The organism is Pseudomonas sp. UBA6753, assembly GCF_002453565.1.
In the GTDB taxonomy this organism is placed as follows: domain Bacteria; phylum Pseudomonadota; class Gammaproteobacteria; order Pseudomonadales; family Pseudomonadaceae; genus Aquipseudomonas; species Aquipseudomonas putida_Z.
In genome coordinates this window covers 56649-114319 of the sequence record NZ_DKHD01000006.1, presented here as the reverse complement: position 1 = coordinate 114319, position 57671 = coordinate 56649, and the positions used below count along the sequence as shown (strand labels likewise).

45 protein-coding genes (2 of these 45 cut by a window edge) are annotated in these 57671 nt (G+C 62.4%); 19 read left to right on the top strand and 26 right to left on the bottom strand.

Annotated elements, in window-relative coordinates; all coding sequences use genetic code 11:
• A protein-coding gene (locus B2790_RS03985; protein WP_286918309.1) for a dermonecrotic toxin domain-containing protein crosses the window boundary here: on the top strand, nt 1-535 show its end. 4991 nt of this gene lie to the left of the window's left edge; 535 of the gene's 5526 nt are visible here — the last part of the coding sequence; its start codon lies off the left edge, out of view; it ends in the stop codon at nt 533-535.
• A gap of 59 nt (nt 536-594) precedes the next feature.
• Here the strand turns inward: B2790_RS03985 and hutG are convergent, their stop codons facing one another.
• The 7 genes from hutG to hutC all read right to left on the bottom strand — a co-directional run bounded on the left by hutG (nt 595) and on the right by hutC (nt 9040).
• Nucleotides 595-1398: an N-formylglutamate deformylase gene (gene hutG / locus B2790_RS03980; protein ID WP_013974557.1), complete on the bottom strand. Its 804-nt coding sequence runs from the start codon at nt 1396-1398 to the stop codon at nt 595-597.
• Between the two features lie 10 nt (nt 1399-1408).
• Entirely contained in the window at nt 1409-2614 is a 1206-nt protein-coding gene (hutI, locus tag B2790_RS03975; RefSeq protein ID WP_286918308.1) for an imidazolonepropionase, read from the bottom strand.
• A gap of 16 nt (nt 2615-2630) precedes the next feature.
• Entirely contained in the window at nt 2631-4034 is a 1404-nt protein-coding gene (locus B2790_RS03970; RefSeq protein ID WP_023663049.1) for an amino acid permease, read from the bottom strand.
• Between the two features lie 157 nt (nt 4035-4191).
• Nucleotides 4192-5724 (bottom strand): histidine ammonia-lyase, encoded by a 1533-nt coding sequence (hutH, locus tag B2790_RS03965; RefSeq protein WP_003259868.1) that lies wholly within the window; start codon nt 5722-5724, stop codon nt 4192-4194.
• Between the two features lie 107 nt (nt 5725-5831).
• Nucleotides 5832-7505: a urocanate hydratase gene (gene hutU / locus B2790_RS03960; RefSeq protein WP_013974561.1), complete on the bottom strand. Its 1674-nt coding sequence runs from the start codon at nt 7503-7505 to the stop codon at nt 5832-5834.
• Between the two features lie 255 nt (nt 7506-7760).
• Complete coding sequence (locus B2790_RS03955; protein WP_013974562.1) at nt 7761-8333, bottom strand: HutD family protein; 573 nt, start codon at nt 8331-8333, stop codon at nt 7761-7763.
• Nucleotides 8330-9040 carry a histidine utilization repressor gene (gene hutC / locus B2790_RS03950; RefSeq protein ID WP_013974563.1) on the bottom strand — a complete coding sequence of 237 codons (711 nt, stop codon included), beginning with the start codon at nt 9038-9040 and terminating at the stop codon, nt 8330-8332. The genes B2790_RS03955 and hutC overlap by 4 nt, the downstream gene beginning before the upstream one ends.
• A gap of 145 nt (nt 9041-9185) precedes the next feature.
• Here hutC and B2790_RS03945 point away from each other — a divergent pair, with 145 nt between their 5' ends.
• Nucleotides 9186-10550 (top strand): formimidoylglutamate deiminase, encoded by a 1365-nt coding sequence (locus B2790_RS03945; protein ID WP_286918307.1) that lies wholly within the window; start codon nt 9186-9188, stop codon nt 10548-10550.
• 130 nt (nt 10551-10680) lie between these two features.
• Here the strand turns inward: B2790_RS03945 and B2790_RS03940 are convergent, their stop codons facing one another.
• The 5 genes from B2790_RS03940 to B2790_RS03920 form a co-directional block, all read right to left on the bottom strand.
• A complete protein-coding gene (locus B2790_RS03940) occupies nt 10681-11253 on the bottom strand; it encodes a lipocalin family protein (protein ID WP_286918306.1) in 573 nt (190 codons plus the stop codon).
• A complete protein-coding gene (gene bamE, locus B2790_RS03935) occupies nt 11250-11504 on the bottom strand; it encodes an outer membrane protein assembly factor BamE domain-containing protein (protein WP_003249234.1) in 255 nt (84 codons plus the stop codon). The genes B2790_RS03940 and bamE overlap by 4 nt, the downstream gene beginning before the upstream one ends.
• 224 nt (nt 11505-11728) lie before the next feature.
• Nucleotides 11729-12325, bottom strand: a complete 597-nt coding sequence (locus tag B2790_RS03930) for a DUF924 family protein (RefSeq protein WP_085587764.1) — start codon at nt 12323-12325, stop codon at nt 11729-11731.
• Between the two features lie 3 nt (nt 12326-12328).
• Complete coding sequence (locus B2790_RS03925) at nt 12329-13339, bottom strand: class 1 fructose-bisphosphatase (RefSeq protein WP_025340932.1); 1011 nt, start codon at nt 13337-13339, stop codon at nt 12329-12331.
• 255 nt (nt 13340-13594) lie between these two features.
• Entirely contained in the window at nt 13595-16045 is a 2451-nt protein-coding gene (locus B2790_RS03920) for a glycogen/starch/alpha-glucan phosphorylase (RefSeq protein ID WP_025340933.1), read from the bottom strand.
• Between the two features lie 185 nt (nt 16046-16230).
• On the opposite strand from B2790_RS03920, the gene B2790_RS03915 reads away from it, so the two are divergent.
• The gene (locus B2790_RS03915) at nt 16231-16635 is read left to right on the top strand and encodes a YkgJ family cysteine cluster protein (protein ID WP_003259873.1); all 405 of its coding nucleotides are present in this window, start codon (nt 16231-16233) and stop codon (nt 16633-16635) included.
• Nucleotides 16636-16786: 151 nt separating this feature from the next.
• Here the strand turns inward: B2790_RS03915 and B2790_RS03910 are convergent, their stop codons facing one another.
• The 6 genes from B2790_RS03910 to thiI form a co-directional block, all read right to left on the bottom strand.
• Nucleotides 16787-18211 carry a PhoPQ-activated pathogenicity-related family protein gene (locus B2790_RS03910; protein ID WP_286918305.1) on the bottom strand — a complete coding sequence of 475 codons (1425 nt, stop codon included), beginning with the start codon at nt 18209-18211 and terminating at the stop codon, nt 16787-16789.
• A 210-nt stretch (nt 18212-18421) separates the two neighbouring features.
• Complete coding sequence (locus B2790_RS03905; protein ID WP_286918304.1) at nt 18422-18970, bottom strand: hypothetical protein; 549 nt, start codon at nt 18968-18970, stop codon at nt 18422-18424.
• Between the two features lie 44 nt (nt 18971-19014).
• Nucleotides 19015-19815 (bottom strand): hypothetical protein, encoded by an 801-nt coding sequence (locus B2790_RS03900; protein WP_286918303.1) that lies wholly within the window; start codon nt 19813-19815, stop codon nt 19015-19017.
• 6 nt (nt 19816-19821) lie between these two features.
• Entirely contained in the window at nt 19822-20406 is a 585-nt protein-coding gene (locus B2790_RS03895) for a 2OG-Fe(II) oxygenase (protein WP_080604908.1), read from the bottom strand.
• Between the two features lie 353 nt (nt 20407-20759).
• Nucleotides 20760-22580 (bottom strand): translational GTPase TypA, encoded by a 1821-nt coding sequence (typA, locus tag B2790_RS03890; protein WP_003259874.1) that lies wholly within the window; start codon nt 22578-22580, stop codon nt 20760-20762.
• Nucleotides 22581-22707: 127 nt separating this feature from the next.
• Nucleotides 22708-24162, bottom strand: coding sequence for a tRNA uracil 4-sulfurtransferase ThiI (gene thiI / locus B2790_RS03885; RefSeq protein ID WP_238067022.1), 1455 nt, complete (start codon nt 24160-24162; stop codon nt 22708-22710).
• A gap of 470 nt (nt 24163-24632) precedes the next feature.
• Between thiI and glnA the strand changes: the two genes are divergently transcribed.
• From glnA to ntrC, 4 genes are all read left to right on the top strand, one after another.
• Nucleotides 24633-26039 (top strand): type I glutamate--ammonia ligase, encoded by a 1407-nt coding sequence (gene glnA, locus B2790_RS03880; RefSeq protein WP_025340936.1) that lies wholly within the window; start codon nt 24633-24635, stop codon nt 26037-26039.
• A gap of 173 nt (nt 26040-26212) precedes the next feature.
• Entirely contained in the window at nt 26213-26656 is a 444-nt protein-coding gene (locus tag B2790_RS03875) for a cupin domain-containing protein (RefSeq protein ID WP_274078219.1), read from the top strand.
• Nucleotides 26657-26928: 272 nt separating this feature from the next.
• Entirely contained in the window at nt 26929-28014 is a 1086-nt protein-coding gene (glnL, locus tag B2790_RS03870) for a nitrogen regulation protein NR(II) (protein WP_286918302.1), read from the top strand.
• Nucleotides 28011-29447 carry a nitrogen regulation protein NR(I) gene (gene ntrC, locus B2790_RS03865; RefSeq protein ID WP_013974578.1) on the top strand — a complete coding sequence of 479 codons (1437 nt, stop codon included), beginning with the start codon at nt 28011-28013 and terminating at the stop codon, nt 29445-29447. The genes glnL and ntrC overlap by 4 nt, the downstream gene beginning before the upstream one ends.
• A 458-nt stretch (nt 29448-29905) precedes the next feature.
• Here the strand turns inward: ntrC and B2790_RS03860 are convergent, their stop codons facing one another.
• Entirely contained in the window at nt 29906-30343 is a 438-nt protein-coding gene (locus B2790_RS03860) for a hypothetical protein (RefSeq protein WP_274078220.1), read from the bottom strand.
• Between B2790_RS03860 and trmL the strand changes: the two genes are divergently transcribed.
• Nucleotides 30342-30803, top strand: coding sequence for a tRNA (uridine(34)/cytosine(34)/5-carboxymethylaminomethyluridine(34)-2'-O)-methyltransferase TrmL (gene trmL / locus B2790_RS03855; RefSeq protein WP_025340939.1), 462 nt, complete (start codon nt 30342-30344; stop codon nt 30801-30803). The genes B2790_RS03860 and trmL overlap by 2 nt on opposite strands.
• Nucleotides 30804-30966: 163 nt before the next feature.
• Here trmL and secB read toward each other — a convergent pair whose 3' ends face one another.
• From secB to B2790_RS03840, 3 genes are read right to left on the bottom strand one after another with little or no spacing between them, the layout of a single operon-like run.
• Nucleotides 30967-31452, bottom strand: coding sequence for a protein-export chaperone SecB (secB, locus tag B2790_RS03850; protein WP_013974581.1), 486 nt, complete (start codon nt 31450-31452; stop codon nt 30967-30969).
• Nucleotides 31453-31491: 39 nt separating this feature from the next.
• On the bottom strand, nt 31492-31746 hold the full coding sequence (gene grxC, locus B2790_RS03845) for a glutaredoxin 3 (protein WP_003249204.1): 255 nt from the start codon (nt 31744-31746) through the stop codon (nt 31492-31494).
• 1 nt (nt 31747) lies between these two features.
• Complete coding sequence (locus B2790_RS03840; protein ID WP_003259887.1) at nt 31748-32161, bottom strand: rhodanese-like domain-containing protein; 414 nt, start codon at nt 32159-32161, stop codon at nt 31748-31750.
• Between the two features lie 206 nt (nt 32162-32367).
• Here B2790_RS03840 and gpmI point away from each other — a divergent pair, with 206 nt between their 5' ends.
• From gpmI to B2790_RS03820, 4 genes are all read left to right on the top strand, one after another.
• The gene (gpmI, locus tag B2790_RS03835) at nt 32368-33903 is read left to right on the top strand and encodes a 2,3-bisphosphoglycerate-independent phosphoglycerate mutase (protein WP_075046619.1); all 1536 of its coding nucleotides are present in this window, start codon (nt 32368-32370) and stop codon (nt 33901-33903) included.
• A 230-nt stretch (nt 33904-34133) separates the two neighbouring features.
• Nucleotides 34134-35438, top strand: coding sequence for a murein hydrolase activator EnvC family protein (locus B2790_RS03830; RefSeq protein WP_015272119.1), 1305 nt, complete (start codon nt 34134-34136; stop codon nt 35436-35438).
• 78 nt (nt 35439-35516) lie between these two features.
• Nucleotides 35517-36833, top strand: a complete 1317-nt coding sequence (locus tag B2790_RS03825) for a S41 family peptidase (protein WP_015272120.1) — start codon at nt 35517-35519, stop codon at nt 36831-36833.
• A gap of 8 nt (nt 36834-36841) precedes the next feature.
• Complete coding sequence (locus tag B2790_RS03820; protein ID WP_137162570.1) at nt 36842-37630, top strand: divergent polysaccharide deacetylase family protein; 789 nt, start codon at nt 36842-36844, stop codon at nt 37628-37630.
• Here the strand turns inward: B2790_RS03820 and B2790_RS03815 are convergent.
• Both B2790_RS03815 and B2790_RS03810 read right to left on the bottom strand, forming a co-directional pair.
• Nucleotides 37614-42260 carry a dermonecrotic toxin domain-containing protein gene (locus tag B2790_RS03815; protein WP_274078221.1) on the bottom strand — a complete coding sequence of 1549 codons (4647 nt, stop codon included), beginning with the start codon at nt 42258-42260 and terminating at the stop codon, nt 37614-37616. The two genes, B2790_RS03820 and B2790_RS03815, sit on opposite strands and share 17 nt — an antisense overlap.
• A gap of 120 nt (nt 42261-42380) precedes the next feature.
• A complete protein-coding gene (locus B2790_RS03810) occupies nt 42381-44327 on the bottom strand; it encodes a BCCT family transporter (protein WP_249352862.1) in 1947 nt (648 codons plus the stop codon).
• Nucleotides 44328-44860: 533 nt separating this feature from the next.
• Here B2790_RS03810 and betI point away from each other — a divergent pair.
• The 7 genes from betI to trxC all read left to right on the top strand — a co-directional run bounded on the left by betI (nt 44861) and on the right by trxC (nt 56450).
• Nucleotides 44861-45517 carry a transcriptional regulator BetI gene (gene betI / locus B2790_RS03805; protein ID WP_025340942.1) on the top strand — a complete coding sequence of 219 codons (657 nt, stop codon included), beginning with the start codon at nt 44861-44863 and terminating at the stop codon, nt 45515-45517.
• A 39-nt stretch (nt 45518-45556) separates the two neighbouring features.
• Nucleotides 45557-47029, top strand: coding sequence for a betaine-aldehyde dehydrogenase (betB, locus tag B2790_RS03800; RefSeq protein ID WP_286918301.1), 1473 nt, complete (start codon nt 45557-45559; stop codon nt 47027-47029).
• 78 nt (nt 47030-47107) lie between these two features.
• A complete protein-coding gene (betA, locus tag B2790_RS03795) occupies nt 47108-48805 on the top strand; it encodes a choline dehydrogenase (RefSeq protein WP_286918300.1) in 1698 nt (565 codons plus the stop codon).
• A 267-nt stretch (nt 48806-49072) separates the two neighbouring features.
• Complete coding sequence (locus B2790_RS03790; RefSeq protein WP_025340945.1) at nt 49073-50815, top strand: potassium/proton antiporter; 1743 nt, start codon at nt 49073-49075, stop codon at nt 50813-50815.
• Between the two features lie 35 nt (nt 50816-50850).
• Complete coding sequence (gene mscK / locus B2790_RS03785; RefSeq protein ID WP_286918299.1) at nt 50851-54186, top strand: mechanosensitive channel MscK; 3336 nt, start codon at nt 50851-50853, stop codon at nt 54184-54186.
• Between the two features lie 180 nt (nt 54187-54366).
• Complete coding sequence (selO, locus tag B2790_RS03780) at nt 54367-55827, top strand: protein adenylyltransferase SelO (RefSeq protein ID WP_286918298.1); 1461 nt, start codon at nt 54367-54369, stop codon at nt 55825-55827.
• Between the two features lie 188 nt (nt 55828-56015).
• Nucleotides 56016-56450 (top strand): thioredoxin TrxC, encoded by a 435-nt coding sequence (gene trxC, locus B2790_RS03775; protein WP_025340948.1) that lies wholly within the window; start codon nt 56016-56018, stop codon nt 56448-56450.
• On the opposite strand, the gene B2790_RS03770 is transcribed toward trxC, so the two are convergent.
• Nucleotides 56447-57220: a ParA family protein gene (locus B2790_RS03770; protein ID WP_025340949.1), complete on the bottom strand. Its 774-nt coding sequence runs from the start codon at nt 57218-57220 to the stop codon at nt 56447-56449. The genes trxC and B2790_RS03770 overlap by 4 nt on opposite strands.
• 165 nt (nt 57221-57385) lie before the next feature.
• Nucleotides 57386-57671: the end of a LysR family transcriptional regulator gene (locus B2790_RS03765; protein ID WP_085663473.1), read on the bottom strand. It continues 626 nt past the right edge of the window; 286 of the gene's 912 nt are visible here — the last part of the coding sequence; its start codon lies off the right edge, out of view — the gene reads right to left on this strand; the stop codon is at nt 57386-57388.

Sequence of the window (57671 nt, the reverse complement as noted above, 5' to 3'; positions counted from 1 at the left end):
CAACAATATTGAACTGTACCTGATGAGCCAACGCCTGTTGGTCGACGCCGGCGATTCCCTGCAAGCACTGCGTCGTCGGCTATTGCAGCTTTTCCGGATCGAACAGCTGGAGCTGCTGGCCAACCAACGGACTGGCCCGGGTGACCTGGTCTCGGTACGTCTGGCCTACCGCCGGGAACTGGCCAGGGAACTGGACCTGCCGATCGCCGATAGCATGCGTTTTCGAGGTGCTGCGAACCTGGCGCGGGACGAGCTATCCAGTGTGCTGGAAAAGGTTCGGAAAAGTGAACTGAGCGATGCACTGGTCGGATACATGCTGGCGAATACGGATTGGACCACGCGTCTGCGAGCCGAATTTGCCGACCGCTTCGCCGAAATAGAAGCACGTTTCCGCCTGCGGGTGCTTGAGCTGGCAAGCAAGGACCACTCGCTTCAGGACGAGTTGAACTTGCAGCAAGGCCTGCAAGATGACAAGGAGCAGGAAGAGAAGGAGCTACTGCGCGAACTTACCATCAAGCAGATCAACAACAACTGAGCAGTAGTGACTGGCGACGCGAACAACCTGCATCGCGTCGCCATTCTTACTGGCGAACTTCACCGCCCGTAATGCGCCTTGCCCCAGTCCAGCACTGCCTGCAGAAGCTGCTTCAACACCTCCTGTGTCGGCCGTGCCAGGTCTTCGCGGTAAGCGAACGGCTCGGCTTCTTCCATGTAAGTGCTCTGCGCCAGCTCCAGCTGCACCGCATGGATGTGGTTGGCCGGATCGCCGTAATGCCGGGTGATATGCCCGCCCTTGAAGCGGCCATTGAGCACGTGGCTGTAACCTTGGGCCTGGGCGCACACCTCTTTCAGCCGTTCGGCCAGGGCCGGGTCGCAGCTGGCGCCGTTGAAGGTACCCAGGTTGAAGTCCGGCAGCTTGCCGTCGAACAGGTGCGGGATCAGCGAACGGATCGAATGGGCGTCCCACAGCAGGGCGTAGCCGAACTGCTCGCGCAGCCGCGCCAGCTCGCGACGAATCGTGTCGTGGTAGGGGCGCCAGATCTGCTCCAGATACTGCTTGCGCTCCTCGCCTGTCGGCACCAGCCCGTCCTTGAACAATGGCTCGCCATCGAACAGCGTGGCCGGGTACAGGCCAGTGGTGGCACCGGCGTACAACGGCTTGTCGTCATCCGGCCGATTCAGGTCGATGACGAAGCGCGAATACTCCGCCGCCACCACGCTGGCGCCCATTTCACGGGCAAAGTCATACAGCCGTGGAATATGCCAGTCGGTGTCCGGCAGGCTGCGCGCCTGGTCGACCAGGCCGTCTCTTACCGCCGGCGACAGTTGCAGGCCGGCATGGGGCATGCTGATCAGCAGCGGCAGGCGCCCCTGGTGAAAACTCAGTACCTTGTCCATCGTGCCTCACTCAGTTGGAAATCTCGTGGCCCTTGCGCACCACGCGCTTGGGCAGGTCGCCGCCCAGCCAGTAGGCCAGGTCGGCGGGGCGTTCGATCTGCCAGGCGACGAAGTCGGCGACCTTGCCCACTTCCAGCGAGCCGTGGCTGTCGCCCAGGCCCAGCGCCGTGGCGGCGTGCACGGTGACACCGGCCAGGGCTTCTTCCGGGGTCATGCGGAAGCAGGTGCAGCCCATGTTCTGCATCAGCCGCAGCGACAACCCTGGCGAGGTGCCGGGGTTGAGGTCGCTGGCCAGGGCAATCTTCACGCCGTGGCGGCGCAAGGCGTCCATCGGCGGCAGCTGGGTTTCGCGCAGGAAGTAGAACGCGCCCGGCAGCAGCACGGCGACCGTGCCGGCTTTTGCCATGGCAATGGCGTCTTCCTCGGTCATGAATTCCAGATGGTCAGCCGAAAGCGCCTGGTAGCGCGCAGCCAGGCTGGAGCCGTGCAGCGACGACAACTGTTCGGCGTGCAGCTTGACCGGCAGGCCCAGCTCGCGCGCCTTGATAAACAGCCGCTCGACCTGGGCCGGGGAAAACGCCAGGTGTTCGCAGAAGGCATCCACTGCGTCCACCAGGCCTTCGGCGGCCAGGGCCGGCAGCATTTCATCGCAGATGTGCGCGATGTAGTCGTCAGCCCGGCCGACGTATTCCGGCGGCAAGGCATGGGCTGCCAGGCAGGTGGCGCGCACCGCCAGCGGCAACTCGTCGGCCAGGCGCCGGGCCACGCGCAGCATCTTGCGCTCGTTGGCCAGGTCCAGGCCGTAGCCGGACTTGACCTCGATGGTGGTCACGCCATCGCGCATCAGCGCCTGGACCCGCTGGCGAGCACTGGCGAACAGCTCGTCTTCGCTGGCCGCGCGGGTGGCCCGCACGGTGCTGGCGATGCCACCGCCCTGTGCGGCGATTTCGGCATAGCTCACGCCCTGCAGGCGCTGCTCGAACTCACCGCTGCGGTTGCCACCGAACACCGCGTGGGTGTGGCAGTCGATCAGCCCCGGGGTGACCCAAGCGCCGCCCAGGTCCACCGTACGCTCGGCATCGACCGACGCCAGCTCGACGCGTGGGCCGATCCACTCGATCAGCCCGGCGTTGGTGACGATGGCCGCGTCCTCGATGGCCGAGTAACGGCCCTCGGCCATGGTTGCCACATGGCAGTGCTGCCAGACGGTTCTCATACATTGACTCCTGTACTTAGCGGTGCAGCTCGGCCGGTTCCGCTACCGGTTTGCCCTGCCCTGCGCGCGGCTTGCACCACAGCAGGTAGGACGCCACCAGGAACACCACCCAGACCACGCCGACGAGCAGTGCCGCCTGGGTATCCGGGAAGTAACCGAGCACGCCAAAGATGAACACCATGAACGCAATGGCCATGGCCGGGCCGTAAGGCCAGAACGGTACCGGGAACTGTAGCTGGGCCACTTGTTCACGGCTCATGCTGCGGCGCATGGCCACTTGGGTGAGCAGGATCATCAGCCACACCCACACGGTGGCAAAGGTGGCGATCGAGGCGATCAGCAGGAACACGTTCTCCGGGATCAGGTAGTTGAGCAGCACGCCGATCAGCAGCGCAGCACCCATCACCACCACGGTCATCCACGGCACGCCGTGCTTCGACAGCTTGCTGAAGCCGCGCGGCGCGTGGCCTTGCTGGGCCAGGCCGTACATCATGCGGCCGGCGCCGAAGATGTCGCTGTTGATGGCCGAGATCGCGGCGGAAATCACCACGATGTTCAGCACCGCAGCGGCAGAGCCGATGCCCAGGTTACTGAAGATCTGCACGAACGGGCTGCCCTGGCTGCCGATTTGCGGCCATGGGAACAGGCACATCAGCACGAACAGGGTGAGTACGTAGAACAGCAGGATGCGCAGCGGCACGGCGTTGATCGCCTTGGGGATGACCCGCTGCGGGTCCTTGGCCTCACCGGCGGTGACGCCGATGATCTCGATGCCGCCGAACGCGAACATCACCACGGCAAAGGAAGCGATCAGGCCACCCACGCCATTGGGCATGAAGCCGCCGTGGTCGAACAGGTTGCTGACACCCACGGCCTGCCCGGTGCCTACCTGGCTGAAGCCGAAGGCCATGATGCCGAGGCCGGCCAGGATCATCGCCACGATGGCGCCGACCTTGAGCAGCGACAGCCAGAATTCCATTTCGCCAAAGACCTTGACGTTGCACAGGTTGAGGCCGCCGATCAGGAAGACGATGCCCAGCACCCAGATCCAGCGGGCCACTTCCGGGAACCAGAAGCCCATGTAGATACCGAAGGCAGTGACGTCGGCGATGGCGACGATGACCATCTCGAAGGCGTAGGTCCAGCCGAGGATGAAGCCGGCCATGGGGCCGAGGTAGGTGCTGGCGTAGTGGCCGAACGAGCCGGCGACCGGGTTGTGCACAGCCATTTCGCCGAGGGCGCGCATGACCATGAACACGGCGGCGCCGCCGATCAGGTAGGCCAGCAGCACAGCCGGGCCGGCCATCTGGATGGCCGAGGCGGAACCGTAGAACAGGCCAGTGCCGATGGCGGAACCGAGGGCCATGAAACGGATGTGGCGGGCACTTAGCCCGCGCTTTAGACCTTGAGCTTGTTGCATGTCACGTCCTTAAATTGTTTTTGTGGTCGTGAGATCGAGGGGGGCTGCCTTGCAGCCCAATCGCCGGCAAGCCAGCCCCCACAGAGATGGTGTGTCGCATCTCCATCTGTGGGAGCCGGCTTGCCGGCGATGGGCCGCACAGCGGCCCCTGGGGGCATTACAGGCTTGGCAGCACACCAGCCGGCAGCAGGCCGGTCAGGCGACCCTTGGCCAACAGTTCCACGGCCTTTTCGATGTCGGGCGCGAAGAAACGGTCACGGTCGTAGTGCGGCACTTCGCTGCGCAGCGCCTGGCGCGCCTGCTCCAGCTTGGCCGAGGTCTTCAGGCCCTTGCGCAGGTCCAGGCCCTGGCAGGCGCCCAGCCATTCTATGGCCAGCACGCCACGGGTGTTTTCGGCCATTTCCCACAGGCGCTTGCCGGCAGCCGGGGCCATCGACACGTGGTCTTCCTGGTTGGCCGAGGTCGGCAGGCTGTCGACGCTGTGCGGGTGCGACAGGGCCTTGTTCTCGCTGGCCAGGGCAGCAGCGGTGACCTGGGCGATCATGAAGCCCGAGTTGACCCCGCCGTTTTCCACCAGGAACGGCGGCAGCTGGGACATGTGCTTGTCCATCATCAGCGAGATACGGCGCTCGCTGAGCGAGCCGATTTCAGCGATGGCCAGGGCGATGTTGTCGGCGGCCATGGCCACCGGCTCGGCGTGGAAGTTACCGCCGGAAATCACGTCACCTTCGGCAGCGAACACCAGCGGGTTGTCCGACACGGCGTTGGCTTCGATGCCCAGTACCTCGGCGGCCTGGCGCAGCTGGGTCAGGCAGGCGCCCATGACCTGCGGCTGGCAGCGCAGCGAGTACGGGTCCTGGACCTTGTCGCAGTTCTTGTGCGACAGCGACACTTCGCTGGAGTCGCCCAGCAGGTCACGGAAGCAGGCAGCGGTGTCGATCTGGCCGCGCTGGCCACGCACTTCGTGGATGCGCGCATCGAACGGCGAGCGCGAGCCCAGTGCGGCTTCGACGCTCAGGCCGCCGCAGGCGATGGCAGCGGCGTACAGGTCTTCACCCTGGAACAGGCCACGCAGGGCATAGGCGGTGGACGCCTGGGTGCCGTTGAGCAGGGCCAGGCCCTCTTTGGCGGCCAGGGTCAGCGGCTCGAGGCCGGCCACGGCCAGGGCTTCGGTGGCTGGCAGCCACTGGCCCTTGTAGCGGGCCTTGCCTTCACCCAGCAGCACCAGCGACATGTGCGCCAGCGGGGCGAGGTCGCCGGAGGCGCCCACCGAACCCTTCAGCGGGATGTGCGGGTAGACTTCGGCGTTGACCAGGGCGATCAGCGCGTCGATGACCTTGCGACGGATGCCGGAGAAGCCACGGCTGAGGCTGTTGATCTTCAGCACCATGATCAGCCGCACCAGGTCGTCATCCAGCGGCGCGCCGACACCGGCGGCATGGGACAGCACCAGCGAGCGCTGCAGGTTTTCCAGGTCGTGGCTGGCGATGCGGGTCGAGGCCAGCAGGCCGAAACCGGTGTTGATGCCGTAGGCGGTACGGTCTTCGGCAATGATCTGCTCGACGCAGGCAACGCTGGCGTCGATGGCCGGCGCGGCGCTGGCGTCCAGTTGCAGGCGCACAGGCGCGGCATGGATGGCGCGCAGCTGGGCCAGGGTCAGGGTGCCGGGCTTGAGGGTCAATTCGGTCACTTCACTACTCCAATCGCGTGGAGCCGCAGGCCCGTTTGTGAGTGCCTGCGTGCTCCTTCTTGTTGTTCAGTATCACCCCTTGTGGGGTGCGATCCAAAGCGTGGCGATCAGCCAGTGATCATCGGCAGGTCCAGACCCTGCTCCTTGGCGCACTCGATGGCGATGTCGTAACCGGCATCGGCATGACGCATCACACCGGTCCCTGGGTCGTTGGTCAGCACGCGAGCGATACGCTCGGCGGCTTCATCGGTACCGTCGCAGACGATGACCATGCCAGAGTGCTGGGAGAAGCCCATGCCCACGCCACCACCGTGGTGCAGCGAAACCCAGGTAGCACCGCCGGCGGTGTTCAGCAGGGCGTTGAGCAGCGGCCAGTCGGAGACGGCGTCGGAACCGTCACGCATGGCTTCGGTTTCACGGTTGGGGCTGGACACCGAACCGGAGTCCAGGTGGTCACGGCCGATCACGATCGGTGCCGACAGCTCGCCGCTGCGTACCATTTCGTTGAACGCCAGGCCCAGCTTGGCGCGCAGGCCCAGGCCAACCCAGCAGATACGTGCCGGCAGGCCCTGGAAGCTGATGCGCTCGCGAGCCATGTCCAGCCAGCGGTGCAGGTGGGCGTCGTCGGGGATCAGTTCCTTGACCTTGGCGTCGGTCTTGTAGATGTCTTCGGCATCACCGGACAGCGCCGCCCAGCGGAACGGGCCGATGCCACGGCAGAACAGCGGGCGGATGTAGGCCGGCACGAAGCCCGGGAAGTCGAAGGCATTGGCCACGCCTTCTTCCTTGGCCATCTGGCGGATGTTGTTGCCATAGTCGAAGGTCGGAACACCCTGCTTCTGGAAATCGAGCATGGCTTGCACGTGCACGGCCATCGACTGCTTGGCGGCCTTGACCACTGCAGCCGGCTCGGTCTGCGCACGGTCGCGGTACTGTTCCCAGGTCCAGCCGGCTGGCAGGTAACCGTTCAGCGGGTCGTGGGCGCTGGTCTGGTCGGTGACCATGTCCGGGCGCACGCCACGCTTGACCAGCTCTGGCAGGATTTCAGCAGCGTTGCCGTGCAGGGCGATGGAGATGGCCTTGCCTTCGGCGGTGTACTTGGCAATGCGTGCCAAGGCGTCGTCGAGGTCAGTGGCCTGCTCGTCGACGTAGCGGGTTTCCAGACGGAAGTCGATGCGGCTCTGCTGGCATTCGATGTTCAGCGAGCAGGCACCGGCCAGGGTGGCGGCCAGTGGCTGGGCACCGCCCATGCCGCCCAGGCCGGCGGTCAGTACCCACTTGCCTTTCAGGCTGCCGCCGTAATGCTGGCGGCCGGCTTCGACGAAGGTTTCGTAGGTGCCCTGGACGATGCCCTGGCTGCCGATGTAGATCCAGCTGCCGGCGGTCATCTGGCCGTACATGGCCAGGCCCTTGGCGTCCAGTTCGTTGAAGTGCTCCCAGTTGGCCCAGTGCGGCACCAGGTTGGAGTTGGCGATCAGTACGCGCGGGGCGTTGCTGTGGGTCTTGAACACGCCGACCGGCTTGCCCGACTGCACCAGCAGGGTTTCGTCGTCTTCCAGGCGGGTCAGGGTCTCGACGATCTTGTCGTAGCACGCCCAGTTACGGGCAGCGCGGCCGATACCGCCGTACACCACCAGTTCTTTCGGGTTTTCCGCGACCTGTGGATCGAGGTTGTTCATCAGCATGCGCAGTGGCGCTTCGGTCAGCCAGCTTTTGGCAGTCAGCTTGTTGCCACGTGGGGCACGGATTTCAACGTCACGGTATTTGTTGTTGTCGGTCACGGGAAAGGTCCTCTGCGGTCGTCCGCGGGCGGGTATGTCGTGGTAGATATACAAACACACCTTTACTTGTATGTACAAGCATGGACAACCAAAATAATTGGACTTTTCCGCTGAGCGGCAAAAGAAATGGGGCCGCTGCGCGGCCCTTCGCGGGCTTGCCCGCTCCCACAGAGAGCTCCACTGCCTTCAAGGCGTGCGCTGTACCTGTGGGAGCGGGCAAGCCCGCGAAGGGCTGCGCAGCAGCCCCCGGCTATCTCAACGTGAAACGAGTTCGATCAGGCAGAACCGCCCCTGCACATCCAACCCGAGCAACTGGTCATTGCCCTCCAGCCGCAGGCAGTCATACAACCCCAACCGCTGCGTCTCGCGCCCGGCAATGCCCACCTCGACCTGGCTGCTGGCAGCGAACAGCAACACCGTCGACGCCGAACTGTACAAGCGGCTGGTGCCATCGAACCACTGCAACCGTGCCCGGTAGCGCTGCGGTGCATAGATCAGGTTGAAATCGCGGATCGCCCCGCCCAGCAGCTTGCAGCTGACCTGGCTCTCGCCACTGAAGGCGAAGGCATCGAACGGCAGCAAAGGCCTGCTGGCCTGGCCGTCGACCAGCAGGCGCATGCCGTCACCCTGCAGCACGGTGATGATCCGCTGGTAGCCGGCGAAGGTGGAAAACCCGCCGGACTCCTCAATATCGGCAATCGACAAGCGCCAGCCAAAGCCGTCCAGGCCTTCGCCACTGTCGCGGGTAATCTCTTCGGTGAAACCGCCACCGTTCTTCCACGGCATGCGCGGGTAGCCCTGCGCACGCAACAACTGCAGCTGACTCATTTACTGAAACGTCCTTCCAGGCGATGACGGGAACCGGGGTGGATCAGCCGCGCGGCGGTCACCGGCTGGCGGCCGGACCAGGTGCGACGGCGGATCAGCAGGCAGGGCTCGCCCCGCTCGATCTGCAACAGGCGGCATTCTTCCGGCTCGGCCAGGATTGCCTCGACCACGTGCTCACCCTCGGTCAGCGGCGCCACCTGCGACAGGTAGGCGTAAGGCGTCTGCCGGGTGAAGTCCTGCTTGAGGTAATCGGGGGCGATCGCCGCATTGACGTAGCGGTCCTCGATCTGCACCGGCACGCCGTTCTCGAAATGCACGATCAGCGAGTGGAACACCCGTTGGCCTTCGCGCATGTCCAGGGCCAGGGCCCGCTCGGAACCAGCCGTTTCCTCGGTGAGGGTGATCACCTGGCAGCTATGCTGGTGGCCACGCGCGGCAATTTCGTCGGCGATGTTGTTGACCTCGAACAACGCCGAACGCCCCTTGGGCTCGGCCACGAAGGTACCGACCCCTTGCATGCGCACCAGCAGGCCTTCGGCGGTAAGTTCGCGCAGGGCGCGGTTGATGGTCATGCGGCTGAAGCCCAGCTCGCTGACCAGTTCGCTCTCCGAGGGCACTCGGTGATGCGGTGGCCAGCTGCCGTTGTCGATCTGCTGGATGATCATCTGTTTGACCCGGGCGTACAGCGGAGCCGGGCCCTCGCCCATCTGGGCAACCAGCGCGGAGACAGGTGGTGTCGGCACGGCGTTGGATCCTTGTGCAAATGGAATGAGCGGTAGCTTGCCGCAGTTTACCCGGCAGGCAAACGCCTGTATATGTATATACAAGTTAACAATAACAGGATTTTCACCGATGTCCGCCTACTTCGCCGAACGCGCCCTGCTGCCCACGGGCTGGGCCAGCCATGTCCGCATCGAGGTCACCAGTGATGGCCATGTGGCCCGCATCGAACCGGGTGCCTCGGCCGAAGGCGCCGAGCGGCTGGCCGGCCCGCTGCTGCCCGGCATGCCCAACCTGCACTCGCATGCCTTCCAGCGCGCCATGGCGGGGCTGGCGGAAGTCGCCGGCAACCCCAACGACAGTTTCTGGACCTGGCGCGACCTGATGTATCGCCTGGTCGGCCAGATCAGCCCGGAGCAGCTGCAGGTCATCGCCCGTCAGCTGTACATCGAGATGCTCAAGGCGGGCTACACCTCGGTCGCCGAGTTCCACTACGTGCACCATGACCAGGCCGGCAAGGCCTACGCCGACCCGGCCGAACTGTCTCGCCGCATCAGCGCGGCTGCAGCCGACAGCGGCATTGGTTTGACCTTGCTGCCGGTGCTGTACAGCCACGCAGGCTTCGGCGGCCAAGCCCCGAATGATGGGCAACGGCGCTTCATCAACTCCACCGAACAGTACCTGCAACTGCAAGCGCAGCTGGCCCCGCTGCTGGCTGCGCAACCCGCGCAGCAACTGGGTCTGTGCTTCCATTCGCTGCGCGCCGTGACGCCCGGGCAGATCGCCGAAGTGCTGGCAGCCAGCGACAAGCAGTGCCCGGTGCATATCCATATCGCCGAGCAGCAGAAGGAAGTCGACGACTGCCTGGCCTGGAGCGGCCTGCGCCCGCTGCAGTGGCTGTACGAGCACGTGGACGTGGACCCACGCTGGTGCCTGGTGCATGCCACCCATGCCGAGCCGGATGAAGTCACCGCCATGGCCCGCAGTGGCGCGGTAGCCGGGCTGTGCCTGACCACCGAGGCCAACCTGGGCGACGGGATTTTCCCGGCAGTGGACTACCTGGCGCAGGGTGGGCGCATGGGCATTGGTTCGGACAGCCATGTGTCGCTGAGCGTGGTGGAGGAACTGCGCTGGTTGGAATACGGCCAGCGGCTGCGCGACCAGCGGCGTAACCGCCTGTATCGCGGCGACCAGCCGATGGTCGGGCGCACGCTGTATGACGCTGCCCTGGCGGGCGGCGCGCAGGCGCTGGGGCAGGCGGTCGGGGAACTGGCCGTGGGCAAGCGCGCCGACTGGCTGGTGCTCGATGGGCAGGACCCTTACATCGCCATGGCCGATGGGGATGCGATTCTCAACCGCTGGCTGTTTGCCGGCGGCGATCGCCAGGTGCGGGATGTGATGGTGAATGGGCAGTGGGTGGTGCGCCAGGGGCGGCATGCGCAGGAAGAGCAAAGCGCGCAGGCGTTTGCCGAGGTGTTGCGACAGCTTTTGGGTTGAGTGTATTGGGGCTGCTTTGCAGCCCTTCGCGGCGGTTCGGCGCCCCGACACGCCCGCTCCCACAGCGTTTAGCTCAGAACCTGTGGGAGCGGGCGTGCCCGCGATGGGTTGCAAGGCAACCCCCAGAAATTCAGTGCCTCTTGACGATCTGCTGGTCCGATGCCCGCCAGATCAGCCGGCTGGTGTCATACCCCTGCTGCCGGGCCTTGGACATCAGGTTCTCGCGCTCCCAGGCTGGTAGCGTCGGCGTACGCGATAGTAGCCACAAGTGCTTGCGGTCCGGGCTGCCGACCACCGCCGTGCGGTAGCGATCATCCACATACAGAATCCAGTACTCGCCCCTCGCCACCCCTGGCACCAGCTTGGTGAACCAGTTGTCGAACTCGACCCACAATTTGTCGGTGTGCCCTGGCTCCTGGATGTTCGCATGCCCTTCGGCGCGCAGCCATTCATCACCCATGGTGCGGCAGCGGTTGAGCACGCCGAGGCTACCATCGAGCCGGAGGTTGTAGTGCGCTTCGGACTGCTCGCAGCCAGTCTGGTAGCGCATCGGCAGGCGCGCCAACTCGTACCACTTGCCCTGGTAGCGCTTGAGGTCGATGTTGCCCGCGGTTTTCGGCGCCAGCGGGTCATGCACGGAGCCGGCACAACCGCCCAGCAGCAGCGCCAGGCATACCCCCATCAGCAGATACAGGTGCCTCATTTGAGACCCTGCCCTGAATACATGAGCACCTTGTCAGCCGCGTATTGCACACTGATGAAGCTCTTCTCGTCCCCCCAGGTGCAGCTGCTCATCCCCAGCGCGCCAGAGCACTCGGTCGGCGTGCCGAGCAACTGCTCGACCTCGGCCTTGTTCATACCGGCCTTGATCTTGGAATAGTTTTCCTGGTTGATCTTGCTGCAGGCAGTCAGGACGACGCACAGCGACAACAGGGCGAGGGAACGCAACGACATGAAGGACACTCCTGGACAGGGGATACAGGCGAGTGGCCTGCAGTGACCTTCGACGGTAAAAACCCTCCCAGGTTCCCTGACCTCCCTCCTCTACCCCTACGCCATTGGTCGGATGGCCACTACTGTGCGATTAATCACAAAGAATTACCCCGCCCAAACAAAAAGGCCGCTCCGTGAAGGAGCGGCCTTGCGTTGCGACGGCCTGCGCAGCAGGCCACGAAACCTCAGAACCTGGACCCAGGCTCCAGCAAAAAGTCCATCTCTTCGCTGGTACTCGGCCGCTCCAGCACCAGGTTGCGGTGCGGGAAGCGCCCGAAACGGGCAATTACCCGCTGGTGCTGCTCGGCGTAGTCGAGGAAGCCTTCGAACAACCGGCGGTTGGCTTCGGGCTGCTCGTCCAGCAGCACCTGGTAGCGCTCGACGCACAGGTTCTGCCAGTCCAGCACCTCGGCATGCTCCAGCACCAGCAGCACGAACACCCGCTGGATCGGCAACAGCTGGTAATCCCAGTTCTTCTGCAAACCCTGCATCGCCACCACCTGGGCACGCCGGTCGCCCTCGAAGGCACGCGGCGTGTCGCGATGGATCATGCGCGGCAGCTGGTCCAGCAGGATCAGCAGGCCCAGCCAGCCCTGCGGGCTTTGCTGCCACTCGTCGAGCCCACCCGCCAGGGCATGCTCGACCAGCTCGCCAAACAGCGCATGGGCCTCGGCATCATGATGCTTGCCGAACCACAGCGTGCTCTTCTCGTCAGCCACGGCCTGGGGACTGGTGCCCCAACCGAACCACCACTCCAGCAACGGCTGCCAAGGTGCGAGCATGACTTACTCCTTGTGGTAGGCGGTGACGCGCTCGACCTCTTCCTTCGAGCCCAGGATTACCGACACACGCTGGTGCAGGCTTTCTGGCTGGATGTCGAGGATGCGATCGTAACCGTTGGTGGAGGCGCCGCCGGCCTGTTCGATGATGAAGGACATCGGGTTGGCTTCGTACATCAGGCGCAGTTTGCCCGGCTTGCTCGGCTCGCGGGCGTCACGTGGGTACATGAACAGGCCGCCACGGGTCAGGATGCGGTGTACGTCGGCCACCATCGAGGCGATCCAGCGCATGTTGTAGTTCTTCTTCAGCGGGCCGGTCTCGCCTGCCAGCAGTTCGCCCACGTAGCGCTGAACCGGGGCTTCCCAGTGGCGCTGGTTGGACATGTTGATGGCGAACTCTGCGGTGCTTTCCGGCACGCGGATGTTTTCGTGGGTGAGGACGAAGCTGCCCAGTTCGCGGTCCAGGGTGAAGCCCTTGACGCCGTTGCCCAGGGTCAGGATCAGCATGGTCTGCGGGCCGTAGATGGCGTAACCGGCGGCGACCTGCTGGGTGCCTGGCTGCAGGAAGGCATTTTCGTTCAGGGTTTCGTTCTGGCTCAGGTATTCGTTAGGGCAACGCAGTACCGAGAAGATGGTGCCGACCGAAACGTTGACGTCGATGTTGGACGAGCCGTCCAGCGGGTCGAAGACCAGCAGGTAGGCGCCTTTCGGGTACTTGCCCGGGATCTGGTAGGCGTTGTCCATTTCTTCGGAAGCCATGCCGGCCAGGTGGCCGCCCCACTCGTTGGCTTCCAGCAGGATATCGTTGGAAATCACGTCCAGTTTCTTCTGGACTTCGCCCTGCACGTTTTCAGTGCCCATGCTGCCCAGCACACCACCAAGGGCGCCTTTGGACACGTGATGGCTGATTTCCTTGCACGCACGCGCCACCACTTCGATCAGGAAGCGCAGATCGGCAGGGGTATTGTTGCTGCGGGTCTGCTCAATCAGATAGCGACTCAGGGTAACGCGGGACATGTATGGCTCCGAAAGGATTGGGGGATAAAAACCCCCGCAGTTTACAGGGAGAGTTGCGGGCTAGCGAGTGATGAGACTCGCCACGGCTCTCAGACGGCACAATAGGTCGGTAGTTCAGCGCGCGCCAGGCCGGTGGTCTGGTTGTGGGCCCATTCGCGGGCACGCCCGCTCCCACAGGAGTTGCACAACCCTGGAAACCTTGTGCAGTCCATGTGGGAGCGGGCGTGCCCGCGAAGAGGCCGGCACAGGCTTACCTCAATCCAAAGCCTTCCAGATCTCGCTGGCATATTCCCGAATGGTCCGGTCCGAGGAGAACCAGCCCATCCGCGCGGTATTCAGCACCGCCATGCGCCACCATTCCTGCGGCGTGTGCCAAAGCTCCTCGACCCGTCGCTGGGCATCCCAGTAGGCATCGAAATCGGCACACACCAGGAAGCGGTCATGAGCCACCAGCCCGTCGATCAGCGCGCTATAGCGCGACGGGTCGTCCGGCGAGAACACCCCGCTGCGAACAGCCTGCAACACATCGTTCAGGCGGCTGGACGCGGCAATCGCCGCACTGGCGCCAAAGTCCCCATCGCGCCGTCTGGCCTCCACCTGCTGCGCGGTAAGGCCGAAGATGAACATGTTTTCGGTACCCACCTGCTCGCTCATCTCGACATTGGCACCATCCAAAGTGCCGATGGTCAGCGCGCCGTTCAGGCCGAACTTCATGTTGCTGGTGCCGGAGGCTTCGTAACCGGCGGTGGAAATCTGCTCGGAAAGGTCCGCCGCCGGGATGATGCTTTCAGCCAGGCTGACGTTGTAGTTGGGCAGGAATACCACCTTCAGCAGGCCGCGCACGGTGGGGTCGTTGTTCACCACCCGGGCAATGTCGTTGGCCAGCTTGATGATCAGCTTGGCCTGGTGATAGCTGGCCGCGGCCTTGCCGGCGAAAATCTTCACCCGCGGCACCCAGTCGGTACCGGGGTCGTTGCGCATGGCCTGGTACAGCGCCACGGTGTGCAGCAGGTTCAGCAACTGGCGCTTGTATTCGTGAATGCGCTTGACCTGCACATCGAACAGCGCTTCGGGGTTCACTGTAACGCCCAGGCGGTCCTGGATGATGCTGGCCAGGGCACGCTTGCTGTGCAGGCGCTGCGCGGCGAACTGCTTGCGGAAGCCGCTCTTGTCGGCGAACGGCACCAGATTGACCAGGCGCCCTTCCGGATCGTCCAGCAACTCAGGGCCCAGCGCCTCGACCAGCATGGCGGTCAGCTGCGGGTTGGACTGGTACAGCCAGCGGCGGAAGGTAATGCCATTGGTCTTGTTGTTGATCCGTTGCGGGTAGAGCTTGTGAAGCTCGGAGAACACCGTGCTTTTCATCAGCTTGCTGTGCAGCGCCGACACACCGTTGACGCTGTGCGAACCGAGGAACGCCAGGTTGCCCATGCGCACCCGGCGGCCGTTGTCTTCTTCGATCAGCGACACGGCCCGCAGCACGTCGAAGTCGTGCAGGCCTTTCGCCCGCAGCGCGTCGATGTGGTAGGCGTTGATCAGGTAGATGATCTGCATGTGCCGCGGCAGCATGCGTTCCATCAGCGCCACCGGCCAGGTTTCCAGGGCTTCGGGCAGCAAGGTGTGGTTGGTGTAGGCCAGGGTGCCGACGGTCAGCTCCCAGGCGGTATCCCAGGGGATTTCATGCTGGTCGACCAGCAGGCGCATCAGCTCGGCCACGGCGATCGACGGGTGGGTGTCGTTGAGCTGGATGGCCGCCGCATCCGGCAGGTTGAGTAGGTTGTCGTGCATGTTCAGGTGGCGGCGCAGCAAGTCCTGCAACGAAGCCGAGACGAAGAAGTACTCCTGGCGCAGGCGCAGTTCCTGGCCCGCCTCGGTGCTGTCGGCCGGGTACAGCACCCGCGAAATGCTCTCGGCCCGCGCCACCTCGGCTACCGCACCCAGGTGGTCACCGGCATTGAAGCGTTCCAGGTGCAGCTCTTCCAGCGCCCGCGCACGCCACAGGCGCAGGGTATTCACGCTGGCCCCGCGCCAACCGACTACCGGGGTGTCATAAGCCACCGCTCGCACGGTCTCGCCCGGCCACCACACCTGGCGCTGCTGGCCGTGGGTGTCGTGCACCGTTTCGACGCTGCCGCCAAAGCTGATCGGGTAGATCACCTCGGCGCGCTCGAACTCCCAGGGGTTGCCGAAGTCCAGCCAGTTCTCGGTCTGCTCCTGCTGCCAGCCATCGACCATGGCCTGGCGAAACAGCCCGTGCTCGTAGCGGATGCCATAACCGTGAGCAGCGATGCCCAGGGTCGACATGCTCTCCATGAAGCACGCCGCCAGGCGGCCCAGGCCACCGTTGCCCAGCGCGGCATCGGGCTCGAGCAGGCGGATGCGCTCCAGGTCCACGTCCAGCCCTTCCAGTGCGTCGCGGGCAATGTCGAGCAGGCCCAGGTTGCTCAGGCTGTCGTACAGCAAGCGGCCGATGAGGAATTCGAGGGAAAGGTAATAGACCCGCTTCTGGCTGCGGCGATAAGCCTGGCGGGTGTGGTCCATCCAGTGATCGACCATGTGATCGCGCGCGGCCAGTGCGATGGCTTCGAACCAGTCGTGGTCGAAAGCGTGCTCCGGGTCCTTGCCGACCGCGTAGGTCAGCTTGTCCAGTACAGCGGCGCGAAATTCGGCCACCTCGGCGTCACGAGCTTTGGGTTCCTGGGACATGCGGCATCCTCGGGCAAGTTGACGAAAGCGGAGGGAGACTGTTGAGCCTAGACCCTTCGACAGGGAGTGACAGTTAGCGTTCGCAGTTTTCATGCCCACTCTGCGATTCCGGCAAAAGGTTGTTCATAAATTGAACAATTCCGGTATGATCGCGCGCCCCAAGACCGTGATACACCCCCATAACGATGAAAACGACCCTGATCGCCGCGGCCGAAGTCGACCGCCTGGAGACCTGGCAGCGCTACACCAGCAACATGTGCCATGGCTGCCATTCGACCTGCTGCACCCTGCCGGTGGAGGTGAAGATCAAGGATCTGATCCGTATCGGCGTGGTCGACGAGTTCGAGAAAGACGAACCGCCGAAGAACATCGCCAAGCGCCTGCAGAAGGACGGCATCATCGAACGCTTCAACCAGAAGTCGGGGATCTTCACCCTGACCCGGATGAGCAATGATGACTGCCTGTACCTGGATCGTAAAAGCCGGCTGTGCACCATTTATGACAAGCGGCCGGATACCTGCCGCAACCACCCCAAGGTCGGGCCGCGGCCGGGGTATTGTGCGTACAAGCCCAAGGTGGTCGGGCGCTGATCGCTAGCCTTCAAGGGCCTCTTCGCGGGCTTGCCCGCTCCCACAAGGGTCGCGCAAATCATGGGTTCAGCGACACACCTGTGGGAGCGGGCAAGCCCGCGAAGGGCCGCAAAGTGGCCACTGCTGGCCAATTATGTGCCAAGCCGGATTTCTACTTTCCGCCAGAGGGAAAGCTCCTGCACGCACCACCCTGCTCCGCTGGTGGATGTTCGGGATAGGTCTGCGGCAGCACGCTGACCGGGCTGGTAGCGATAAAGCCATCAGCAAACTTCGCTTCGACGAACTGCGCCTGCCATCCCACCGCTGGCGGCGTGCGCTGCAGGGTGAAGCGCTGCATCGGAGCGAGCGTCTCGGATTGGTAGCGCACCCCGCAGGCAAAACGGAAGTCACGGTCCTGGCTGTTGCTCGCCGTCCACACCTTCACCGCCACTGGCGGCTCAGAGAAGTCGACGCTCATCTGCCCGCCATACCCGCTGGAGGACACCTGCACGCTTGGCAAAGGTGTGCCATCGCGCAAGCGCGTCAGCGCAGGCACCAGGGTGCTGACTACCGCCTGACGCACCCCACCATGGTCCGAATTCGGCAGCACCCTGAGGCTGGTCTGGCCCGGCAGGCGCTGCTGATAATCAGTAATCGGGTCAGGGGCGAAAAAATCATCACCACTGGCGGAAACCAGGTATTTGGGAATCGCCAGACGCTGCCCCTTCTCGTTCAGGTACTGCATCGGGTCCATCGTCGCCATCAGCTGATCGAAAGCTGGGGTGCCCAGTTGCTGCAGAACACCAGCCTGCTGGTAGGGACCCAGCGCCAGGGGCCAGTGACCACCATAGCGCTTGCGCAATCCGGCCAGCATGCCAGAGGTGTCCGCCACATCGATCACACTTGGCACGATGGCCATCACCCGTTCATCGGCCAAGGCCGTGAGCCACGCGCTCCAGCCGCGCTTTGAGGCACCTGTGATAATGAAGCGGTCCACCGTAAGCCCTTGCTTTGCCAGCTCCTGCTCAGCCAGATCCATCGCCCGGCTTGCCGCCGCGGCCATCGGCACGTGCAGTGGCAATTCCGGCACGGCGCCGCGTAGCGCATGAGCCCAGGTATGGGCAACGGCGTCATCCTCGCGCAAGGGCTTCTCGTTATCGCTGAAGGTCACGTACTGATTGGGCACATCGCTGATCATGACCACGGCCACCTGCGTCTTCAGAGCGACTTCGCGCAACACCTCTCGCGTGTAGTCCGGGTTTTGCGCCGGCCCATGCCGCACACCGTTGTTTACCACCAGCAAGGCATTGCCAGGCACCGCATTACCTGGGATGTGCAACTCGACATCATGCTCCCAGCGACGCGGCTCAACCACCGGGGTTGGATCCCACACCTGCGAAACCATCTGCAGGCGGCGGAATACATAGCCTGGCTCTGAGCTTTGCTCGAGCAATACGGATTCCAAGGGTGCCTGGCGCACCTTGCCAATATGGCACCGGACGACATCCTGAGGACGCGGGTTGGCACAGTCATGCACGGTGCAAGCCTGCAAACCTGCCATCAGGCAGGGGATGGCCAGCGCTAAACGGTAATTCATGGACATGCTTCCTGCTTTGAGAATTCATTCCACGCTAGGCATCACAACAAGCACGTACAAGACGCAAAAGGCCGTGGAAGATACAGCCTACTTGAGCTTGAGATATCCCCTACAAAAACCTGCGCCAAACAAACAAAAACGCCCCCGACCATGCGACCGGGGGCGTTTGGGACCCGGATGAGCAAGAATGGGAAGTGCTCTGCTTCTATATCAACCCTGCCGAGCAAGGTCGCGCAGATGAAGTACAACCATAACGATCGCGGCTATGGCGGTCACTATTGATGCCAAGGTACCCAACACGACCGTGGACATTATCGATTCATTGTTCCAAACCACGACCTGTTGATTGAGACGATCGTCATAAAGTACTTGCCCGTCCAACGTGGCGAGTTCACGCACGGTGCTACCATCATCCCCACGTTCCACTGTAAGAATAACCTTCGTATTGATACGAAGCCTCGATACCTCATACAACTTCCGGTAAGTATAGACACGTTTACCCTCCCGCTTTCCATCAAGCTTATATGCTACACCAAAATGTACTAGCGAACGGTTATGCTCCCAAACGTCTGGATAACCGGATACTCGCCCCTCGATAACTAGCAGCCTAGACAAATCAGGGGCCTTATATATTTCCAGCTGACTGTAATAAAGCGCAACACCTGCAAGCATCGTAATCGCGACAATCGCGAGCAATTGAGCTCGCTTTAAAGGAGGGGACACCCTGAGCAACTTGATGAATCCAGAAAATGACTGCACATGTCCCTCCTGCTATTCTAAATAGGAAAATCACCTAAAAATCTTTAATGATACCTATCAACTCCACCTACGCCCCCGCCAGGCGGGATGATCTCTATAGGACCTATATCAATATTCCACCTGGGGAGTTCCGGTAATGGGAATACCATAGGCCCGCCACCGAAGTCCGGCTCAATATAGCCACCCCCGCCACCGCCAGATATTCCGTACAGGTGAGAAAGGTCACTTCCAAGCACCACGCCTTGCGTATCGGGGTTCCACTGGGTTACCGCAACTCGGCCCGCATAGATTGCGCTGATTTGGGCGAGCGATGCAAGGGCCAAGTCCGGCGCTACCCAGTAATCAGGGTAGGTGGCATTTGTATTTGCAACGAAATGTTTTTGCACTACAGGTGAGATAAATGAATGATACAAATTTGTTGCCGCGTCGGAATTGAGTATTCCCAAGGCATTAGCCCCAACGCCCACAGCAGTAAAAATAACTGCGGGAGTGCCAGCCCCAGCAAGCAAGCTTATACTGCCGACAATCCCCGCAACATTTCCAACCAGGCTCAGGACGTCACCTTTTTCAAATTTCTGGTCGGTCTTGTACTGAGCAGTAATTTTTAGAAATACTGTAGTCGCAGCAAGCGTATTCACCTTGATATTGAGGAAGGGTGTAAAACCCGCAGTCAGCTTTACTATTGATGTGACCCCGGCGACTGCAGCTCCGGTTTGGGCACTCTGATTCACTAGAACGAACCCTGACGTGTCGCTATTGTACTGATCCGTCAGGGAAGTAGCTGCCGCACCCACCGCTACCGGTTTTTCAACGTAGCCCAAGATAATCTCAAGTGTTTTGATCATCTTTCGCTACTCCCTGATCAATGTCTTGAAGGCGATGCTCATACGCAGCCGATTACAACTCACACCAGGCGCCCGAGCACCATGCGGCACTTCCCCATTGAAGATTACAACCCGCCTCGGCTTAGGCTGTACCGACAGCACAATACTTTCTTTGTCAGCGTCGTAGAATACAAGCTCACCACCCCAGCAGGTGGCCCAGTACTCGCTGCAAAACAGCATTACAGTTTTCCCTGGCGCCTCGGCTGTATTGTCACGATGAATAGGACCATCCTGGCTGCTTGTTTGACCATTGGCGTATACCCCTAACAGGGTCGCCGAAGGCATATGCGCAGCCTTGATACGTGCCCAGATATTCGCCAGAAAAGCCCAGTCCGGTCGCTCTCGTAGTTCTTGCTCACAGTCTTCCAATTCATTTCTGCGAGTACCGGCGATAAAACTGTGCCAACATGGACGATCAAGGGGAGCATAAGGATAGGGCCAGCCATAACGCCAGAGCGAGCCAGTTAGGAGCCTCAATATTTTCGTGTGCTCTTCGTCCGTTATTCCATCATCAATCACACAGATATTTTTACAAGCAGTCAAACCTACCATTACTTCAATCTCCTGATCTCAACATAGCGATTGGAGACTGAAAGTTAAAATACCTTTAGATATTCTCACACAGGGAAACAGCCGCTCAGCCGGTGACCTTTACCATAGCCTTGACGTGATAAAAGATTTAGTCGCCATAACGAGTTCCCATTTCCCTTACCTCAAACAAACTTTTTTCAGACTGACACCAACCTGAAGCCCTACCAGGCCCCAAGCATTTACCATTGATAAAGGCACGTGTGCGTGAGAGACCGCAGGCAGCCACTACCCTTGGCTTCACTCAGAATTGGACATAAAAAAACGCCCCCGGCCTTTCGACCGGGGGCGTTTTTGTTTCAGCTCAAGCTAGACGATCAAGCCTTGGCTTTCTTGGCAGCGCGGGTACGCTCGCCTTCGTCCAGGATCTTCTTGCGCAGGCGGATCGACTTCGGAGTCACTTCGCACAGCTCGTCGTCCTGGATGAATTCCAGGGCCTGTTCCAGGGTGTGGCGAACCGGCGGCACCAGGGCGATGACTTCGTCTTTGCCCGAAGCACGCATGTTGTCGAGCTTCTTGCCCTTGGTCGGGTTCACGCCCAGGTCGTTGTCACGGCTGTTCAGACCGATGATCTGACCGTTGTAGATGTCCTGGCCGTGCTCGATGAACAGCTTGCCGCGAGCCTGCAGGGTTTCCAGCGAGTAGGTCAGCGCCTTGCCGGTCTCGATCGAAACCAGTACACCGTTCAGGCGACCGGACATCTGGCCGGCTTTCATGGTGTCGTAGCGATCGAAGATCGAGGTCAGGATGCCAGCACCGTTGGTCAGGGTCAGGAACTGGTTACGGAAACCGATCAGACCGCGAGCAGGTACGTTGTACTCCAGACGTACACGGCCCTTGCCATCCGGCGCCATGTTTGTCAGGTCGCCCTTACGCAGGCCCATTTCTTCCATGACCTTGCCCTGGGATTCTTCAGGGATGTCGATGGTGACGTTCTCGAACGGCTCCTGCTTCACGCCGTTGACTTCGCGGATGATTACTTCAGGGCGGCCTACAGCCATCTCGAAGCCTTCACGACGCATGGTTTCGATCAGAACCGACAGGTGCAGCTCACCACGGCCGGAAACCTTGAACTTGTCAGCCGAGTCGCCTTCTTCAACGCGCAGTGCAACGTTGTACAGCAGCTCTTTGTCCAGACGTTCCTTGATGTTACGGCTGGTGACGAACTTGCCTTCCTTGCCGCAGAACGGCGAGTCGTTGACCTGGAAGGTCATCGAAACGGTCGGCTCGTCAACGGTCAGTGGCTTCATCGCCTCGACGTTGTTCATGTCGCACAGGGTGTCGGAGATGAACAGCTCGTCGAAACCGCTGATGCAGACGATGTCGCCAGCCTGGGCTTCTTCAACGTCGACGCGGTGCAGGCCGTGGTGGCCCATCAGCTTGAGGATACGGCCGTTACGCTTCTTGCCTTCGGTGTCGATGGCAACAACCGGGGTGTTCGGCTTGATACGACCACGGGCGATACGGCCAACGCCGATAACACCGAGGAAGCTGTTGTAGTCCAGAGCGGAGATCTGCATCTGGAACGGGCCATCGACGTCAACGTTCGGCGCCGGTACGTTGTCGACGATCGACTGGTACAGCGGGGTCATGTCTTCAGCCATGTCGGTGTGGTCCAGACCGGCGATGCCGTTCAGGGCCGAGGCGTAGACAACCTGGAAGTCCAGCTGGTCGTCGGTGGCACCGAGGTTGTCGAACAGGTCGAAGATCTGGTCCAGAACCCAGTCAGGACGCGCGCCCGGGCGGTCAACCTTGTTGATCACGACGATCGGCTTCAGGCCAGCTTCGAAAGCCTTCTTGGTCACGAAGCGGGTTTGCGGCATCGGGCCGTCCTGGGCATCGACCAGCAGCAGCACGGAGTCGACCATCGACATTACACGCTCAACCTCGCCACCGAAGTCGGCGTGGCCGGGGGTGTCGACGATGTTGATGTGGTAGCCGTTCCAGTTGATGGCGGTGTTTTTCGCCAGAATGGTAATGCCGCGCTCTTTTTCCTGGTCGTTGGAGTCCATCACGCGCTCGTCGTTGAGCTCGTTACGCTCCAGGGTGCCGGACTGGCGCAGGAGTTTGTCGACCAGGGTGGTTTTACCATGGTCAACGTGGGCGATGATGGCGATGTTACGCAGATTTTCGATCACAACTGTATCTCGATCAGAGGATTCGGTTGCCGCCAGTGTAGGCGGCGAATATGTAGGGTTTGAGGCTCAGCGGGCCCGATGGTCGGGAGGGCGATGGCGGATGCTGCCGCCATACAGCCCTGGCGTCTTATGTCGGACGATAAACACGCACATTGGCATGTCCCTCACTGAGCAGGTGGTGTGCGTGCAGACGGCTCATCACACCTTTGTCGCAATACAGCAAGTACTGGCGGTTGGCATCCAGCTGCTTGAACTTGCTGTTGATGGCATAGAACGGCATGGCCTGGACTTCGATACCGTCGAGCACCAGAGGTTCGTCTTCCTGGGCATCGGGGTGACGAATATCGATGACGATCTGGCCGGGCAGCGCCTCGGTCACTTCCTCGATTTCGATGTCCTTGCCCAGTTCGTCGATCACATGGTCGATGGAGATCAGCCGGGCGCGTTCCAGGGCGCGCTCCAGCACGGCCATGTCGAACTGCTTCTCTTCATGCTCCATGCGGTGGCGCTTGGCGTGGGTGGTCGGGTTTACCGAGATCACGCCGCAGTATTCTGGCATGTGCTTGGCGAAGTCGGCAGTGCCGATCGCGTAGGCCTGGTCGATGATGTCCTGCTTGTGGCTGGCCAGCAGCGGGCGCAGCACCAGCTTGTCGGTGGCCGAGTCGATGATCGACAGGTTCGGCAGGGTCTGGCTGGACACCTGGGAAATCGCCTCGCCGGTGACCAGCGCGTCGATCTCCAGGCGGTCGGCCATGTGCGCGGCACCGCGCAGCATCATGCGCTTCAGGGTCACACCCATGTAGCTGTTGTCGACCTTGTTGAGGATCTCGCCGACCACCTCTTCGAACGGCACGCTGATGAACAGCACGCGCTGGCTGCTGCCGAACTTCTTCCACAGGTAGTGAGCCACTTCCATCACGCCCAACTCGTGGGCACGGCCGCCGAGGTTGAAGAAGCAGAAGTGGGTCATCAGGCCACGGCGCATCATCTGGTAGGCCGCCACGGTGGAGTCGAAGCCGCCGGACATCAGTACCAGAGTCTGCTCCAGGGCGCCCAGAGGGTAGCCGCCGATGCCCTGGTGCTGGTTGTGGATCACGTACAGGCGCTGGTCGCGGATTTCGATGCGCACCAGCACTTCCGGGTTCTTCAGCTCGATGCCGGCTGCGCCGCACTGCTGACGCAGCTGGCTGCCGACGTAACGGTCGACGTCCATCGAGGTGAAGTCGTGGTGGCCGCCGCGCTTGCAGCGCACGGCGAAGTGCTTGCCGGCCAGCAGGTGACCGAAGTGCTGCTTGCACTTGGCGACGATGTCGTCGAAGTCGCCGAGCGGGTATTCCTCTACCTGTAGGAAGTGGGTGATACCCGGGGTGCAGGTGAGACGCTCGATCATCTCGCGCTGGACTTTTTCGTCTTCGACGCGGGTGACCACTTCGAGATTGTCCCAGACACCATCGACCACGAGCTCAGGATCGAGGTCCTTGAGCACGTTGCGGATGTTCTTGCCGAGCTGGCGGATGAAGCGCTTGCGCACCGGCCGGCTCTTGATGGTGATTTCTGGGAAGACTTTGACGATAAGTTTCATTGGTTAACAGCGCGCGCAGGGCCTGCCGAAAATGAGGGGCGCGAATTATAGCGGAAATTGCTCAGGATTTGACCAACTTTTGTACAGAAGGTCGGATTTATATTGCCTGCACCGGCCTCATCGCCGGCAAGCCAGCTCCCACAGGCCATCCGCAGCTCTCAAGACTTACGCCCTACCTGTGGGAGCGGGCGAGCCCGCGAAGAGGCCCTCAAAGAAAGCACACAACTCAATCGATGCACACTATTGGTGCGCCGCTACCAAAATTCGCATCTTAAGGGTGCATTTTTACCCGCCAGCCCTGCGCCAAATGCCCGCAAACGCCCCCTTTTATCCCGCCCTCGCCATTTTCGGGCACTGGCATGCAATTTGCTCCCTTGTGAGGCAGGTAAGCTTGGCCGACTATCCGCGCCCGGCAACACCCTTTTTCCAGGGCAGCGGCCCACCGCGCTCTAGACCATCCGGAGGACAACATGTCGAAGTCGGTTCAACTCATCAAAGATCATGACGTCAAGTGGATTGATCTGCGTTTCACGGACACCAAAGGCATTCAGCACCACGTGACCATGCCGTCGCGTGATGCGCTGGAAGACGACTTCTTCGAAGTCGGCAAGATGTTCGACGGTTCCTCCATCGCTGGCTGGAAAGGCATCGAAGCTTCCGACATGATCCTGATGCCGGTCGACGAAACTGCCGTACTGGACCCGTTCACCGAAGAGCCAACCCTGATCATCACCTGCGACATCGTCGACCCGTCGAGCATGCAGGGCTACGATCGTGACCCTCGCGCCATCGCCAAGCGCGCCGAAGAGTACCTGAAGAGCACCGGCATCGGTGACACCGTATTCGCCGGCCCGGAGCCAGAGTTCTTCATCTTCGACGAAGTGAAGTTCCAGTCGGACATCTCCGGCTCGATGTTCAAGATCTTCTCCGAGCAAGGCTCGTGGATGACCGGCGCTGACGTGGAAGGCGGCAACAAAGGCCACCGTCCAGGCGTGAAAGGCGGCTACTTCCCGGTTCCGCCGTTCGACCACGACCACGAAATCCGTACCGCCATGTGCAACGCACTGGAAGAAATGGGCCAGACCGTCGAAGTTCACCACCACGAAGTGGCGACTGCCGGCCAGAACGAAATCGGCGTCAAGTTCAACACCCTGGTGAAGAAGGCTGACGAAGTACAGGCACTGAAGTACGTCGTGCACAACGTTGCCGACGCCTACGGCCGTACCGCCACCTTCATGCCGAAGCCTCTGTACGGCGACAACGGCTCGGGCATGCACGTGCACATGTCGATCTGGAAAGACGGCAAGAACACCTTCTCGGGTGAAGGCTATGCCGGCCTGTCCGACACCGCCCTGTACTTCATCGGCGGTATCATCAAGCACGGTAAGGCCCTGAACGGCTTCACCAACCCGTCGACCAACTCCTACAAGCGTCTGGTCCCAGGCTTCGAAGCCCCGGTAATGCTGGCCTACTCGGCTCGCAACCGTTCCGCCTCGATCCGTATTCCTTACGTCGGCAGCCCGAAAGCCCGCCGTATCGAAGCTCGCTTCCCGGACCCATCGGCCAACCCGTACCTGGCCTTCGCGGCCCTGCTGATGGCCGGCCTGGACGGTATCCAGAACAAGATCCACCCAGGCGATGCTGCCGACAAGAACCTGTACGACCTGCCGCCTGAAGAGGCCAAGGACATCCCGCAGGTTTGCGGCAGCCTGAAGGAAGCTCTGGAAGAGCTGGACAAGGGCCGTGCGTTCCTGACCAAGGGCGGCGTGTTCTCCGACGACTTCATCGATGCCTTCATCGAGCTGAAGAGCGAAGAAGAAATCAAGGTCCGCACCTTCGTTCACCCGCTGGAATACGAGCTGTACTACAGCTGCTGATCTGATCGGCGCCTGGCGCCGATGACATGATCACGAACGGCCTCCTTCGGGAGGCCGTTTTCGTTTCCGTGGCTGCCTCATCGATTTCATACAGAACCAGCAGATGCCGCTGACATTTCGCCGCCCCTTCAGCACGCAGGGTAGGCGTCCCTTCAGTCAACGGACATCACGCCATGCGCAAACTTCTACCTGCAATGATTACCGTATCCGCCCTCCTCGCCGGCTGCGCCAGCAATGGCATCGCGCCAGGCCAGGCAACGTCACAGGTGCTTCACCGCGCCACCGGCAGTTGGGACGGCACCCCCTATCGCAATTACCCCGAAGGACGACCAGTGCTGTCGCTGGTGAAAGTCAGCATCCCCGCCCACACAACCCTCGGCTGGCACTGCCATCAGGCGCTCAATCTGGGCTATCTGGCGGAGGGCAGACTTGAGGTGGAAACCCGCGACGGCAAGCGCACAAGCCTGGTTGCGGGCCAGACGCTGGCAGAACTTCAAGGGGAAGTGCACCGCGGGCACACCACTGGGCAGCCCGCCACTGTCATGGTGTTCCACGCAAGCAATGAAGACCTGGCGTTTTCAACGCCAGAAGCCGAGTGCCCGCCAGCTGTGCGATAAACCCTGAAACCACCTATGCTCCATATTGGTGCATTCTGTGGACTGACGCCCCCGAATGCACCCCAAAAGCGATCACATGAACCGTTTAATCAGTTCATTCTGGTGCGGTTTTTCCCGTTTTCAGGGCTTTATCGGCAAATTCCGCTTCTTTTCGGAGCCTTGGTTTGGTTCTTGCATTTTTTGCCCAAAGACTGGAATCAGCGGATCCACCGCGCGCCCGACCATGGCCGCGCCCATGCCCGACACGCGCCAAAAGAGGTCGACGACGCCCTATGACCATCAGCGATGCCCAGCACCGTCTGCTTCTGGACAACCTGACCACCGCCACGCTGCTGCTCAACGCCGAGCTGCGCCTGGAGTACATGAACCCGGCCGCGGAAATGCTGTTGGCGGTCAGTGGCCAGCGCAGCCATGGGCAGTTCATCAGCGAACTGTTCACCGAGTCGACCGAGGCCCTCAGCTCGCTGCGCCAGGCGGTCGAGCAGGCGCACCCGTTCACCAAGCGCGAAGCGCAGCTCACCTCGCTGACTGGGCAGACCATAACCGTCGACTACGCGGTAACGCCGATCCTGCACCAGGGCCAGACCTTGCTGCTGCTGGAGGTGCACCCGCGCGACCGACTGCTGCGCATTACCAAGGAAGAGGCCCAGCTGAGCAAGCAGGAAACCACCAAGATGCTGGTGCGCGGCCTGGCCCACGAAATCAAGAACCCTCTTGGCGGCATCCGCGGCGCAGCCCAGCTGCTGGCCCGCGAGCTGCCGGAAGAAGGCCTGCGCGACTATACCAACGTGATCATCGAGGAAGCCGACCGCCTGCGTAACCTGGTCGACCGCATGCTCGGTTCGAACAAGCTGCCGTCGCTGGCCATGACCAACATCCACGAAGTGCTGGAGCGGGTCTGCAGCCTGGTAGAGGCCGAAAGCCAGGGCTGCGTCACTTTGGTGCGCGACTATGACCCCAGCCTGCCGGATGTGTTGATCGACCGCGAGCAGATGATCCAGGCCGTGCTCAACATCGTGCGCAATGCCATGCAGGCGATCAGTTCGCAGAACGAACTGCGCCTGGGCCGCATCACCCTGCGCAGCCGTGCCCTGCGCCAGTTCACCATCGGCCACGTGCGCCATCGCCTGGTGGCGCGGGTGGAGATCATCGACAACGGCCCGGGCATCCCGCCGGAACTGCAAGACACCCTCTTCTATCCCATGGTCAGCGGCCGCCCGGACGGTACCGGGCTGGGCCTGGCCATTACCCAGAACATCATCAGCCAGCACCAGGGCCTGATCGAGTGTGAAAGCCATGCAGGCCACACCGCCTTCTCGATCTACCTGCCCCTGGAACAAGGAGCCACCGCCTCATGAGCCGAAGTGAAACCGTATGGATCGTCGACGATGATCGCTCCATCCGCTGGGTCCTGGAAAAAGCCCTGCAACAGGAAGGCATGACCACCCAAAGCTTCGACAGCGCCGATGGCGTGATGGGCCGCCTGGCACGCCAGCAACCGGACGTTATCATTTCCGACATCCGCATGCCTGGCACCAGCGGCCTCGACCTGCTGGCACAGATCCGTGAGCAGCACCCGCGCCTGCCGGTCATCATCATGACCGCCCACTCCGACCTGGACAGCGCCGTGGCATCGTACCAAGGCGGTGCCTTCGAGTACCTGCCCAAGCCGTTCGATGTGGACGAGGCGGTCTCGCTGGTCAAGCGAGCCAACCAGCACGCCCAGGAGCAGCAAGGGCTGGATGTGCCGCAGAGCCTGGCGCGCACCCCGGAAATCATCGGTGAAGCGCCGGCGATGCAGGAGGTGTTCCGCGCCATCGGCCGCCTCAGCCACTCCAACATCACCGTGCTGATCAACGGCGAGTCCGGTACCGGCAAGGAGCTGGTGGCCCACGCCCTGCACCGCCACAGCCCGCGTGCGGCGTCGCCGTTCATTGCCCTGAACATGGCCGCCATCCCCAAGGACCTGATGGAGTCCGAGCTGTTCGGCCATGAAAAAGGCGCCTTCACCGGCGCCGCCAACCTGCGCCGGGGGCGCTTCGAGCAGGCCGACGGCGGCACCCTGTTCCTCGACGAGATCGGCGACATGCCCGCCGACACCCAGACCCGCCTGCTGCGGGTGCTGGCCGATGGCGAGTTCTATCGCGTGGGCGGCCACGTGCCGGTCAAGGTCGATGTGCGCATCATCGCCGCCACCCACCAGAACCTGGAGTCGCTGGTACAGGCCGGCAAGTTCCGCGAGGACTTGTTCCACCGTCTGAACGTGATTCGCATCCACATTCCACGGCTGGCCGACCGCCGCGAGGATATCCCCGCCCTCGCCCGCCACTTCCTCGCCCGCGCCGCCCAGGAGCTGGCGGTCGAGCCGAAGATCCTCAAGCCGGAAACCGAGGAATTCATCCGCAACCTGCCGTGGCCGGGTAACGTGCGGCAAATGGAAAACACCTGCCGCTGGATCACCGTGATGGCCTCCAGCCGCGAAGTGCTGATCGGCGACCTGCCGCCCGAGCTGCTGAACCTGCCACAGGACGCCGCACCGGTAACCAACTGGGAGCAGGCCCTGCGCCAGTGGGCCGACCAGGCGCTGGCGCGCGGGCAGACCAGCCTGCTGGACAGCGCAGTGCCGAGCTTCGAGCGGATCATGATCGAGACGGCGCTCAAGCACACCGCTGGCCGTCGGCGCGATGCGGCACTGTTGCTAGGTTGGGGGCGCAACACCCTGACGCGCAAGATCAAGGAGCTGGGGATGAATGTGGCGGGTGGCGATGATGAGGAAGGGGACGAGCACTAACGTCCGGTAAACCTTCAAGGCCATTGGGGCTGCTGCGCAGCCCTTTCGCGACACAAGGCCGCTCCCACAGGTACGGCGCTATCTCTGAACCGAGCGGCGTCCTGTGGGAGCGGCCTTGTGTCGCGATAGGCCTGCAAAGCGGGCCCCGCCATTCCCGCGCCCATGCACCGATCCTGTGCCCGATGCACCTCTCGAAGGCACAAATCCCCCGCAAAAACGGCCAAATCAACCTGAAAACCCATAATTCACGGGCTTTTCAAAACTGGCACGCCCCCTGCAATAACCCATACATATCCAGTTTCGGGGGCCCTGGTACAGGCAGGCCGGGTGAACCCCTCTTTTATTCGCAACATCGCCAGTTTTGGGGACCTCGGTACAGGCAGGCCGGGCCATCCCCCCTTTATACGCAGTACCCCTTTCGGGGACCCTGGTACAGGCAGGCCGGGATATCCCCTCTTTTATTCGTGCAGTTTCACCTGCAACCGCCAGCGCCCAGCGTCCTCTGCACCGGCCCACTCGCCGCGCAGGGGGCGCGCGGCCACCACCGTCAGCAACAGACCTTCCTTGCTATTCTGCACCCGCCAGCTCACAGGCTTGCCCTGCAAGCTCAGTTGCCCTTGCCGGGCCTTGCCCTGGGCCTGGAACAACAGTGCTACCGTACCTTCCACATTCTCGCCATGCAGCTGAGGCTCTTCGTTGAACCACAGCTCCAGGCCATCCTGCACCACCTCCACCTGCTGCAGCTCGCGCTCGTCGGGTGTGGTCAGGCGGCCGATCATCAGCCCCACCATCAAGCCGACGATCGCCAGCGACAGCATCACCCGCGGGAACGCCTTCGAACGCAGGTCCGGTTCGGGGGTAGAATGCCCGTCATCTTCACGCTTGGAGCCGTGCATGTTTCACGTCATCCTTTTTCAACCAGAAATTCCGCCGAATACCGGCAACATCATTCGCCTGTGCGCCAACAGCGGCTGCGACCTGCACCTGATCGAGCCCATCAGCTTTGAACTGGATGACAAGCGCCTGCGGCGCGCGGGGCTGGATTACCACGAGTATGCCACGCTCAAGCGCCACGAGAGCCTGGCCGGATGCCTGGAAAGCCTGGGCAACCCACGGCTGTTCGCCTTCACCACCAAGGGCTCGCACCCGTTCCACGAAGTGGCCTACCAGCCGGGTGATGCTTTCCTGTTCGGGCCAGAAAGCCGTGGCTTGCCGACCGAGGTACTGGACAGCCTGCCGGCCGAACAACGCCTGCGCCTGCCGATGCGGCCGGGGTGCCGCAGCCTGAACCTGTCCAATACCGTGGCTGTGACGGTGTATGAGGCGTGGCGGCAGAATGGGTTTGCCGGGAGCTGAGCTATAGCCTGTGCCGGCCCTTTCGCGGGCTCGCCCGCTCCCACAGGGACCGCACCGCCCTTGAAACCTGTGCAGTACCTGTGGGAGCTGGCTTGCCGGCGATAGGGCCGGAACGGGCCAACAAAAAAAGGCGACCGAAGTCGCCCTTTTTCAAATGCAGCTATTACTGCACAGTCGGCGCTTCGCCGGCTTCCTGCATGCGCTGCATTTCCTGCGCGTACAGGGCGTCGAAGTTGACCGGCGACAGCATCAGGGCCGGGAACGAACCGCGGGTCACCAAGCTGTCCAGGGTCTCGCGGGCGTACGGGAACAGGATGTTCGGGCAGAACGCACCCAGGGTGTGGCTCATCGAAGCCGCATCCAGGTTCTTGATCAGGAAGATACCGGCCTGCTGCACTTCAGCGATGAAGGCCACTTCGTCACCGTTCTTGACGGTAACCGACAGGGTCAGCACCACCTCGTGGAAGTCACCTTCCAGGGCTTTCTGCTTGGTGTTCAGGTCCAGGGCAACGCTCGGCTCCCAGGTCTGGCGGAAGATCTGCGGGCTTTTCGGGGCTTCGAACGACAGGTCGCGCACATAGATGCGCTGCATGGAGAACTGAGGGCTGTTGTCTTCTGCAGCAGCGCCGTTGGTCTGTTGGTCAGTCATGGCAGATCCTTATCCTAATGTTTTTGAATGCAGTGCAAATCAGGCCGCCAGCAGCGCGTCGAGCTTGCCGGCGCGCTCCAGGGCATAAAGGTCATCGCATCCACCGACGTGGGTGCTGCCGATCCAGATCTGCGGCACAGATGTACGGCCGGCCTTCTGGCTCATCTCGGCACGAACCTGTGGCTTGCCGTCGACCTTGATTTCCTCGAAGGCCACGCCCTTGCTCTCGAGCAGGTACTTGGCGCGCATGCAGTAGGGGCAGTAGTCGCTGGAATAGACGATGACGGGCTTCATATCACTTCACCAGGGGCAGGTTATCGGCTTTCCAGCTGGAAACGCCACCGCTCAGTTTGGCGGCGTTGTAACCAGCCTTGAGCAACTCGCGGCAGATGGTGCCGGACTGCTGGCCCATCGAGTCGACGACGATCAGGGTCTTCTCTTTGTGCTTGTCCAGCTCGCTCATGCGGTTGACCAGCTTGTCCTGCGGGATGTTCACCGCACCGACGATGTGACCGGCGGAGTATTCCTTGGTCGGGCGAATGTCGATGACCAGGGCTTTTTCGGCATTGACCAGGGCAGTCAGCTGGCCGTTGCTCAGGCTCTGGCCGCCGCGACGGATTTCGTTGACCAGCAGCGCGACCAGCAAAACAACGAAGATCGCCACCAGGATGTAGTGGTTTGTCGCAAATTGAATCAGGTTAGCAACCATCTGGGGTGTTCCACGCGATTGAAAATGCCGGCCAGTATACACAGCCCCCCAGTGCCACCAAAGCCCGACGGGCCGGCCGGAAAGGTACCTTCATGTTGCCACATTGGCCACGCTGGTCAGGGAACAGGACGAATATTCGCCGCCGGTGGCGCATTTGCCCTAAAATGCGTGTCTTTATCATCTTTGAACAACCGTGAGTTTGATTGATGACGAGTACGCCCAAACCCCTGGTCCTGATCATTCTGGATGGCTTCGGCCACAGCGAAAGCCCCGAATACAACGCCATCTACGCCGCCAACACACCGGTCTATGACCGCCTGCGCGCCAGCCAGCCGCATGGCCTCATTTCCGGCTCGGGCATGGATGTCGGCCTGCCAGACGGGCAGATGGGCAACTCCGAAGTCGGTCACATGAACCTCGGCGCCGGCCGTGTGGTGTACCAGGACTTCACCCGGGTGACCAAGGCCATCCGCGACGGCGAATTCTTCGAGAACCCGGTTCTGACCGGTGCCGTGGACAAGGCAGCCAGTGCCGGCAAGGCCGTGCACATCCTCGGCCTGCTGTCCGACGGCGGCGTACACAGCCACCAGGACCACCTGGTAGCCATGGCCGAACTGGCCGCGCAGCGCGGTGCGGAAAAGATCTACCTGCACGCCTTCCTCGATGGCCGCGACACGCCGCCACGCAGCGCACAGTCGTCCATCGAACTGCTCGACGCCGCCTTCGCCAAGCTGGGCAAGGGCCGCATCGCCAGCCTGATCGGCCGCTACTACGCCATGGACCGCGACAACCGCTGGGACCGCGTCAGCGCCGCCTACAACCTGATCGTCGACAGCGCTGCCGAATACACCGCCGACACCGCCCTGGCCGGCCTGGAAGCGGCCTACGCCCGCGACGAGAGCGACGAGTTCGTCAAGGCCACGCGCATCGGTGAAGCAGTCAAGGTCGAAGACGGCGACGCGGTGATCTTCATGAACTTCCGCGCCGACCGCGCCCGCGAACTGTCGCGCGTGTTCGTCGAAGCCGACTTCAACGAATTCCCGCGTGCCCGCCTGCCAAAACTGGCCGCCTACATCGGCCTGACTCAGTACTCGGCGAAAATCCCGGCCCCCGCCGCCTTCGCCCCGGCCAGCCTGAACAACGTGCTGGGCGAGTACCTGGCGAAGAACGGCAAGACCCAGCTGCGCATCGCCGAGACCGAGAAGTACGCCCACGTCACCTTCTTCTTCTCCGGTGGCCGCGAAGAGCCGTTCGAAGGCGAAGAGCGCATCCTGATCCCGTCACCGAAGGTCGCCACCTACGACCTGCAGCCGGAAATGAGCGCACCGGAGGTTACCGACCGCATCGTCGAGGCCATCGAGCAGCAGCGTTATGACGTGATCGTGGTCAACTACGCCAACGGCGACATGGTCGGCCATACCGGCGTGTTCGAAGCTGCGGTGAAAGCCGTCGAAGCCCTGGATGGCTGTGTCGGGCGCATCGTCGAGGCGCTGGACAAGGTCGGCGGCGAAGCGCTGATCACCGCCGACCACGGCAACGTCGAGCAGATGGAAGACGAGTGCACCGGCCAGGCGCACACCGCGCACACCACCGAGCCGGTGCCGTTCATCTATGTCGGCAAGCGCAACGTCAAGGTGCGTGACGGCGGCGTGCTGGCCGATGTGGCGCCGACCATGCTGAAGCTGCTGGGGCTGGAAAAGCCGGTGGAAATGACCGGCACCTCGATTCTGGTCGACGCCTGATTCTGTATATTGGGGCCGCTCTGCGGCCCTTCGCGGGCATGCCCGCTCCCACAAAAGCAGGTTGTGCCGCTGATTTTGTGGGAGCGGGCGAGCCCGCGAAGGGCTGCACAGCAGCCCCAACAACACATGAATTCCAGACAAACGCCCCTCTGCACCCGCAGCGAGGCGTTTTTTTTGCCCGCCCGCGCGGGCATACTAGGCCAGTCTCCATCCTTGGTACGCCAAACCCCATGCTTCGCGCCCTGATCCTCCTAGCCCTGTCTTGCCTCCTCAGCCCGGCCTTTGCCGATGAGCGTGCGCAGACCCAGCAGCAACTGGACGCCACCCGCCAGGACATTGCCGAGCTCAAGAAGACGCTGGGCAAGCTCCAGGAAGAAAAGGCCGGTGTGCAAAAGGACCTCAAAGCCACCGAGACCGATATCGGCAACCTCGAAAAGCAGGTGGAGGCCCTGCAGCAAGAACTAAAAAAGACCGAGGGCGAGCTGGAGCGCCTTGATACCGAGAAAAAAAAACTCCAGAGCGCCCGTGTTGAACAACAGCGACTGATCGCCATCCAGGCCCGTTCGGCCTACCAGAACGGCCGCGAGGAATACCTCAAGCTGCTGCTCAACCAGCAAAACCCCGAGAAGTTCGCCCGCACCCTCACCTACTACGACTACCTGAGCAAGGCGCGCCTGGAGCAACTGCGCACCTTCAACGAGACCCTGCGTCAGCTGGCCAACGTCGAACAGGAAATCGCTACCCAGCAACAACAGCTGCTGGCCCAGCGCGCCGACCTCGACAGCCGCCGCCAGGCCCTGGAAACCGAGCGCGGCAAGCGCCAGCAGGTGCTGGCCAAGCTCAACAGCGACATGAAGGACCGCGACCAGAAGCTGCAATCGCGCGAACAGGACCAGGCCGACCTGTCCAAGGTACTCAAGACCATCGAGGAAACCCTCGCCCGCCAGGCCCGCGAGGCCGAAGAAGCGCGCAAGAAGGCCTTGCTGGCCCAGCAGGAAGCGGAAAAGCGCCGCCAGCAGGAAGCCCTGGCCGCCGCTGCCGCCCGCGAACAGGCCCGCGAACCGGTGGAACCACCGAAAAAGGCCCGCACCACCTTGGGCCCGCTGGTTTCCAGCGACGGCGCGAACTACGGCGGCGCATTTTCTGCCGCACGGGGAAAACTTCCCTGGCCAGTCAATGGTCGATTGCTGGCACGTTTCGGTGATGCCCGCGGCAGCGATGCCCGTGCCAAGTGGGACGGGGTGATGATCAGCGCCAACCCGGGCACCCAGGTCCGTGCCGTGCACGGCGGGCGCGTAGTGTTCGCCGACTGGTTGCGCGGTGCCGGGCTTCTGGTCATTCTCGACCATGGCAACGGTTACCTGAGCCTGTACGGCCATAACCAGAGCCTGCTCAAGAGCGCCGGTGATATCGTCAAGGCTGGCGAGGCCATTTCCACCGTTGGCGACAGCGGCGGCCAGGACGCTGCCGGCTTGTACTTCGCCATCCGCCAGCAGGGCCGGCCTACCGACCCTTCGCAGTGGTGCCGGGGCTAGTCAAATTTCTACGGGGTAGCCCACGGGCTGCGCCGATGCTCCCCAGGGAGCGCTTACAGGATCAGGAGTTCGTTCGACATGCTGCACTCGCCTCGTCTCACCCAGCTGGCCCTGTCCATCGCCCTGGCGGTCGGCGCGCCCCTGGCCACTGCCGCGGAGCCGGCCAAGCCGGCCGCAGTACCGGCCACCGAGGTGACCGCCAAGGCGCCACTGCCGCTTGAAGAGCTGCGCACCTTCGCCGAGGTCATGGACCGCATCAAGGCGGCCTATGTGGAGCCGGTGGATGACAAGACCCTGCTGGAAAATGCCATCAAGGGCATGCTCAGCAACCTCGACCCGCACTCGGCCTACCTCGGCCCCGAGGACTTCCAGGAACTGCAGGAAAGCACCAGCGGCGAGTTCGGCGGGCTGGGCATCGAAGTAGGCCAGGAAGACGGCTTCATCAAGGTGGTCTCGCCGATCGACGACACCCCGGCCTCGCGTGCCGGCGTGCAGGCCGGCGACCTGATCGTCAAGATCAACGGCGCCCCGACTCGTGGCCAGACCATGACCGAAGCGGTCGACAAGATGCGCGGCAAGGTCGGCGAGAAAATCACCCTGACCCTGGTGCGTGACGGCGGCACCCCCTTCGACGTGACCCTGGCCCGCGCGGTCATCCAGGTCAAGAGTGTGAAGAGCCAACTGCTGGAGAACGACTACGGCTACATCCGCATCACCCAGTTCCAGGTCAAGACCGGCGACGAAGTAGGCAAGGCCCTGGCCAAGCTGCGCAAGGACAACGGCAAGAAGCTGCGCGGCGTGGTGCTGGACCTGCGCAACAACCCGGGCGGCGTGCTGCAGTCGGCGGTGGAAGTGGCCGACCACTTCCTGACCAAGGGCCTGATCGTCTACACCAAGGGCCGCATCGCCAACTCCGAGCTGCGCTTCTCGGCCGACCCGGCCGACGCCAGCGACGGCGTGCCACTGGTGGTGCTGATCAACGGCGGCAGTGCCTCGGCCTCGGAAATTGTCGCCGGCGCCCTGCAAGACCAGAAACGCGCCGTGCTGATGGGCACCGACAGCTTCGGCAAAGGCTCGGTGCAGACCGTGCTGCCACTGGCCAACGACCGTGCGCTGAAGCTCACCACCGCGCTGTACTTCACCCCCAACGGCCGCTCGATCCAGGCCCAGGGCATCGTCCCCGACATCGAAGTGCGCCCGGCCAAGCTCACCGCCGAAGCCGACACTGACAACTTCAAGGAAGCCGACCTGCAGGGCCACCTGGGCAACGGCAACGGCGGTGCCGACCGCCCGACCGGCAGCGGCAAGCGCAAGGAGCGCCCACAGGATGACGACTTCCAGCTGAGCCAGGCCCTGAGCCTGCTCAAAGGCCTGAACATCACCAAGGGCGACTGATCCACCCCATGCGTTATCTGCTGTGTCTGCTGTTCTGCCTGATGGCCGGGGTCGCGCAAGCGGCGCCGGCCGGCAAGGCCTACATGAGCATCATCATCGACGACCTGGGCCAGAGCAGCGAGCGCGACAGCCGCACCCTGGCCCTGCCCGGTCCGGTGACCATGGCGATCATGCCCGACACCCCGCATGCCACCGACTTTGCCCGCCAGGCGCACAAGGCTGGCAAGACGGTGATCCTGCACATGCCCATGGACCCGGCCACCGGCCCTTACGCATGGCACCCCGGCACGCCTCTGCCGGAGCTGGCCAGGCGCCTGGACGCCGCCCTGGCGCAGGTGCCGTGCGCAGTCGGCATCAACAACCACATGGGCAGCCGCATGACCGCCGAACCCGAAGCAATGGCGATGCTGATGGCTGACCTGCAACGCAGGCACCTGTTCTTTGTCGACAGCCGCACCAGCGCTGCCACGGTGGCTGCATTCCAGGCTCAGGCCCTGGGCCTGGCACAGGTATCCCGCGATGTCTTTCTGGATAACGTACGCACGCCCGAGGCCATTGGCAGCGAATTGCAGCTCGGGGTCGAACTGGCTCGCAAACAAGGCTCAGCCGTGCTGATCGGCCACCCTTATCCGCAAACCCTCGAAGTGCTCGAACGCGAACTGCCCCGGCTGAAGCGCCAGGGCATAGAGCTGATCGGTCTGGAACAGATGATTGCCGAGCGGGGCAATCAGACGATGCCTGCACATGTCAGGCACCACCCCACTGCCCCCGTTGGCAGGCTCAACGGAAAGGAATGATTCCTCGGGCCTCGGCCAGTGTAAGTCTTCCCCTGTGCACCCGCTGGCCCGAGCCAGCAGCGACCTGGCCGCCCCAAAAGCGCTGTTTCCAAGTCTTGAGGTGACCCACCGTGAAATCAACAGCTCCAGCGCCTTGCGTGGGCAAATGGAAGTGCGCAACCCAAAGGGGTTTCTTACTCAGTAGACTCCGGATCTGGTATTCGTCAAATGCGCTGCCATCCCGCATGGTGCACCGCTTCACATACTTAACCTGTATCAGGCCCTCTTTGTGAAGATACTGTAAACCTTTGGCCGACGGATAAAGGGTGCTGGTATAGAGCTCGATCATTTTCTGTTTCTTATCCGCTCTCAATTCTTTCAGATCCAATTCCAGCGCCCTGACCAGCTCGTCGTTTCCGCCAGCCTCACGCACCACACTGAGCGCCTGATTCAGCTTTCCCAGCTGCTGATCGAACAACTCTTCGAGCAACGCCCCTTTGATATGGGACTTGATAAAGCCCCCGGCCCGCGTTCGCACGGAACCGCTCTCGTCCAGGAGCGCCTGTACCCACTTGGGCAAATCTGTTGGAGCAGCTTCGTCCGGCAATGAAGGGCGCTTGCTTTCCCGCTGTCGCCATTCCCCATCCACCTCGTCGAAAGTTGCCAGCACTTCTTCACTGAAAGTCTCGAGCACTTCTACAATTTTGTGTTCGCCTATCGTTCTTTCCACCCCGATCATCAACTGCCCGGCAAGGTTGCGTACTACCTTCTGCTCTTTGGTAGACACTTTGTATGGCGTGCGCTTTTGCACGACCTCTTCACCCTCCTGCTCCGAGATCGCGACAACCAGTTTCTGCCCCGCATCTTCCTTCAGTTGCTCTAGATGGTTGCGATACCGCTCGAGCATTGCGGGTTCGATAAGGTCGCCACCTTCGCGGAGAATGCGGGCACTATTGAGTAATGCGGCAGAGTACTCATCCCATGCCTCTTGCAAGATCACGATGCGGTCATCTGCCGACAGATTGGCGAAGTCAAGATCCCCGTGAGTCTCTGCGGCATTGCGCAAGGCCATGCTGACCAGTTCGTCCCGGTAGCGGGCGACTGTCTGAAGGCCGCCGGGAGCATTGAGGTGCAAGGCCAGGTCTGCCAGGTTCTGCACCTGATGGAAGCGCATCTGCACGGTCGAGAAGGCTCTTTCAGCGATCAACTGCTCAACTGTGCGATCGCCGCCAGGTGGGTTGGAAGGTATTACGCGCTCAACCGGCGTCTCGGCCAGCAAATTGTCCAGGTGCACTCGTATGGCGAGCATGCGGTCCTGATACTCCACCACCTGCTCCAGCTTGATACGAAACGCAGCATATTGTTCGCCGACCTCTGCCAATGGCTTCCCATCGATAGCCCGTTGCAGCGCGGCAAGTTGCGGATAGTCCGTAAGGCTCCACAGCTCGTTGTAAACGAACACACAATCGCGAATCAGCTCTATTCGAGCACTTTCCTGATGCTGGTCAAGAATTTCATCCAACCCCTTGTTATGGCGAGGCCTGGCATACTTTGGTTCTGCCATCGTGATCAACAGTTTTAGCTGTTCATCCATCTTGCCAATGGCCTCTTCAAGCAGCGAAACGATTTTCTCACGCTGCTGAGCGATGCTTTCCTTCACCTCCATTTCTCGTTGAGCATACTTTTCTATCAGCGACTCCTTCATTGACACATCAGTACCTGCAGGGGCCGAAGCCACCTCAGACTGCGCTTTCACCTTCAACCCCTCCATGGCCACAAGGTTTTTGTGCAAAGCCATCATCTGCTGGGTAACTGCCTGGACCTCCGCTTTCAACGCCGGAACGTCCTCATCCAGCTTGGAAACTTTTTCGTACAGTTTATCGAAGCGGCGCGATACCAAAGTCTTGGAGTCGGGAGCCCCTCCCGCAAGGCGCAGTTTCGTATCCACCCGCCAAGCCCCATCGACAAATGCCAGCCAAGGCCCGTAACCGCCAGTCGCATCGATTACCCGAACTCCCTCAGCCAGCAACTCCACGCTATAGAGGTCACCAGCCATGGCCGCGTAGTAGCTCTTATCGATCTGGTACAGGCCTTCACCATCACCCCCTGTCAAAGGGCTCAACCCATTGACCGAGACGCTGGAGCGCATGGCTTGCAACCTCTGCCGCTGTTGCGCGGGTAGCCAGTTGAACCCATGCTGGCCGCGCCAGGAAAAGTCCAGTACCTGGCTGCCCAGTTCGCCCAGTTTGCCTTCCGGCTCTTCACGCGCCTCGATAGCAAGTTCGGCAAACGCGCCGTTTTGCAGGTCAGGCCCTTCGAACAGTGAAACATCAGGCAGCCGCCTTGTGGGCACTGTCTCCTGTTTCGGTTGATGGGCATGCAGCAGCGTCATCCCAAGGTTAAGCAACAAGTCGGCCACTGCAGCAGACCGATCGAACTCACCACCCTGCTCCAACGCGGTCAAGTCGCTTTGCAGCGAAGCCAGAAACTGTACCAACCAGGCCACAGACGCGACCGGACCGCGTATCGCCTGAGTCACCACATCGAACAACAGCCAGGCGCCTTCGCACAGGAGCTGCCAGCGGCTCTCGGCGTCAGATACCGATTCCAGGCCTGCCAGCTCGACCAGCAGATCTCGATTGGCCTGGTATATTTTCTCGTCAACCTTGTTGAGCCACAGCTTCAGGTCGAGAATCGCCGGCTCCGGCTTGGCCGGGAGCGTATAAGGGTCGAGACCAATACTCACAATGTGCGGCTCGCTGAAACCACCCTCTGCATATACGTCGCGCGCTGTCGGGTCGATCCAGTCAAGAATGCTCTCTTGGAAGAGAGCCGACTCACGAATATGTGCAAGCAAGGCCTCAAGGCTTGCGTACTCGCGAACCGTGTCCTGTCGATATAGCGGGCGGTACAGCAGAACCCTTGCCGGCTCGGCGCAGAACAGCAAGTACATGCCGCGCACCTCGTCTTTCTTGCGCGAATGACGGCTGCGCCTGAAAGCCAGGGGGATCAAGGACATGCGCGGAACCAAGGGGTCCTGATGACCTGCGCAAAAATCCACCACGCACTGTAAACCCACTTCGGAGACCTTCGCGTCGAGCCTGGCCGAAAGGGCGCTGGAAAGAAACCCGCTTCGCCATTCCCTGGCCAAACGCACGATGCGCTCGGCGCGCATGGCCTGATCATCGAACTGTTCGGCAACATAGGTTGGGTAACGGCCACCAATGTCTACCTGGGTCACCAGTCGCTTCGCAGCATTGGCATCCAGCCACTTCGGGGGCGTGATGCCCTTCTGATGGCGGACCTTTTTGATCTCCGCGCCCTTGAGGGAAGCAAGGTTACCGATAGCAAATTCGGTAAGCGACTTGGTACCCACGAACGCCAGTGGCTCGCCGCCACCGGCACCTGTCGCAGCGCCGCCAGGCACACCCCGAGCGATATACAGGTCGAGAAGCAGGTGATCTGGAGAGGTTTCGTCCCCGTGCTCCTTTTTCATCTGCTCGCCTAGTTGCTGCGCGGTATACGCCGTCAATGACTGGACGCCGTCCAGCACCGAAACACCCCCGGCATCCAACTGGTCAAGGGCGAGCTGCAACAACGCGGCGCGACAGGCAAAGCTGTCCTGGGGAGCGCTGGCCCTGAGACCTGGCGGGGCCATGGTGGCTGGCGTGTCGTCTTCGTAGCGTACGAACCAGGCCGCCGGGTCGCTCAGGTCGGCGAAACGCCTCTCCATTGCCGCCACATCGGACAAGCCACTGAAGCGCATCAGGTCGAAAGACTGGAACATGGACTCAAGCAACAGCGAAACCTGCTGGGCAAAGACGTTGCCCTCAACCGGCTGACGCGTCCACGACATACTCTGAAAACTGTAGTGCTGCGCCAGTTCGTTGCGCAACGCTTCGCCGAAATCAGCCAGGGAAGCGAAGCTGCGCGTGATACCGGACGGCGCGCACCAGAGCACCACCTGCCGCTCATCGTAATCGCCAGTGACCAGCAGATGACTGAGCATCTGGTCGTACTGAATCGACCCACAAGTCAGGCTGGCTTTCACGAAACAGACCGATGGCTGGGCAGCACCACCGCGGATCAATCCGCGAATGCAGGCCTGCTCCTGAACGTCCAGCCCTTGCAGAGGCAGGCCACGCAAGAGTGCAGTCCGGAGCAGCAGTTGCAACCACTGGTCACGGCTCACCCCTGCACTGCCCTTGGCATTCCAGTATTTGAGCTGTGCCTCGCAGAAAAGCCGTGGCAACTGCTTTACCAGCTCGTCGAGCGCGTCGGACATGCCGCTCAGTTGGCGGGTGTCGAACGCGCTTTTCGAGCCAGGAAAACGGTATGAGGAGGTCAATGCAAGCTTGTGATGCCGCTCACCGACAGGCTCGATGTCCAGCGGCTGTGCTTCGAGCAATGCCTGGAGCACACGGTCGACCAGCGGTTGCGTGCCCCAGTAAGGCGTGCTGGGATCGGGACTATCCAGCATGAGAGGGTCGGCGTTGGACAGCGCCGGCTTCACAGAGGCAAGCCAGGGCAGCTTCCCCAGCAGCACGGTCCACAGCTGCTCGCTGGTCACCTGCCGCAATGTCGGCCGATCACTGAACTGACTGGCTGCGGCGTACTGAAAATCGAATGTGGAAATAGCGGAACGTTTCATGAAGCATGCCTCCGGAAGAAAACCGGCAGGCTGAAGCAAACTTGTACGACGCCCGGGCTAATTATTGCTTGCCCATGAAAAAGGCCCTGCGTCTTGCAGGGCCTCCTCATCGCTCAAGAATCAGCTGTACACACGCCCCAGCAACTGGCGGTGGCTTTCGAACTGATCCAGTACATCACGCACGATCTGCTCCGGCGCAAAGCCCATCAGGTCGTACTCCTGGCTGCCATCGTGCAGGTACACCTCGGCGCGGTAGAAGCGCTGGCGCACTTCCGGCTCACCTTCCACCGGCGCTTCGCTCGGCGCGGCCAGGTAGCCATCCAGGCTCACTTCATAGACGAACGGGTTGCCCTCTTCCATCATCACCCGCAGGCCCATCATGTTGCGCGACTGGCCAACCCGGGTTTCCACCTCGAAGCCCAGGGTCTGCAACTGCGCGGCGGCTTCTTTCAGCGCCGGGCTGACCTGCTTGTCCATGAAACGCTGCACCACGGCCTGGGTCGGCTGCAGTTCCAGCTGGGTCAGGCGCTCGCTGAAGCCACGACGGCCACGGGCGGCCAGCTCGGCACGCTCCTGCTCGACCGCCACGTCCTGTTTCATGGCCTTGTACAGGCCGAACATGAACAGCACCAGCACCACCGAGAACGGCAGGCCCGCCAGCACTACCATGGTCTGCATGGCTTCGAAGTTACCGGCGAACAGCAGGCCGATGGTAACCAGGGTGATGACCACCGACCAGAACACCACCATCCAGTGCGGGGCGTCTTCGTCGACCTTGCCACCTTTGCACGACAGGTTGGCCATCATCACCGCGCCGGAGTCGGCCGGGGTGAGGAACAGCACGAAGCCGACGAACACCGCTACACCGATCACGATCTTGGCCGCCGGGAAGTATTCCAGCAGCTGGTAGATCGACATCGACGGCTGTTCCAGGGCGGTCTTGCCCAGCTCAACGGCGCCCTGGTTGATCACCAGGTCCAGCGCGGTGTTGCCGAAGATCGACAGCCAGGCCAGGGTGAAGCCCAGCGGGATCAGCAACACGCCGCTGACCAGTTGGCGCACGGTGCGGCCCTTGGAGATACGGGCAATGAACATGCCGACGAACGGGCCCCAGGAGATCCACCAGGCCCAGTAGAACACGGTCCACAGGCCCAGCCAGCGCTCGGACTTGCCGGCTTCGCCTTCATACACATAGAGGTCGAAGGTTTTCAGCACGATGCCGTTGAGGTAGTCACCGATGTTCTGCACGAAGCCGTTGAGCAGGTGCAGGGTTTCGCCGCCCAGCAGGACGAAGATCAACAGGCCGCTGAACAGCATGATGTTCAGGTTGGACAGGCGGCGAATGCCGTTTTCCACACCAGAGACCGCCGCCACGGTGGCAACGCCGGCCATGACCAGGATCACCACCAGCAGGTTGGTCTTGCTGTGGTCCATGCCGAACAGGTATTCCAGGCCGGAGGCCACCTGCATCGAGCCGATGCCCAGGTTGGTCACCAGGCCCAGCAGGGTGACGAACATACCGAAGATGTCCACGGCATTGCCGGCAGCACCCTTGACCCAACGCTCACCGACCAGCGGGTACAGCGCCGAGCGCAGGGCCAGCGGCTGGTTGTGGCGGTAGGCGAAGTAACCCACGGCCAGGCCGACCAGGGCGTAGATCGCCCAGCCATGCAGGCCCCAGTGCAGGAAGGTCAGCTGCAGGCCCTGGCGCGCTGCGTCGAGGCTGGCAGAGGTGCCTTCCGGTGGGTTGAAGTAGTGGTCCAGCGGCTCGGAAGCGCCGAAGTACAGCAGCGAAATGCCGATACCGGAGGAGAACAGCATGCCGGCCCAGGCGCCATAGCTGAAGTCGGGCTGGTCATCCTTGCCGCCAAGCTTGAGCTTGCCGTAGTCGGAGAAGGCCAGGTAGATGACGAACAGCAGGTAACCGCCGATTACCAGCATGTAATACCAGCCGAAGGTGCGCGTCAGCCATTTCTGGGCCACGCCCAGCACTTGGCCGGCGGTTTCGGGTACAGCGATAAGCAAGGCAGTCAGAACGAGGATCATCAGCGCGGAGGTGAAGAACACCACGCGGTTGACCCGTACCCTCTCGGCCGGAGGGTTGGTAAGTGAGGCAGAACTCATTGCACGAATGCTCCGGGCAGTACGGCTGTGGAGGCTAATCAGTCTTTCCCGAGCAATTGGTGGAATATCCCCACTGCATCAGGTGTTATAAAAGCACCCTGGAAACCGTGATCCCGAATCGATACGTTGCAAAAAAACAGACAGGTGGCCTGCTGCAAATGCCACGCCTCAGCTGAGGTGCGCGCATTCGTCACAGATCACCCCGCCCGCTCCAAGGGCCCGCCGCAGGGTCCATGACCGCACGGCAGAATCTGCATTTCGCATCGCTCATGCCCGTCAACGCCTTGTATTCCGGGGGTTACGCGATTTCCTGGGGTGTCAATCCGTGCCTTCTCGACCGCCTGAAAAACTGTCAATGGCACAAATTGTCGCAGAGCTTATTCTTTATTGATTGAACGTTCAATCAAAACAAAATAGACTGGCCTTCGCCGAGTCAGCCGCCCGTCGTCTGCTCGCAGGCCTGAGGAGATAGCAAGATGCCCAAGGTCGGTATGCAACCCATCCGCCGCCAGCAATTGATCGAAGCCACGTTGCAGGCGGTCGATCAGGTCGGACTGGGCGACGCCAGCATTGCGCTGATTGCCCGTTTGGCCGGTGTGTCGAACGGCATCATCAGTCACTACTTTCGGGACAAGAACGGCCTGATCGCAGCGACGATGGGTTACATCATGAACATGCTCAACGAAGGTGTCAGAGCACGTCGCCAGGCCCTGACGGACGACAGCCCGCGCGCCCACCTGAAAGTGATCATCGAGGGCAACTTCGATGCCAGCCAGGTGAACGGCCCGGCGATGAAAACCTGGTTGGCCTTCTGGGCTTCCAGCATGCACCAGCCCGATTTGCACAGGTTGCAGCGGATCAACGACCACCGCTTGTATTCCAACCTGTGCTGCCAGTTCCGCCGCGCCCTGCCGCTCTACCATGCGCGCAAGGCAGCCCGCGGCCTGGCAGCTTTGATCGACGGCTTGTGGCTGCGTGGCGCCCTGTCGGGTGATGCATTCGACACCGACCAGGCGATACGGATTGCTTACGAATACATGGATCTACAACTGGCTAAGCAGCACACCCTGGGTACAAACGACCAGGCCGCTGAACCAACGCGCACGGCCCTTGCCAACCCGGCAGGAGCGTGACGCGCAAGCCAAACCACACACTGCACTTGCGAGGACACTATGGCCCGTTTCGGAACGCAAAAACTCTACATTGATGGCGCTTACGTCGACGCTGGCAGCGATGCCACCTTCGAAGCCATCAACCCGGCTACCGGCGAAGTCCTCGCCCACGTGCAACGTGCCACCGAGGCTGACGTCGAGAAGGCCGTCGAAAGCGCCGAGCGTGGCCAGAAAGTCTGGGCCGCGATGACCGCCATGCAGCGTTCGCGCATCCTGCGCCGCGCCGTCGAGATCCTGCGCGAGCGCAACGACGAGCTGGCCATGCTGGAAACCCTGGACACCGGCAAGTCGTACTCGGAAACCCGCTACGTCGACATCGTCACCGGCGCCGACGTGCTGGAGTACTACGCTGGCCTGGTTCCGGCCATCGAAGGCGAGCAGATCCCGCTGCGTGAATCGTCCTTCGTCTACACCCGCCGCGAGCCGCTGGGCGTCACCGCCGGTATCGGCGCCTGGAACTACCCGATCCAGATCGCCCTGTGGAAATCCGCCCCGGCCCTGGCCGCCGGCAACGCGATGATCTTCAAGCCGTCGGAAGTCACCTCGCTGACCACCCTGAAACTGGCCGAGATCTACACCGAAGCCGGCCTGCCGAACGGCGTGTTCAACGTCCTGACCGGCAGCGGTCGCGAAGTCGGCACCTGGCTGACCGATCACCCACGCATCGAAAAAGTCTCCTTCACCGGCGGCACCACCACCGGCAAGAAGGTCATGGCCAGCGCCTCGAGCTCGTCGCTCAAGGAAGTCACCATGGAACTGGGCGGCAAGTCGCCACTGATCATCTGCGCCGACGCCGACCTGGACAAGGCCGCCGACATCGCCATGATGGCCAACTTCTACAGCTCGGGCCAGGTGTGCACCAACGGCACCCGCGTGTTCATCCCGGCTGAAATGAAAGCTGCCTTCGAGGCCAAGATCGTCGAGCGCGTTGCCCGCATCCGCGCTGGCAACCCGGAAGACGAAAACACCAACTTCGGCCCGCTGGTCAGCTTCCAGCACATGGAAAGCGTGCTTGGCTACATCGCCAAGGGCAAGGAAGAAGGTGCCCGCGTGCTGTGCGGTGGCGAGCGTCTGACCGCTGGTGATTTCGCCAAGGGCGCCTTCGTGGCCCCGACCGTGTTCACCGACTGCACCGACGACATGACCATCGTCAAGGAAGAGATCTTCGGCCCGGTGATGAGCATCCTCACCTACGAAACCGAAGAAGAAGTCATCCGTCGTGCCAACGACACCGAGTACGGCCTGGCCGCCGGTGTCTGCACCAACGACATCACCCGCGCCCACCGCATCATCCACAAGCTGGAAGCCGGTATCTGCTGGATCAACGCCTGGGGCGAATCGCCGGCCGAAATGCCGGTCGGTGGCTACAAGCAGTCGGGCGTCGGCCGTGAGAACGGCGTCAGCTCGCTGGCTCAATACACTCGCATCAAGTCGGTCCAGGTCGAGCTGGGCGGCTACAACTCGGTCTTCTAAGGCCCTGTCCAGCCACGCCCGTGCCTCTGCGCACGGGCGTTCCCGCTCCCTGATCACCGCCAACACGAGGGTACTTTCATGTCCCAAGAATTCGATTACATCATCGTCGGTGCCGGCTCGGCCGGTAACACCCTGGCGACCCGCCTGACCGAAGACGCCGGCGTCACCGTACTGCTGCTGGAAGCCGGTGGCCCCGACTACCGCTTCGACTTCCGCACCCAGATGCCGGCCGCCCTGGCCTTCCCGCTGCAGGGCCGCCGCTACAACTGGGCCTACGAGACCGACCCGGAGCCGCACATGGACGGCCGCCGCATGGAATGTGGCCGCGGCAAGGGCCTGGGCGGCTCGTCGCTGATCAACGGCATGTGCTACATCCGCGGTAACGCCATGGACTTCGACGGCTGGGCAGAACTGCCAGGCCTGGAAGACTGGACCTACCTGGACTGCCTGCCGTACTTCCGTAAAGCCGAAACCCGCGACATCGGCCCGAACGACTACCACGGGGGCGAAGGCCCGGTCAGCGTGACCACGCCGAAAGCCGGCAACAACCCGCTGTTCCACGCCATGGTCGAAGCCGGCGTGCAGGCCGGTTACCCGCGCACCGAAGACCTGAATGGCTACCAGCAGGAAGGCTTCGGCCCGATGGACCGTACGGTGACCAAGAACGGCCGCCGCTCCAGCACCGCCCGTGGCTATCTGGACCAGGCCAAGAAGCGCCCGAACCTGACCATCGTCACCCACGCCCTGACTGACCGCGTGCTGTTCGACGGCAAGCGCGCCATCGGCGTGACCTACCTGGTCGGTGACAGCGAAGAGCGCGTTGAAGCCCGCGCCCGCAAGGAAGTCATCGTCAGCTCCGGCGCCATCGCTTCGCCGCAACTGCTGCAACGTTCCGGCGTCGGCCCGCGCGCCCTGCTGGAAAGCCTCGACATCCCGGTGGTGCACGACCTGCCGGGCGTTGGCGAAAACCTGCAGGACCACCTGGAACTGTACCTGCAGTACGCCTGCACCCAGCCGGTGTCGCTGTATCCGTCGCTGCTGTGGTGGAACCAGCCGGCCATTGGTGCCGAGTGGATGTTCAACGGCACCGGCATCGGCGCCAGCAACCAGTTCGAGGCCGGTGGTTTCATTCGTACCCGCCCTGAATTCAAGTGGCCGAACATCCAGTACCACTTCCTGCCGGTGGCCATTAACTACAACGGCTCCAATGGCGTGAAGGAACACGGCTTCCAGGCGCACATGGGTTCCATGCGCTCGCCTGCCCGCGGCCGCATCCAGGCCAAGTCGAAGGACCCGCGCCAACACCCGAGCATCCTGTTCAACTACATGTCCACCGAGCAGGACTGGCAGGAATTCCGTGACGGCATTCGCCTGACCCGCGAAATCATGGCCCAGCCGGCACTGGACCCGTACCGTGGCCGTGAGATCAGCCCGGGCGCGCACGTGCAGACCGATGAAGAGCTGGACAAGTTCATCCGCGAGCACGCCGAAACCGCCTTCCACCCGTCCTGCTCGTGCAAGATGGGGACCGACGACATGGCGGTGGTCGACGGCGAAGGCCGCGTGCATGGCATGAAGGGCCTGCGCGTGGTCGATGCGTCGATCATGCCGCTGATCATCACCGGCAACCTCAACGCCACCACGATCATGATCGCCGAGAAAATCTCGGACAAGATCCGTGGCCGCAAGCCGCTGCCGCGCAGCACTGCCAAGTACTACGTGGCGGGCGATGCACCGGTGAAGGGCAAGCCGATGCGTGAGGTCAAGCAGGCGTAAACCTGCACCGGCCCTTTCGCGGGCATGCCCGCTCCCACAGGATTCTCACAGAACTTGAGATTTGTGATTCACCTGTGGGAGCGGGCGCGCCCGCGAAGAGGCCCACCCAGGCAACACCAGAAAAGGCACCCACCGCGGTGCCTTTTTTTCATCTGCAGAAACGCTTTACAGCCTGCCAATTCATCAGGTTAGAATCATTTGGCACGCGACCTGCTAGCGCCATGCTATCAAGTCCCCTCCCCCCTGCGGTCCCCGGAGTACCTGCCTTTGGATGCAAGCACCATCAACAGCCTGTTCCTGATCGGCGCATTGCTGGTGGGCGCAAGTATCCTGGTCAGTTCGCTGTCGTCGCGCCTGGGCATCCCTATCCTGGTCATCATCCTCGCCGTCGGCATGGTCGCCGGGGTCGATGGTGGCGGCATCATCTTCAACAACTACCCGACCGCCTACCTGGTGGGCAACCTGGCACTGGCTGTGATCCTGCTCGACGGCGGCCTGCGCACGCGGGTGGCAAGCTTCCGCGTGGCGCTGTGGCCGGCGCTGTCGCTGGCCACCATCGGCGTGATGATCACCACCGCCCTTACCGGCCTGGTCGCCGCCTGGCTGTTCGACCTGAGCCTGATCCAGGGCCTGCTGATCGGCGCCATCGTCGGCTCTACCGACGCCGCGGCGGTGTTCTCGCTGCTCGGCGGCAAAGGCCTGAACGAGCGGGTCACCGCCACCCTGGAGATCGAGTCGGGCAGCAACGACCCGATGGCAGTGTTCCTCACCGTCACCCTGATCGACATGATCGCCAGCGGCCAGACCGGCCTGCACTGGAGCCTGCTCACCCACCTGCTGCGCGAATTCGGCATCGGCGGGCTGCTGGGCCTGGGCGGCGGCTGGCTGATGCTGCAACTGGTCAACCGCATCAAGCTGGCTGGCGGCCTGTACCCCATCCTGGTGATCGCCGGCGGCCTGGTGGTGTTCTCGCTGACCAACGCCCTGCACGGCAGCGGCTTCCTTGCCGTGTACCTGTGCGGCCTGGTGCTGGGCAACAAGCCGATCCGCAGCCGCCACGGCATCCTGCACATGCTCGACGGCATGGCCTGGCTGGCGCAGATCGGCATGTTCCTGGTGCTGGGGCTGCTGGTCACGCCCCACGACCTGCTACCCATCGCCCTGCCGGCGTTGGGCCTGGCGCTGTGGATGATCCTGGTGGCGCGGCCGCTGTCGGTGGTCGCCGCCCTGCTGCCGTTCAAGGCTTTCCATGGCCGCGAAAAGGGCTTCATTTCCTGGGTCGGCCTGCGCGGAGCGGTACCGATCATCCTCGCGGTGTTCCCGCTGATGGCCGGCCTGCCGGACGCCCAGCTGTTCTTCAACCTGGCCTTCTTCATCGTGCTGGTGTCGCTGCTGGTGCAAGGCACCAGCCTGCCGTGGATGGCCAAGCTGTTGAAAGTGACAGTACCGCCAGACCCGGCACCAATCTCCCGCTCCGCCCTGGAAGTGCACATCACCAGCGAGTGGGAAATGTTCGTCTACCGCCTGGGCGCCGAAAAATGGTGCATCGGCGCCGCCCTGCGCGAGTTGAAGATGCCCGAAGGCACGCGGATCGCCGCGCTGTTCCGGGGCGAGCAGCTGCTGCACCCGTCCGGCAGTACGGTACTGGAAGTAGGCGACATGCTCTGCGTGATCGGCCACGAACATAACCTGCCGGCCCTTGGCAAACTGTTCAGCCAGGCGCCACAACGTGGCCTTGACCTGCGTTTCTTCGGCGACTTCGTGCTCGAAGGCGATGCCGAACTGGGTGCGGTGGCAGCGTTGTACGGCCTGAAACTCGACGGCCTGGACGCGAAAATGCCGCTGGCCCAGTTCATCCGACAGAAGGTCGGAGGCGCTCCAGTAGTAGGTGACCAGGTCGAATGGCATGGCACGATCTGGACCGTGGCCACCATGGACGGGAACAAGATCCAGAAAGTAGGCGTCAGATTCCCCGAAGGAACGCGACCCGGACCAGGATTGTTCCTCTAAACTTCGTTTCTGCCGGATCCACAAGTAGTCTGCCTATGTCCCTGCGCGTGTACCTCCGCACAGCCCTGCTCGGGCTGTGCCTGTCTCTCTCGTTCGCCGCTGGTGCGGCCGAGCTTCCCACCACGACCAGCATCCAGAGCAGCCTGAACAAGATTTCCCAGCCCAAGGGTGCCGAGGCCGACCCCAAGGCTGCGCAACAGACACCGGAGCAGAAGGCCCAGCAACAGGTGCTGGAACAGACCTTGGCACTGCTGCTCAGCAAGGAAGACAGCGAAAAGAAGCTTGAGGCACTCAAGCAGCAATTGGCTGGCGCGCCCAAGGAAACCGCCGACAGCCAGCGTGAGCTGATCAAGCTCAAGGCCAGCAAGCCCCTGCCGGTGGCCCAACGCTACGCCACCCTGAACGTGCCACAGCTGGAGCAGATGCTCAGCGAGCGCAGTACGCAACAAGGCGAACTGCAAAAGGCACTGTCGGATGCCAACAGCCTGATCATCAACTCGCAGACCCGCCCAGAGCGGGCTCAGGCAGAAATCAGCAACAACCAGACACGTACCCAGCAGATCAACCTCAGCCTCAAGAGCGGCAAGGAGAACGGCAAGCCGCTCAACAGCGACCAACGCAACAAGCTCAATGCCGAGCTGGCGTCGCTCAATGCCCTGACCTCGTTGCGCCGCCAGGAACTGGCCGGCAACGGCCTGCTGCAGGACCTGGGCAATGCCCGTCACGACCTGCTGATCGAGCGCGCCACACGAATGGAGCAGGAAATCCAGGACCTGCAATCGCTGATCAACGAAAAGCGCCTGGCCCAGTCGCAGCAGGCGGTCACCCAGCAGTCGATCGAAGCGCAGAAAGCCGGCGGCAGCACCCTGCTGGCCAACGAAAGCGCTGCCAACCTGAAACTGTCCGACTACCTGCTCAAGAGCACCGACCGCCTCAACGAGCTGACCCAGCAGAACCTGCGCAGCAAGCAGCAGCTAGACAGCCTGACCCAGGCCGACCAGGCCCTGGACGAACAGATCAGCGTGCTCAAGGGCAGCCTGCTGCTGTCCAAGATCCTCTACAAGCAGAAGCAGGCCCTGCCGCACCTGAAAGTCGACCGCGACCTGGCTGACCAGATCGCCGATATCCGTCTTTACCAGTTCGAAGTGAACCAGCAACGCGAGCAGATGAGCAGCCCCGCTGCGTACGTCGACAACCTGCTGCTCGGCCAGCCGCAGGAGCAGGTTACCCCTCAGCTGCGCAAGGCGCTGCTGGAGGTGATGATTACCCGCGTCGACCTGCTCGAACGCCTCAGCCGGGAGCTGTCGGCACTGCTCAACGAATCGATCACCTTGCAGCTCAACCAGAAGCAGCTGCTCGGCACCGCCCAGGGCTTGCGCACCACGCTCGAAGAGCAGATGTTCTGGATTCCCAGCAACAAGCCACTGGACTGGGAATGGCTGAGCCTGGTGCCGGCACGCTTCGCCGACCAGGTAGCCAGCCTGCCCTGGGGTTCGGGCCTCAAGGAACTGGCCGATGGGCTGGGCCAGCGACCGTTGCTGTTCCTGCCCTTGCTGCTGGTGATCGGCGCCCTGCTGTGGCGGCGCAAGTACCTGTACCAACGTCTGGGCAAGGTGCACCAAGACATCGGCCACTTCCGCCGTGACAGCCAGTGGCACACGCCCCAGGCGATCCTCATCAACATCCTGCTGGCAATGCCGGTCAGCCTGGGCCTGGCCCTGTGCAGCTACGCCCTGCAGATCGACGCCCGCGGGCAGAATGCCAACCTCGGCGCCGCCCTCTGGCAGCTGGCCCAGGCCTGGTTGGTGTTCTACACCGCCTACCGCATCCTCGCCCCGGGCGGCGTGGCGGAAATCCACTTCCGCTGGCACAAGCCGCAGGTCGAGTTCCTGCGCGGCTGGGTGCGCCGCCTGGGCACCGTGGTACTGGCACTGGTCGGCGTGGTGGCAGTGGCCGAACATCAGCCTTCGGCGCTGGCCGATGATGTGCTGGGTATCGGCGTGGTACTGACCTGCTACGCACTGATGGCCTGGCTGCTCAGCCGCCTGCTGCTCAGCAGCCCGGCGCACCGAGACACCTCGCTGTTCCGCAAGGCCGTGGGTGTGGCCTTCACCGCCCTGCCCATCGCCCTGTTCGTGGCCGTGTGCTTCGGCTACTACTACACCGCACTGAAACTTACCGACCGGCTGATCTATACCCTGTACCTGCTGCTGTTCTGGCTGGTGATCGAAGCCGCGTTCGTGCGTGGCCTGTCGGTGGCGGCACGGCGCCTGGCCTACCAGCGCGCGCTGAGCAAGCGGGCGGCGGCCAAGGAAGGGCTGGATGGCGAAGTCATCACCGAAGAGCCGACCCTGGACATCGAACAGGTCAACCAGCAGTCGCTGCGCCTGATCCGCCTGGCCCTGCTCGGCGGCTTCATCGCCGGCCTGTACTGGGTGTGGTCGGACCTGATTTCGGTGTTCGCCTACCTCAACAATTTCACCCTGTACGAGTACTCCAGCGGCACCGGTGCCACCGCCAGCATGGTGCCGATCAGCCTGGGCGACTTCCTCGGTGCGCTGGTCATCATCGGCATCACCTTCGCGCTAGGTCGGAACTTGCCCGGCCTGCTCGAAGTACTGGTGCTGTCGCGGCTCAACCTGGCCCAGGGCAGTGCGTATGCCACTACAACCTTGCTGTCCTATGTCATCGTCGGCGTCGGTATCGTCAGCACCCTGTCGACCCTCGGGGTCAGCTGGGACAAGCTGCAATGGCTGGTGGCCGCACTGTCGGTGGGCCTGGGCTTCGGCATGCAGGAGATCTTCGCCAACTTCATCTCCGGCATCATGATCCTGTTCGAGCGCCCGGTGCGGATTGGCGACACCATCACCATCGGCAACCTGTCGGGCACGGTGAGCAAGATCCGCATCCGCGCCACCACCATCACCGACTTCGACCGCAAGGACATCATCGTCCCCAACAAGACCTTCATCACCGGTCAGCTGATCAACTGGTCGCTGACCGACACGGTCACCCGGGTAACGCTGAAGCTGGGCATCGACTATGGCTCGGACCTGGACCTGGTGCGCGACCTGCTGCTCAAGGGTGCCCACGAAAACCCACGCGTGCTCAAGGACCCGGAGCCGATCGTGTACTTCCTCAACTTCGGCGAGAGCTCGCTGGACCACGAGCTGCGCATGCATGTACGCGACCTGGGCGACCGCAACCCGACGCTGGACGAGATCAACCGCTACATCAACCGCGAGTTCAAGGCGCACAACATCAAGATCTCGGTGCGCCAGGTCGAGGTGTTTCTGATGGATCCGAAGGGCGGCAAACAGCAGCTGATTCCGGTGGAGCAGCCGAAACCGGATGGCACTCAACCTGTGTGAGTGGACTCCATAGAGCATGAACGCCCAGAATGCCTGCGAGGGCTTCGCCCTCGATCGCCGGCAAGCCAGCTCCCACAGTGACCGTGCCGCACCCAAGCCCTGCACATCCCCTGTGGGAGCTGGCTTGCCGGCGATGGGCCGCAAAGCGGCCCCCTAGGTACCGACTTCCAGGAGCAGCCCGTGAAAGCCCTCGACCAACTCACCTTCGACAATCGCTTCGCCCGCCTGGGCGACGCGTTCTCCACCCAGGTCCTGCCCGAACCGATCGCAGACCCACGCCTGGTGGTAGCGAGCGAGTCGGCCATGGCGCTGCTCGACCTCGACCCGGCCCAGGCAGAGCTGCCGGTTTTCGCCGAGCTGTTCAGCGGCCACAAGCTATGGGAAGAGGCCGACCCGCGGGCGATGGTCTATTCCGGCCATCAGTTCGGCTCCTACAACCCGCGCCTGGGTGATGGCCGCGGCCTGCTGCTGGCCGAAGTGCTGAATGACCAGGGCGAGCACTGGGACCTGCACCTCAAGGGCGCCGGGCAGACGCCCTACTCGCGCATGGGCGACGGCCGCGCCGTGCTGCGTTCCTCGATCCGCGAGTTCCTCGCCTCCGAGGCCCTGCACGCCCTGGGCATTCCCAGCAGCCGGGCACTGTGCGTGATCGGCTCGAGCACCCCGGTGTGGCGCGAAACCCGCGAAAGCGCGGCCATGCTCACCCGCCTGGCGCAGAGCCATGTGCGTTTCGGGCATTTCGAATACTTCTACTACACCAGGCAGCCGGAACAGCAGCGCGTGCTCATCGACCACGTGCTGGAGCAGCACTACCCCGAATGCCGCGATGCCGAGCAGCCTTATCTGGCCATGTTTCGCACCATCGTCGAGCGCAATGCCGAGCTGATCGCCCGTTGGCAGGCCTATGGTTTCTGCCACGGGGTAATGAACACCGACAACATGTCGATCCTCGGCATCACCTTCGACTTCGGCCCGTACGCCTTCCTCGACGACTTCGACGCCAACTTCATCTGCAACCACTCCGACGACCGTGGCCGCTACAGCTACGCCAACCAGGTACCGATAGCCCACTGGAACCTCAGTGCGCTGGCCCAGGCGCTGACCACGGTGATCGAAGTCGAACCGCTCAAGGAGGCGTTGGGCCTGTTCCTGCCGCTGTACCAGGCACACTACCTGGACCTGATGCGCCGGCGCCTGGGCCTGACCACCGCGGAAGAGAACGACATGGCGTTGGTCGAGCGCCTGCTGCAGCGCATGCAGAGCGGTGGTGTGGACTACAACCTGTTCTTCCGCAAGCTGGGCGATCAGTCCGTGGCCGAGGCGCTGAAGGTGGTGCGTGACGACTTCATCGACCTGGCCGGTTTCGATGCCTGGGGGGCGGACTACCTGGCCCGCTGCGAGCGCGAAGCGGATAATGCCAAAGGGCGGCGTGAGCGCATGCATGCGGTGAACCCCCTTTACGTGCTGCGCAACTACCTGGCACAGAAAGCCATCGAAGCGGCCGAAGCGGGGGATTACAGTGAAGTGCGACGGCTGCATGAGGTGCTGAGCCGCCCGTTCGAGGAGCAGGCCGGGATGCAGGGCTATGCCGAACGCCCGCCGGAATGGGGCAAGCACCTGGAAATCAGCTGCTCCTCCTGACCAACTCCGAACCCTGTGGGAGCGGGTTCACCCGCGAAGAATACGACGCGCTGGATGGCACCGGCTACGCCGGTGTTCGCGGGTAAACCCGCTCCCACAGGTACGGCGCTCAACCCAAGGCTTGCGCCGTACCTGTGGGAGCTGGCTTGCCGGCGATAGGGCCCGAACAAACAACACAAGGAATCGACATGTCCGACCCACTGGTAATCCCCTGCCCCCACTGCAACGGCCTCAACCGCCTGCCCGCCGAGCGCCTGGGCGACGCGCCGAAATGCGGCCGCTGCAAACAGGACGTGCTGCTGAGCACCCCCTTCGAACTCACCGAAGCCAGCTACGCCAGCCAGATCAAAGGCGACCTGCCACTGCTGGTCGACATCTGGGCGGATTGGTGCGGTCCGTGCAAGTCCTTCGCCCCCACCTTCGAACAGGCCGCCCGCCAACTGGCCGGCCGCTGCCGCCTGGCCAAGCTCGACAGCGAAGCCAACCGCAACCTGGCCGGGCAACTGGGCATCCGCTCGATCCCCAGCCTGCTGCTGTTCAAGAATGGCCGTGAAGTCAGCCGTCAGGCCGGGGCGTTTCCACTCCAGTCGTTGCTGGAGTGGTTGCGTAGCCAGGGGGTCTAAGCGTTCTCTTCGAGCAGCGAATGCAACTCGACAAACTGCTGGGTCAGCTTGTGCCTGGGCTCCAGGTGAATCAGCGGAAGGCTGGCATGGTGCGACTCACGCATCTTCACCGAGCTGCCCAGGTACACCGGTAGCACCGGGAGCCCTTCGGCCAGCAGCTCGTCGAGCATCTGCTGTGGCAGGCTGGCGCGGGACTGGAACTGGTTGACCACGATGCCTTCGACCACCAGGTCTTCGTTGTGGTCTTCCTTGAGTTCTTCGATCTCGGCCAGCAGGCCATACAGGGCTTGGCGCGAGAAGCTGTCGCAGTCGAAAGGAATCAGCACGCGATCGGCGGCGATCAGTGCGGAAACCGCATAGAAGTTCAGCGCTGGCGGGGTATCGATGTAAATGCGCTCGTAGTCCTCGTCCAGTTCGTCGAGCAACTTACGCAGCTTGTTGATCTTGTGCTTCGCCTCAAGCTTCGGCTGCAGATCGGCCAGCTCGGCCGTGGCGGTGACCACGTGCAGGTTGTCGAACGGGGTTTCGTAGATATCGACCTGGTTCTTCTTGCTGAACGGCCCGCTGGACAGGCTTTGCTTGAAGAAGTCGGCGATGCCCATGGGGATATCGTCGCCGGTCAGGCCAGTCAGGTACTGGGTCGAGTTGGCCTGGGCATCCAGGTCGATCAGCAGGGTCCGATAACCTTCGCTGGCGCTCACCGCCGCCAGGTTGCAAGCGATGCTCGACTTGCCCACACCACCTTTCTGATTGAACACCACGCGCCGCATGATTGACCTCCGTGTATCAACGAATGCCCGAGTATGTGGCGCCGCTGCGGCAATGACCAGTGCCATTTGCCCGGAACAACAGCCTTGTGCTGCCTGCCCTGGCCCTATCGCCGGCAAGCCAAGCGCGTCCCCTGTGGGAGCTGGCTTGTCGGCGATAGGGCCCGATCAGGCAACTACACTGCCCCCGCCAGCCACCTGCCCTGTGAGCAACTCGGCAAATGCCCGTGCCATCGCCGACCCACCATGCTCGCGCTGCACCAGCCACACCGCCGACATCGCCCCTTCATCCAGCAGCGTGCGATAGACCACCCCCTCGATGCGCATGCGCTGGAACGACGCCGGCAGCACCGATACCCCAAGCCCTGCCGATACCAGCCCGATGATGGTCATCGCCTCCCCCGCTTCCTGGGCAAAATGCGGGCTGAAACCCGCCTGGCGCGCCAGGCTCAGC

Excerpts from the sequence above, each read along its gene's own strand:
- secB (WP_013974581.1), bottom strand. The coding sequence starts at position 31,452 with ATGACTGACCAACAGACCAACGGCGCTGCTGCAGAAGACAACAGCCCT.
- bamE (WP_003249234.1), bottom strand. The coding sequence starts at position 11,504 with ATGTCGTTGCGTTCCCTCGCCCTGTTGTCGCTGTGCGTCGTCCTGACT.
- B2790_RS03820 (WP_137162570.1), top strand. The coding sequence starts at position 36,842 with ATGCGTTATCTGCTGTGTCTGCTGTTCTGCCTGATGGCCGGGGTCGCG.
- hutG (WP_013974557.1), bottom strand. The coding sequence starts at position 1,398 with ATGGACAAGGTACTGAGTTTTCACCAGGGGCGCCTGCCGCTGCTGATC.
- gpmI (WP_075046619.1), top strand. The coding sequence starts at position 32,368 with ATGACGAGTACGCCCAAACCCCTGGTCCTGATCATTCTGGATGGCTTC.
- betA (WP_286918300.1), top strand. The coding sequence starts at position 47,108 with ATGTCCCAAGAATTCGATTACATCATCGTCGGTGCCGGCTCGGCCGGT.
- B2790_RS03910 (WP_286918305.1), bottom strand. The coding sequence starts at position 18,211 with ATGAATTACCGTTTAGCGCTGGCCATCCCCTGCCTGATGGCAGGTTTG.
- betI (WP_025340942.1), top strand. The coding sequence starts at position 44,861 with ATGCCCAAGGTCGGTATGCAACCCATCCGCCGCCAGCAATTGATCGAA.
- B2790_RS03875 (WP_274078219.1), top strand. The coding sequence starts at position 26,213 with ATGCGCAAACTTCTACCTGCAATGATTACCGTATCCGCCCTCCTCGCC.
- trxC (WP_025340948.1), top strand. The coding sequence starts at position 56,016 with ATGTCCGACCCACTGGTAATCCCCTGCCCCCACTGCAACGGCCTCAAC.
- B2790_RS03955 (WP_013974562.1), bottom strand. The coding sequence starts at position 8,333 with ATGAGTCAGCTGCAGTTGTTGCGTGCGCAGGGCTACCCGCGCATGCCG.
- B2790_RS03970 (WP_023663049.1), bottom strand. The coding sequence starts at position 4,034 with ATGCAACAAGCTCAAGGTCTAAAGCGCGGGCTAAGTGCCCGCCACATC.
- B2790_RS03920 (WP_025340933.1), bottom strand. The coding sequence starts at position 16,045 with ATGTCCCAGGAACCCAAAGCTCGTGACGCCGAGGTGGCCGAATTTCGC.
- B2790_RS03940 (WP_286918306.1), bottom strand. The coding sequence starts at position 11,253 with ATGAGGCACCTGTATCTGCTGATGGGGGTATGCCTGGCGCTGCTGCTG.
- B2790_RS03830 (WP_015272119.1), top strand. The coding sequence starts at position 34,134 with ATGCTTCGCGCCCTGATCCTCCTAGCCCTGTCTTGCCTCCTCAGCCCG.
- B2790_RS03825 (WP_015272120.1), top strand. The coding sequence starts at position 35,517 with ATGCTGCACTCGCCTCGTCTCACCCAGCTGGCCCTGTCCATCGCCCTG.
- trmL (WP_025340939.1), top strand. The coding sequence starts at position 30,342 with ATGTTTCACGTCATCCTTTTTCAACCAGAAATTCCGCCGAATACCGGC.
- B2790_RS03770 (WP_025340949.1), bottom strand. The coding sequence starts at position 57,220 with ATGCGGCGCGTGGTGTTCAATCAGAAAGGTGGTGTGGGCAAGTCGAGC.
- B2790_RS03900 (WP_286918303.1), bottom strand. The coding sequence starts at position 19,815 with ATGATCAAAACACTTGAGATTATCTTGGGCTACGTTGAAAAACCGGTA.
- B2790_RS03860 (WP_274078220.1), bottom strand. The coding sequence starts at position 30,343 with ATGCACGGCTCCAAGCGTGAAGATGACGGGCATTCTACCCCCGAACCG.
- betB (WP_286918301.1), top strand. The coding sequence starts at position 45,557 with ATGGCCCGTTTCGGAACGCAAAAACTCTACATTGATGGCGCTTACGTC.
- glnL (WP_286918302.1), top strand. The coding sequence starts at position 26,929 with ATGACCATCAGCGATGCCCAGCACCGTCTGCTTCTGGACAACCTGACC.
- mscK (WP_286918299.1), top strand. The coding sequence starts at position 50,851 with ATGTCCCTGCGCGTGTACCTCCGCACAGCCCTGCTCGGGCTGTGCCTG.
- B2790_RS03895 (WP_080604908.1), bottom strand. The coding sequence starts at position 20,406 with ATGGTAGGTTTGACTGCTTGTAAAAATATCTGTGTGATTGATGATGGA.
- glnA (WP_025340936.1), top strand. The coding sequence starts at position 24,633 with ATGTCGAAGTCGGTTCAACTCATCAAAGATCATGACGTCAAGTGGATT.
- B2790_RS03925 (WP_025340932.1), bottom strand. The coding sequence starts at position 13,339 with ATGTCCCGCGTTACCCTGAGTCGCTATCTGATTGAGCAGACCCGCAGC.
- hutI (WP_286918308.1), bottom strand. The coding sequence starts at position 2,614 with ATGAGAACCGTCTGGCAGCACTGCCATGTGGCAACCATGGCCGAGGGC.
- B2790_RS03815 (WP_274078221.1), bottom strand. The coding sequence starts at position 42,260 with ATGAAACGTTCCGCTATTTCCACATTCGATTTTCAGTACGCCGCAGCC.
- B2790_RS03930 (WP_085587764.1), bottom strand. The coding sequence starts at position 12,325 with ATGCTCGCACCTTGGCAGCCGTTGCTGGAGTGGTGGTTCGGTTGGGGC.
- hutC (WP_013974563.1), bottom strand. The coding sequence starts at position 9,040 with ATGGGCGAGGGCCCGGCTCCGCTGTACGCCCGGGTCAAACAGATGATC.
- grxC (WP_003249204.1), bottom strand. The coding sequence starts at position 31,746 with ATGAAGCCCGTCATCGTCTATTCCAGCGACTACTGCCCCTACTGCATG.
- thiI (WP_238067022.1), bottom strand. The coding sequence starts at position 24,162 with ATGAAACTTATCGTCAAAGTCTTCCCAGAAATCACCATCAAGAGCCGG.
- B2790_RS03840 (WP_003259887.1), bottom strand. The coding sequence starts at position 32,161 with ATGGTTGCTAACCTGATTCAATTTGCGACAAACCACTACATCCTGGTG.
- B2790_RS03945 (WP_286918307.1), top strand. The coding sequence starts at position 9,186 with ATGTCCGCCTACTTCGCCGAACGCGCCCTGCTGCCCACGGGCTGGGCC.
- ntrC (WP_013974578.1), top strand. The coding sequence starts at position 28,011 with ATGAGCCGAAGTGAAACCGTATGGATCGTCGACGATGATCGCTCCATC.
- B2790_RS03915 (WP_003259873.1), top strand. The coding sequence starts at position 16,231 with ATGAAAACGACCCTGATCGCCGCGGCCGAAGTCGACCGCCTGGAGACC.